Source organism: Acinetobacter sp. IK40 (assembly GCF_035615075.1).
GTDB classification, from domain to species: Bacteria; Pseudomonadota; Gammaproteobacteria; order Pseudomonadales; family Moraxellaceae; genus Acinetobacter; species Acinetobacter courvalinii.
Genome location: NZ_JANBOE010000013.1, coordinates 1 through 57,671 on the forward strand (window position 1 = coordinate 1; position 57,671 = coordinate 57,671).

Below are 57,671 nucleotides of genomic sequence, written 5' to 3' on the forward strand. Positions count from 1 at the left end.
TGTTAATGACCGTATCGCCTGCAGTCACGCTGTCCACTTTCAGATCACGGTTCAGGCTGTACTTGATGTCATTGCCCTCTTTCGTCACCTGTAAGTTTTCTTCGCCATCTGCGGTACCGATATCAACCACATCACCAGCTTTCACAGCGCCATCATTGGCACCATTGCTTTGCAAGGTCCAGCCTTTGTCCAGCTCTGCCAAAGCATCGCCAACGTTGTTGGTATCTGTGCCATTGATGTTATAGCTTGGATTTGAAACAGTACCTGTATCTGGATCATAAGTTGAACCACCACCCAAGCCACTGGCTGTAGTTTCACCCTGTTCATCCACAATATCTTTTACTACTTTTAACTGGCGTACATTTACAGCATCGGTATCTTCTGAACCATCAGAAAGGTGCTGGATACGACGTTCATTGCCAGCCGTACCCACTGAAACAACCGAAGTTGGCGCTGCTGTTCCTGTTAAGAAACCTTCACCTGTTGCAGTTGAGGTTTGGCTACCTGCACCCAATGCCACATCATCAGCATTGGTCGCCACAGCATTGGAACCGAGCGCAACGCCTCGCTCTGCCTGAGCAGTGGCCGTATCACCCAAGGCAATAGAACCTGCTTCTGCTGCTGTCGAGGTGTTTCCTAGAGCCACTGAACCTTGACCAATCGCCTTGTTCTCATTACCAATTGCGACAGCACCATTGGCAGCCGTATCGCCTGCTTCATCCCCTGCTGCAGTATTGTTTCGACCTGTGGCAACCGCACCATTACCATTGGCAACGTTCGGGTCACCAATCGCAACTGCACCATCACCTGTAGCTTTCTGGTCACGTCCAATCGCAACTGCGCCACCCGCGGTTGATGCAGAATTTGCAGTAGTTGTGCCAGATCCCATCGCGACGTTCTGACCTATCGCGCCTGTGGTCACGCCATTACCCATCGCGATATTATTGCTGCCTCCACTTGCAGTGGCTGCATTACGCCCCATGGCAATATCGTTAGCACCTCGTGCCTGCGCCCCATCACCTTGCGCAATCGAGGATTCGCCCTCTGCGGTAGCACTACGACCACTTGCTAAAGAGGCTTCACCCGAAGCTTCTGCATCATAGCCTACAGCCGTGGATTCCCGACCACTTGCTCGCGTCAAGGTCCCAAGCGCGGTTGCTCTTTCAGCAGAAGCATTTGCCAATGTCCCATAAGCACTTGAGGCTGCACCTGTGGCTTTGGCAAAATTACCACTGGCAATCGACTCAACCCCAGAAGCCTCGGTACCATTACCGAAAGCACTGGAAAAATCACCACTGGCTTTGGATGAATCACCCACTGCCAGGCTACTCTGTCCTGTTGCTTCGGCATAACTCCCTATCGCAGCCGCATAATCATTGGTGGCTTTGGCATTATTACCAAAAGCCAAGGCATCTTCACCTTGCGCACGGGACTGATGACCCAAAGCCGTGGCTGAATACACGACGCCATCACGTACACCCCCTTCGGCATATGCTTCCTGACCCAAGGCTACATCACCACTTTCTACAGCTTGTGCACGCTCCCCTAAGGCTGTTGATTTGTCACCAGAAGCAACTGCTTGCCGGCCGACCGCAACGGATTCATTGCCTGTGCCTTTTGCACCTGTACCAATCGCGACCGAATCCGTACCATCGGCATTGGCTGCTGTGGTTGGATCATAATTTGCACCGCCGGTTCCACTCCCTATCGCGATCCCACGTTGTCCCTTGGTGGTTGCCGAGTTACCCAAGGCAATACCACCGGCTGCACCTTGTTCAACTGTTGCGACATTACCTTGGGCAATCGAGAAATCTGCATCAGCATTTGAGCCACGGCCCATCACAATAGCGGTATTACCACGTGCCCGGTTATTGATCCCGATGGCAATATTCGAGTTGCCCTCTATCAGCTCATTACCGACCCCAAGTGCCGTGTTATAGCCTTGTCCAGCGGTACGGTTCCCTTGTCCAATCGCTACATTATGAAAGTTGCCTCCATCGATCACATTGGCATTCCCTATCGCGGTTCCGCCCCCTGCATTTGAAACTACATTTTGCTGGCCAATGGCTGTGCCTCGACTGGTCGGTACGGTACCCCCTGTTGGGTAAGGATTGGCTGCATCCCCCCCACGACGGTTGCCTAATTGTTGTCCGAGATTGGTATTGGTTCCCGTCACACTGCTGCCCGCACCCATCGCAATCGACTCTTTTGTACTTGTCTGCGCTTTCCGGCCAATTGCAATAGAATCTTCAGCATCGGCATGGGCTCCGCCTTCCAACTCATTGCCTGCACCAATGGCCACCGCATTTTTTGCTCGAGATACCGAGTTCAGGCCCATTGCAACAGCCCCATCAGCCTCAGCAAGAGCTACCGTACCAAAGGCGGTCGAACCACGCCCCGTAGATACGCTCCCCATCCCGAAAGCGGTCGAAGCATCGCCTCTGGCATTTGAAGCAATCCCCACAGCAGTAGACAGGTCACCTGAAGCATCGGCCATTGCACCTATTGCAACCGAACCATGTCCTGCTTGTGTTGGAATATAAATTCCTGCCTGTGCGGTATAGCCTGTAATTTCATTATATTTTCGCGCTACAGTCGCATTATTGGCCAGTCGGTCGACATCATCACCGCCTATCGCAATCGAGGAGTCACCACGGGCAACCACATCTGCACCTAAGGCAACCGCCTGATCACCACTAGCTCTTGCATTGGCACCAATAGCGATACTCTGATTATTAACTTGGCCATTGCTTGGACGTGTAGAAGCCCCTTGGCCGATTGCAATAGCTCTTGCATTCGGCGCACAGGCATTTGGTCCAACAGCTACGCTATTCGGTGATTTAGCCCCACTCCCGACATTGGTTTCAGTACAGTTATTGTTGGTACTGCCGCCACCCGCCTCATAGCCGGCGAAGGCAGAACTGCTCCAAAACGTGGCACTGATCACAGCTGCCAATAGGGTTGGGGTAAAATTAAATTTTGTATAAGCAGAATTTGAAGAGGGAGGTTTTAGGGCTGAAACGGTATAGACCGTTACATTACGTTTTTTGGTTGTACCTCGGGCAATCTCCGAGACAACAGTCCATAAACCTAAACATTTATTCCAAACCAAACGATATATTTTATTCATGAGCTGTGCCTTTTTTATTAGTTAAGCACAGTCTAATTTAGATAAAAAAATAGGCAGTTATTTAACACTTAATACAACTTTTTAACAGTTGCTTTAGTTTTTTATAAATACAAATCCCTTTTTTGTTACAGGGCAAAAAATAAACCATTATAGGAATATTTTAAATACATAATGGGACGAGCACCCATCAACAAAAACACTGATTTTAAAGACCTGATTCACATAAAATGCACTGATATTTTAGCCAAAGGACGGATATTATTTTTTAAACAGACCCTTCTATCCTGATTATTAACAGTCCCTTAAATCTTGAATGATTAGCGTTTTTTCATACTCTTTTTTTAAATGAATCTTCAAATAACTTATTAAAATTACAATCTTAAATAGAATGGATTATTTCATTGCTGTAGAAAATATGCTTTCCTGAGACTTTCAATAAAACTGCTATATTTCTGCAAAAAAAAGAGCACGTACTCAGACGTGCCCTTTGATATTTAAGCTAGCTTACCATCGAATATTAACTCGACGATTTGGCGCCAGACATTCTACCAGTTCGGTATTACGTGCTTGACCGGTACATTGCTGATAAGTACTGGTTTCACCACTCACTTCAACCTGTATACGTGCAGGATCAATCCCTTGCTGAGTCAAAAGCTGGGCAACCGTATTGGCCCGACGTGCAGAGAGCTGTTGATTATAGCCAAACTGACCTAAACGGTCGGCATAGCCTGAAACCACCACTGGATTTTGTGATTGTTGGATCGCACCGATAACGCCCGCAAGATCAGATGAAGCCGGTTCTATCGACCCGGCATCAGAACGGTCAAAGGCAAAGAAAATCGTCGCGCTTTGTGGCGCAGTCTGGACTGGAGCAGGTAAAACTGCTGGAACAACATTATTTACCCCCCACGTCATTAAGCCCTGACATTCTTCACCTTTCCAAGATAATCGCTCGGCGATATAATTCTTGTCATAATCAATACGTAACTGACAGCGCTTATAATCCTGTGTATTCGGTACACGAATATCCAGCACATAGTTCCAGGTTCTTACCGCAAATACACCTTCACTAAAATGCGGGTTACCTAGAATATGACGGAATTGATCTTTATTCATACCGATATCTAAACGGGCAACATCGTTATATTCATAACGTTTCACCAGCTTGAGATAACTCTTATTAATCTCCGGAAAAGTAATTTCTTGAGCTTGGGTTAACTCGACTTCACCCTGAGTTTCTGCCTGACTGGTGAAAGCAATACCCGCAAGTGCCATAATCATGAAAGCTTGAATCTTATTCATAAGTACCTCTCTTAATTATTGTAGAAAAAGGAAGAGCCTAGGCCCTTCCCTTTATTAATGAATGATTAGTCAAATGAACCGCTTACGCCAACACGGAAGCTTGGATCACCCTGTGATGCTGCCGCAACACCGCCTGTCAATGACCAGCGGCCATTGTCTGCAGTCTTACGTAGCGTTACACCCACAGCATTTTCACCGCCATGGTAGGCTGCACCGACTGCATAGGTATATTTACCCGCAAGATATGGTGCAGTTTCGAGTGCCATTGCTGCTGCAACACCCGCATTCGCACGTTTTTTGACATCATCAATACGTTGATTGGTGTCATAGAACGCTTGTTGCATCTGATCGCCTAGATTGGTAACACGATCATCAATTGCACCTAAGGCATCGCCAACATTGTTATGGGTACCGCCCGCAACATTGTAGGTCGGTCCTGTCCAGCCTTTCTCTGGGTCATAACCTGCACCACCGCCTAAGGCTGCGCCAACATCTTGATAAGACTGGTGTAACTGGCTACCATTGATTGCGTCTTTTGAAGCACTATGAATTGCTCCATCTGCCACGCCAGTCACTTTCTTACCACCTGCATTAATGCCACCCGTAGTCATGCTTGGTCCTGCTTCGCCGTTTGGTCCAGCAATGCTGATGCCGCCACCCGTGATGGTTGTGCTACCTTGGTCACCTGCAACATTGACCTGGTTTGCATTTACATCTTTTGCAGTAACGCTATCTACAGTGATGTCTTTTGCCAGACCAACTTCATAGTCAGTACTGCCATCCGCTTTCTTGCTTTCTTTTACAGTGATGTTTTTGTCTTCATTGCTTACCGATGACTTCGCTGCCTTGGCTGCCTCGCCAGCTGCCTTAGCTGCATCACCGACCGCACCAATCGCATCATTGATATTGTTATGACCTGTGCCACCAATGTTGCTGGTGTTAATGGTGCCGTCTGGATTAACCGTAGTATTGCCACCGATTGCGCCTGCAACACTGTCAGAAACGTCTTTTAGCTGTCCGCCATTGATCGCATCTTTCGAGCCGTCTGCTATTGTTCCATCCGCTACACCGGTAACTTTCTTGTCACCTGCATCGATACCGTCTTTGGTCACGCTTGGACCACCATCGATATGTAAGCCTTCTCCATCCAGTTTGGTGCCTCCAGCAGTCACGCTGTCAACCTCAAGATCTGGTGTAGTCGATACTTCGTAGTCCGTGCTGCCATCCACATTCTTGCTTTCTTTCACAACAATGTTTTTGCCTTCTGTCACCGTAGACTTCGCTGCTTTCGCTGCATCGCCTACTGCACCAATCGCATCATGGATGTTGTCTTTTCCTGTTCCACCAATGTTGCTGGTGTTGAGCGTGCCGTCCGGATTCACCGTGGTGTTGCCACCAATGGCTCCTGCAACACTATCCGACACACTTTTTAATTGGCTACCGTTGATTGCATCTTGCGAATCAGCTGCAACTCGACCTGGTGCCACACCTGTAATCACGGTGTTGCCTGCATCAATGCCTTTGGCAGTAATGCTTGGTCCAATGTTGTTGCCCATTGGGTCAACAAAGCCCAGACCTGTTGAGTTCACAACAGTCCCATTACCATCAGCATCTTTCAGGCTAATGCCTTTGGCACCATATTCGGCCTCATTGCCTTCGCCGTCTTTGACCTGGGTACCTGTGGCCGTCAGTACGGTTTCGTTGCCTTCGTCATCGGTTGCGGTCACGCTATCGAACTTGACGTCTTTGGCTGTGGCAACTTCATAGTTGGTACTGCCATCGGCATTCTTGGTCTCCGTTACCACCATGTTGTCGCCTTCGGTGACTGTGGTTTTCGCAGCTTTGGCAGCAGCGCCTACTGCACCAATGGCATCATTGATGTTGTCTTCACCTGTGCCGCCAATATCCGGGTTGGTGTAACGACCTGTGTTTGGATCATATTGGGTATTACCGCCAATAATATTCTTGACACCTTCGCCTTGCGCATGGAGCTGGCTACCATTGATGGCATCGGTTGAGTCTGCACTGACTGTACCAGGGGCAACATTGGTCAGCTTTTTACCGCCTGCATCAATGCCGGACTTGGTCACACTTGGGCCATCAGTAATGGTCATGCCGTCATTGTTAATGACCGTATCGCCTGCGGTCACACTGTCCACTTTCAGATCACGGTTCAGGCTGTACTTGATGTCATTGCCTTCTTTCGTTACCTGTAAGTTTTCTTCGCCATCTGCGGTACCGATATCAACCGTATCACCCGCTTTCACTGCACCTGCATTGGCACCATTACTTTGCAAGGTCCAGCCTTTGTCCAGTTCAGTGATCGCATCACCAACATTGCTCAGGTCTGTACCATTCACAGTGTAGTTTGGTGCAGTCACAGTTCCGTCCGGATTCACGGTTGAACCACCGCCCAAGGCGTCCGCAACGCTTTGTGCATTGTTGGCCAACTGACTACCGTTTATCGCATCGGTTGAGTCTGGATTGACATCACCTGCTGCAACACCACTGATTTTTCCTGTTGCACCATCAATATTCACGTCACCGACTTTGACTGTATCGAAATCGACATCACGAGCTGTAGCAACTTCATAGTTGGTACTGCCGTCTGCATTCTTCGATTCTGTTACAACGATATTGTCGCCTTCTGTCACGGTGGTTTTCGCCGCTACTGCTGCACCACGGACTGAATTAATCGCATCATGGATGTTGTTCTCACCCGTGTTACCCACATTGCTGGTACTTATTGATCCATCCGGATTCAATACTGTTTCTCCACCAATCGAGTTTTTCACGCTGTCCGCAACGCCGTGTAATTGTCCACCGTTGACAGCTTCTGTAGAGCCTGCTGCAACCGTACCATCACTGACACCACTAATCTTGCCGGTTGCACCATCAATATTGACGTCACCAACTTTGACTGTGTTGAACTCAACATCATCAGCAGTTGCAACGGTATAGATAGTTTGACCATCATCACCTGTTTTACTGTCAACCGTCATGTTCTTGCCAGCTTCTACCTCAGTTTTTGAAGCAGCAGTTTCAGCTTTGATTGCATCAGCAACCGTGTCATAGCCTTTGTCATTCACTGTGAATGGACCATTCAGCTTGCCACCTTCATTGGTAACACCTCCACCAAGGATATCGCCAACAGAATCGGCTGTATCATTCAACTGACCACCGTTGACTGCATCTTTCGAACCTGCGGCAACTTCACCTTCTGCGACATTGGTTACTTTGAGACCACCCGCATCAACACCTGTACGGCTGACACTCGGTCCTACTCGATTACCCTCAGCATCAGTAAAGGCCATGCCTGTGGTATTAATCAGTGTAGTATCACCTTGGGCATTCTTGATGGTTGTTCCTGCAGCAGTATTCGCATTCGTGTTACCTTGCGCATCTTTGACAATGGTGCCACCAGCAACGATTGACGTGCTATTACCTACAGGATCCTTGACTTCAACACCGGTATTATCCAGACGCGTGTTGCCTGCGGTGACGCTGTCCACGTTCAGGTCACGGTTCAGGCTGTACTTGATGTCATTGCCTTCTTTACTCACCTGTAAGTTTTCTTCGCCATCTGCAGTACCGATATCAACCGTATCACCCGCTTTCACAGCACCTGCATTGGCGCCGTTGCTTTGCAAGGTCCAGCCTTTATCCAGTTCAGTGATCGCATCACCAACATTGGTCAGGTCTGTACCATTCACAGTGTAGTTTGGCGCAGTCACAGTTCCGTCCGGATTCACGGTTGAACCACCGCCCAAGGCATCCGCAACACTTTGTGCATTGTTGGCCAACTGGCTACCGTTGATCGCATCGGTTGAGTCTGGATTGACATCACCTGCTGCAACGCCACTGATCTTGCCAGTTGCACCATCAATATTCACGTCACCGACTTTGACTGTATCGAAATCAACATCACGAGCTGTAGCAACTTCATAGTTGGTACTGCCATCTGCATTCTTCGATTCGGTTACAACGATATTGTCACCTTCTGTCACTGTGGTTTTCGCTGCAACTGCTGCCCCTCGGACTGAATCAATTGCATCGTGGATGTTGTTCTCACCTGTGTTACCCACATTGCTGGTGGTTATTGATCCATCTGGATTCAATACCGTTTCCCCACCAATCGAGTTTTTCACGCTGTCCGCAACGCCGTGTAATTGTCCACCGTTGACAGCTTCTGTAGAACCTGCTGCAACCGTACCATCACTGACACCACTGATCTTGCCAGTTGTGCCATCAATATTGACGTCACCAACTTTGACTGTGTTGAATTCAACATCATCCGCAGTTGCAACGGTATAGATGGTTTGACCATCATCACCTGTTGCACTTTCAACCGTCATGTTCTTGCCAGCTTCTACTTCAGTTTTCGATGCTGCCGCAGCTGTGTCTAACTGGTCTTTGTTGACGGCATCAGTTCCTGCAACACCTGGACCAACATTACTGATGGTATTGCCTGCCGCATCAATGCCTGACTTGGTTACACTTGGGCCACCTGTGATGGTCATACCATCATTGTTTATGACCGTATCGCCTGCAGTCACGCTGTCCACTTTCAGATCACGATTCAGGCTGTACTTGATGTCATTGCCTTCTTTCGTTACCTGTAAGTTTTCTTCACCGTCTGCGGTACCGATATCAACCACATCGCCTGCTCGAACTGCACCATCATTGGCACCATTGCTTTGCAAGGTCCAGCCTTTGTCTAACTCTGCCAAGGCATCGCCAACGTTGTTGGTATCTGTGCCATTAATGTTATAGCTTGGGTTGGTTACCGTGCCATCCGGATTCACGGTTGAACCACCACCTAAAGCATCCGCAACGCTTTGTGCATTGTTGGCTAACTGGCTACCGTTGATCGCATCGGTTGAGTCTGGATTGACATCACCTGCTGCAACACCACTGATCTTGCCGGTTGTACCATCAATATTGACGTCACCGACTTTGACTGTATCGAAATCAACATCACGAGCTGTAGCAACTTCATAGTTGGTACTGCCATCTGCATTCTTCGATTCGGTTACAACGATATTGTCGCCTTCTGTCACGGTGGTTTTCGCCGCTACTGCTGCACCACGGACTGAATTAATCGCATCATGGATGTTGTTCTCACCCGTGTTACCCACATTGCTGGTGCTGATTGATCCATCCGGATTCAATACTGTTTCTCCACCAATCGAGTTTTTCACACTGTCCGCAACGCCGTGTAATTGTCCACCGTTGACAGCTTCTGTAGAACCTGCTGCAACCGTACCATCACTGACACCACTAATCTTGCCGGTTGCACCATCAATATTCACGTCACCAACTTTGACTGTGTTGAACTCAACATCATCAGCGGTTGCAACGGTATAGATAGTTTGACCATCATCACCTGTTGCACTTTCAACCGTCATGTTCTTGCCAGCTTCTACTTCAGTTTTCGATGCCGCCGCAGCTGTGTCTAACTGGTCTTTGTTGACGGCATCAGTTCCTGCAACACCTGGTCCAACATTACTGATGGTATTGCCTGCAGCATCAATGCCTGACTTGGTTACACTTGGGCCACCCGTGATGGTCATGCCGTCATTGTTAATGACCGTATCGCCTGCAGTCACGCTGTCCACTTTCAGATCACGATTCAGGCTGTACTTGATGTCATTGCCTTCTTTCGTTACCTGTAAGTTTTCTTCGCCATCTGCGGTACCGATATCAACCACATCGCCTGCTCGAACTGCGCCATCATTGGCGCCATTGCTTTGCAAGGTCCAGCCTTTGTCCAGTTCTGCCAAGGCATCGCCAACGTTGTTGGTATCTGTGCCATTAATGTTATAGCTTGGGTTGGTTACGGTGCCATCCGGATTCACGGTTGAGCCACCACCTAAAGCATCCGCAACGCTTTGTGCATTGTTGGCTAACTGGCTACCGTTGATCGCATCGGTTGAGTCTGGATTGACATCACCTGCTGCAACACCACTGATCTTGCCAGTTGCACCATCAATATTGACGTCACCAACTTTGACTGTGTTGAATTCAACATCATCCGCAGTTGCAACGTTGTAGATGTCTTGTCCGTCATCGCCTGTGGTTTTGGTCACGCTAATGTTTTTGCCTTGTGTGACCTCAGTTTTCGATGCCGCCGCAGCTGTGTCTAACTGGTCTTTGTTGACGGCATCAGTTCCTGCAACACCTGGTCCAACATTACTGATGGTATTGCCTGCAGCATCAATGCCTGACTTGGTTACACTTGGGCCACCCGTGATGGTCATGCCGTCATTGTTAATGACCGTATCGCCTGCAGTCACGCTGTCCACTTTCAGATCACGATTCAGGCTGTACTTGATGTCATTACCTTCTTTAGTTACCTGTAAGTTTTCTTCGCCATCTGCAGTACCGATATCAACTACATCGCCGGCTTTCACAGCGCCATCATTGGCACCATTGCTTTGCAAGGTCCAGCCTTTGTCTAACTCTGCCAAGGCATCGCCAACGTTGTTGGTATCTGTGCCATTAATGTTATAGCTTGGGTTGGTTACGGTGCCATCCGGATTCACGGTTGAACCACCACCTAAAGCATCCGCAACGCTTTGTGCATTGTTGGCTAACTGGCTACCGTTGATCGCATCGGTTGAGTCTGGATTGACATCACCTGCTGCAACACCACTGATCTTGCCGGTTGCACCATCAATATTGACGTCACCAACTTTGACTGTGTTGAATTCAACATCATCCGCAGTTGCAACGTTGTAGATGTCTTGTCCGTCATCGCCTGTGGTTTTGGTCACGCTAATGTTTTTGCCTTGTGTGACCTCAGTTTTCGATGCCGCCGCAGCTGTGTCTAACTGATCTTTGTTGACGGCATCAGTTCCTGCAACACCTGGTCCAACATTACTGATGGTATTGCCTGCCGCATCAATGCCTGACTTGGTTACACTTGGGCCGCCGCTGATGGTCATACCATCATTGTTAATGACCGTATCGCCTGCGGTGACGCTGTCCACTTTCAGATCACGGTTCAGGCTGTACTTGATGTCATTGCCTTCTTTCGTCACCTGTAAGTTTTCTTCGCCATCTGCAGTACCGATATCAACCACATCGCCTGCTCGAACTGCGCCATCATTGGCGCCATTGCTTTGCAAGGTCCAGCCTTTGTCCAGCTCAGTAATTGCAGCGCCGACATTATTCACCTCGGTCCCATTCACATTATAAGTTGGATTAGAAACAGTGCCTGTGTCCGGATCATAGGTTGAACCACCACCTAAGCCACTGGCTGTGGTTTCACCCTGTTCATCCACAATATCTTTTACAGCTTTTAACTGGCGTACATTCACAGCATCGGTATCTTCTGAACCATCAGAAAGATGCTGGATACGACGTTCATTGCCAGCTGTACCCACTGAAACGACCGAAGTTGGCGCTGCTGTTCCTGTTAAGAAACCTTCACCTGTTGCAGTTGAGGTTTGACTACCTGCACCCAATGCCACATCATCAGCATTGGTCGCCACAGCATTGGAACCGAGTGCAACACCGCGCGCTGCCTGAGCATTGGCAGAGTCACCCAAGGCAATAGAACCTGCCTCTGCTGCTGTCGAAGTATTCCCTAGAGCCACAGCGCCTTGACCAATCGCCTTGTTTTCATTACCGATTGCGACAGCACCGTTTGCTGCGGTATTTCCAGCCTCATCGCCTGCTGCGGTGTTGTTTCGACCGAGTGTAACTGCACCATCACCATTGGAAACGTTCGGATCACCAATCGCCACTGCACCATCGCCTGAGGCTCTTTGACCACGACCAATAGAAACCGCACCACCATTGGCTGTTCTTGAGTTGGCGGTAGTACCATCTGAACCCATGGCAACGTTCTGACCAGTCGCGCCTGTGGTCACGCCATTACCCATCGCGATATTATTGCTGCTACCACTTGCAGTGGCTGCGTTACGGCCAATGGCAATATCATTATCACCTTGTGCCTGTGACTGATCCCCCATGGCAACAGAGGAAACGCCATTAGCATTGGCCTGATTGCCATAAGCTGATGAATTATTTCCTGTTGCTCTGGCCTGACGACCGACTGCCGTAGTCTGGTTACCAGTACCTTTTGCGCCTGTACCAATTGCGACCGAATCCGTACCATCTGCATTTGGTGCAGTTGCAGCATCATATTGTTGACTGCCCGTACTACTACCAATCGCAATACCACGCTGTCCTCGAGTCGTCGCCGAAAGGCCTAATGCAATACCACCTGTGGCCCCTTGAGCAACTGTCGCGGTATTACCTTGAGCAATCGAGAAGTTTGCATCAGCCCAACTGCCACGGCCAATGGCAATTGAAGTATCACCTCTTGTACGGTTATTTACCCCAATCGCAACGTTACCAACGGCTGCACTATCCGAGATATCATTACCGATCCCCAAAGCCGTGTTATAACCTGTACCACCTGTACGGTTACCTTGGCCAACCGCTACATTATGGAACATACCATTGGCATCAGAAACATTGGCATTACCAACTACGGTAGCACCACCACCGCCTGTAACCCGGTTACTTTTACCAACAGCGGTAGAAGCCCCGGTCACGCCTGTCGCGCCTGTTGGGTAATTATTGGAGCCTGTACCTCGGCGGTTATTTAATGTTTGTGACCAAGTGGTATCCGTCCCGCTAATGGTAGTACCACACCCGATCGCAACCCCGCCCGCACCGCTGACACTGGCCTGCCCAACACCATTGCCGCATTGTGCAGCAGTTGGCGACATTGCCATACTGGTGTCATTGTTCGAAGTCCCGCCGCCTGTATTGGCTGCTGCAAACGCGCCGCCGCTAAAGAAGATTGAACTCAGGGTAAGTGCAAGAATAGTTGGTAGAGGTTGATAATTCTGATATTTTTGATAATTATTAGTAGAGTTTGTTGTGGTTGTAACTGCGGTATTTGTCGTTACATTGCGTTTTTTGGTTACGCCCCGCGCATTTTCTGAAACAACAGTCCATAAATTCAGACTTTTGTTCCAGACCAAGCGATAGATCTTATTCATTGCTATATGCCTAATAAAGAGAATTCAAGCACATAAAATTTAAATAAATTCGACCCAAACACGTTTAACAATCAGTGATTTTTTTTAACAATTAATACTTTTTTTTATAATTCCCCGCTTAATATTCCCAAAACGAATATTATCAAACATATATTTCACCAATAGTTAACATAATGGGACTTTATTTTGTAAAAATATAAAAACTACAAAAAATATAATAATCTGATGCATAAGTATACTTAGGTTAATATTTTATTTTTGCTATGAAAAAACAGTTACTTAATATTCATAATGATTATTTAAAAATCCTTATTGACACCGCTTCCAAATTTGGCGTTCCTAAAGGCGAAATCATCAGATATTGTCAAATCCCTTTATCAATGCTCACCGAGACCAATCAAAATGACCGTATGAGCTTTACCCAATGGAGCGAAATTGTTATTCGTCTTATAGAGCTTTTACCGGAAAAGGGTCTCGGCTATCAATTTGGTTTTAACTGCAAACTGACCTCACATGGGGCATTAGGCTTTGCCTTACTCACAAACAACACCATTGGAAAAGTCTTAATAGACTTGCAAAAATATTATAATATGCGCATACACAAAATGGACCTCTCCATTTTAAACAAAAATGATAAAATCATTATGCGTTTAACCCCTATTTACCATCTTCCAAGCCATCTTAATGAAAGTAAAAAGAATATTATTAATAAATTTTTTATTGAAAGTGCTCTAATTGACATTGTTACCAATTTACAGCTGATTACCAATTACAACTTATCGGGTTTAAATGTCGATGTCACTTGGGATCAAGATGATTATCACCAGTTCTACGAAAAGCGTCTTCCGCTCATCCATTTCAACAAAGAATACAATCAAATAAGTTTTGATATCAAATGCTTAGATCTACCCCTAACCTTTAGCTCACCGAGTGCCTATCTAATTGCCATGGAACTCGTTAATAAGGAATATCTTTTCTATCAAGATCAGGATAACAAGATTATTTTAAAAGTTAACCAGCATCTTAAATTTATACCCGGTATCGGCTTCCCAAGCTTAACGGATGTTGCCACAAAACTAAAAGTTTCAGAAAGAACCCTAAAGCGGGAACTATCTAATGCAAATACAACCTTTTCATCTTTATTACAATTCAAAAAATTTGAACTGGCTAAAAAACTAATTAATTCAAACCGAAATATTCAGGAAATATCTGATTTACTGGGGTATAGCCATATTAGTGCTTTTTCAAGAGCATTTATTGGCTGGACAGGTAAAAAACCAAGCGAGTATATTCGTGAACAAAGAATTTCGTTTAAAGATTATTACCTGAAAAAGTCTGACAGCATTACTCACTAATCTAGGAAATATTCAATTAAAATTCTGATCACCTTACTTAGTTAACTTATATTTTGGTAGAAGCTCAAAGAAAAAATATAAAAACCTGCAGCTACCATATTAGCTTCACCTATATTCACCAGGATTCTATTAGATCTCTTTGAAATAAAAACCATTACAATACCTTATTTAAACCATTTGATAAAAAATAAACGTTAAACCCAACAACCAGAAAATACCAACGATTGCCTATAAAATTTAAGACTTCTCACAATACATCTTAATTTAATAATATACTTGCCTTTTATATAGTTATAAAAACACTTCAATCTAACCATTCCCTTCTAATACAGTTTATAGCAAATACTCAGCTCTAATATCATTATTAATATTTAACAAAGTACTTAAAGCAACCAGCTCTTTGAATGAACACTAGATTGGCAATAGGAAGTATAAATTCTACCAACACGGATTTATTTATAGCCCAAGCGATGATCGTATATTTCCTATTTAGTCGAAGTACTTTACCGCTTACGCTCATATTTTTTATAGAAAATTGATCATTTCGGTAGATAAGTTAAGCAAATGAGTCACTGAGCTATTCACGTTTTTCTTCTAATATGCCGCTACCCAATAGTGCAACACCTTAATGTTTTAGGTTCACAATGACTCAATTGCCAAAAGCGAAACGACCTCTTATCACGACTCAAGCGGTGCAACGAATTTTGAATAGCCGCAGGCGTCAGCAAGCCCAGCATATCTTGGCGAATGCTGTAGATCGTGTCTTCCGTGGCCAACAGTTGGCCCTGTCAGGCAAGACTCCTTTTGAGATCGTCTATCAGCGTGAAATTATCAGCCTACGTCACTACAGCACTGACCGTAGCGTCATAAAACACCGGATTCCTTTAGTCATTGTGCCGCCGCTTGCAGCCAATATGCTGATTTATGATTTATTCCCAACTCGTAGTCTGGTCCGTTATTTTCTGGCGCAGGGCTTTGACGTTTATCTGATTGACTGGGGTACGCCTAGCTTGCGACAGGCCCGCTATAATCTTGGTACCTATGTCAAAACCTTTATGCCCGACTTTATTGAAAAGATTCGCCAGCACAGTGGTCAGCAGCAGCTTTCCCTGTATGGCTGGAGTTTAGGTGGTGCACTTTCCCTGTGTTATACCTCGCTGTTTAAGGATAAAAATATTCAGAATATGGTGATTCTGGCTTCGCCGATTAACACCCATAAATCAGGCTATATGGGCAAGTTTTATCAGAAGCTGACTGCACCGGCACAATGGATCCGCAGCAACACCAAATTCCGGATTTATCAAGTGCCAAGCCGGGTTTTCCATATCCACGGCTGGCAAAATACGCTGGGATTTAAACTCACCGATCCGATTGGTAACTTTAAGAATTACTGGGAACTGGTTAAAAACCTGAATGACCGCCAGTTTGTGATCAATCACGCAACTTCAAGTTCTTTTGTAGACAATATGCTGGCCTATCCGGGCGGCGTCATGCGCGATATCATTTTACGTTTCTGGATTGATAATGAACTTTCCACAGGAACCGTGAAATTCGGGGAACAAACGGCGAATCTAAAAGAGATTGATTGTTCTGTGCTGGCGGTGGGCGGCAGTACCGATATCATTGTCACTGCCGAGGCAGTGCGCCCATTGATGGATTTGATTAGCAGTACCGATAAACAGTTTGAAATTGTTCCTGGTGGGCATATGGGACTGGTTTCAGGCAATCAGGCACCGCATTCCGTCTGGCCAGTGGTGACCCAATGGTTAGCGCAACGTTCGGATTAAAAAAAATTCTGCAAGATCAGGCTGTAAGGTTTTAACAAACCGAGCAGCTCATATCATTAATTCAGGCAAAATGCTGCTGACGATGCAGCACCAGACTTTCGACATTGACCGGTGTACCCAACAGGTAACCTTGTAACTGATGGCAGCCTAAGCTGGTCAGGATATCCGCCTGTTGTTGAGTCTCTACCCCTTCCGCAGTCACGATCAAACCCAGCTTTGCGGCCAGATGGATAATGCTTTCCAATATCGCTTCTTCTTTGGAATTAGGCTGCAGGTCAATGAGAAAACCGCGGTCAATTTTAAGCTCATCCACCGGTAAATCTTTTAAATACAGGAAACTGGAATAGCCTGTCCCGAAATCATCAATGGCAATCCGGATGCCAAGTTTACGTAAGCGTTCCAAGGTGCGGATACTGGAATCGATATGATGCATCGCGGTCGATTCGGTAATTTCAAGAATTAAATGATGTGGCTGGATCTGATACTGTTCTAACAGTTGTTCCAGTACGCTAAACAGCTTTTTATTTTCAAACTGCAGTGCAGACAGATTGACGGCTATCGGGTAGAAGGCACTGTTATTTTGTTCCCATTTCTGGATTTGCTGGCAGGCTTGTTCGAGCGCCCAATAGCCCATCGGAATAATCAAACCGGTTTTTTCTGCCCCATCGATAAACATTTGTGGTGTTAATAATCCCAGCGTTGGATGCTTCCAGCGGATCAGGGCTTCGACACCGCAGACTTCATAACTGGCGGTAAATTTGGGCTGGTAAAACAACACAAATTGCTGTTCATCGACCGCTTTATAGAGATCGTTAATCAATTTGGACTGACTGCGCACATCCTGCTGATCGGACATGGAATGGAACATGGTATAGGTATTGCGGCCTTGCTCTTTCGAGATCAGCATCGCGACATCGGCATTGATCAAAATGTCCTGTACATTGGTGCCATGTTCTGGATACATGGCAATCCCGACACTGGCAGAGATATTGATATCTTTGGTCGCAATTAAATAGGTTTCCTGAATGTAGTGCAGAAGATTTTCAGCAAGCTGCATCGCCTCATTGATATCGGTATTTTCGGCAATGAGAACAAACTCATCGCCACCAATCCGGAACAGCTTATGGCGGCTATTGTCTAATTTATTATGGAGACGGTTTGCCATCTGGATCAGCAACTGATCGCCGATATGATGCCCAAAAGCATCATTCACAGACTTGAAACGGTCTAAGTCGATATAGAGAAATGCCGCTTTTTGGTCGTGCAAACGATGGTGGCTAAACACCACTTCAGCATAATCTGTGAGGAATAAACGGTTCGGTAATTTTGTCAGCGCATCATGTAGCGACTGGGTAGCCAGCTCTTTATTCATCTTTGTGAGCTGTTCATTGCGCTCTTCCAGACGCGCTTCTAGCACCGCGACCGCAAAACCTGCGACAAAAACCAGACTGGTAATAAAAATAATGGTAAACAGTAAAACACTTTGTTGAGTCTGGTCCGAGGTCAGGACTTGTGCCAGGCTTTCATCAAAGTAGGTGGCTGCCATGCCGGTATAATGCATGCCGACAATACTGAATGCCATCAGGATAGCAACGGTTGCTTTAAGTAAGGTACGGTATTTTATTGCATTTTTATATTTGAAAATAAAAAAGAAACTTAAGCCCGAACCACTAATCGCAATCAGCACCGAGCAGATCACCAGCAGAGGGTCATAATGCATCCGGTGGTGTTCAACCATTAATGCCAGCATGCCGGTGTAATGCATGCCCGATATGCCGAGGCCCATAAAAACAGCGCCAAGTACGAGACGAGGTAAAGGCAAGGTCGGCCTAGAAGTAAGCCATACCGCAAAAATGGAAGCCACAGCACCGACCAGATAGGACAGTATGGTTAAACTCACATCAAAACGATACCCTTCTGGCAAATGGCTAGCCAGCATTCCCACAAAGTGCATTGACCATATCGCTAATCCTAAGATTAAGCCACTCGCCACTAAAATGCTTTTTTCAAATTTTTTATAAGCAACTTTAAAAACGAGTTCTTCCATTGAAACTGCCGCATAGCATGTCGCTATTGCAACCAAAATGGAAACGATGACCAATGTGCTATCGTAATCAACGTGAACCATAAAGGACTTCCATGATTATTCAGTACTTTTTTTTATTTGATGAGCAAAAATGCTCGAAATCCGAACGACCTTCTACACTCAAAAAAGCGATGAATTTGACATTCATAAACTTTCCTTAACAATAGCATCATCTGGCATAAGGTCAAGTCCTTTTCACTTTATAAATCAATAGAATAAAAGCAGGTGAACATTTCAAACCGATGAAAAGCCTTATTTTTTATTTCTACTTTTTAATTGAAAATTTAATTTATTTTTACTAACGCTTTTTGCAGGGTACTTTTTGGATTTGGAACTGTTTTTTAAATCGCCCAGATTCCGTAAAATCTTAAGGCATTATTGTGCTGGAGCATGGTTAAACTTTCTCATAAAAATGCTTAAATCTCAAACTGCATTCATCTGATTTTTTACTTCGGATGCAACACCTGTCATTTACATCGCATAAAAAAAGCCCTTGCATAAACAAGGGCTTTTAAAAGATTAAACTAAAACTTAGTTTTTCTCTTTATCTACAATCTTATTCGCTTGAATCCAAGGTACGAAAAAAGATGAAAGTACTGCTTTCATCTTTTTGAGGCACGTAAAGATAGACATAAAAAACCCACTCAAATAGAGTGGGTCTTCGCATTCAAATCAATTGATTCGAGAAATTAGTTCTTCTCTCTATCTACAATTTTGTTCGCTTGAATCCTGAGTAAGGTTTAAGAAAGTATTACTTTCTTCTTACGCAAGGAGCAGGGAAATAGAAAAGCATGAGAAGCAGCGCTTCGTAAGGCCCCTGCGCAAGAGTGAAGCTATGCTTCGCTAACGCACGCAGCATATGATTATCCAATAAAAAAGCCCCTGTACAAACAAGGGCTTTTAAAGATTAAACTAAAACTTAGTTTTTCTCTTTATCAACAATCTTGTTTGCTTGAATCCAAGGCATCATCGCACGTAACTTGTTACCTGTTACTTCGATACCATGTGCTGCGTTTTGACGACGGCGAGCAGTCATCGATGGATAGTTCAACGCACCTTCCTGAATGAACATCTTCGCATATTCACCAGACTGAATGCGTTTCAATGCATTACGCATTGCTTCACGAGACTGTTCGTTGATCACTTCAGTACCAGTCACATATTCACCATATTCTGCATTGTTCGATACAGAATAGTTCATGTCAGCGATACCGCCTTCGAACATCAAGTCAACGATTAACTTAAGTTCGTGCAAGCATTCGAAGTAAGCCATTTCTGGTGCATAACCCGCTTCAACCAAAGTTTCGAAGCCCATTTTAACCAGTTCAACTGCACCACCACAAAGAACAGCTTGCTCACCGAACAAGTCAGTTTCAGTTTCTTCACGGAAAGAAGTTTCGATAATACCGGTACGACCACCACCTACGCCTGAAGCATAAGAAAGTGCAACGTTACGTGCATTACCAGAAGCATCTTGATGGATTGCGATCAAGTCAGGAACACCTGAACCACGTTGGTATTCTGAACGTACTGTATGACCCGGTGCTTTTGGTGCAACCATGATCACGTCTAAGTCTTTACGTGGAACAACTTGGTTATAAAGAATAGAGAAACCATGCGCAAATGCTAAAGTTGCTCCTTCTTTGATATTTGGTTCAATCACGTCACGATAAAGTTGAGATTGGAACTCATCTGGAGTCAGGATCATGACCAAGTCAGCTTGCGCTACAGCAGCTGGAACTTCAGATACTTTAAGACCAGAATTTTCAGCTTTTTTCCAAGATGCTGAACCGGCACGTAAACCAACAGTTACGTCTACGCCAGAGTCTTTCAAGTTAAGTGCATGTGCATGACCTTGAGAACCATAACCAATGATTGCAACTTTCTTGCCTTGGATGATAGATAAGTCACAGTCTTTATCGTAAAAAATTTGCATCTGTTTACTCCGCTAAAATTGTTGTCATTTCCCTTGTTCTGCAAGGACAGATCTTTTGTTGGCTCCCCCAGATCACCTTTTCAGGTGTTACACCCACTTTTAAAGTGGGATTGGGGGAGATTTTTAAATTGTTAAAACTTTTTCGCCACGTGCGATACCAGATACACCTGAACGCACCACTTCAAGGATGGTATTTTCTGCCAGTGCATCAATAAAACCATCAATCTTGTCCGTTGTACCTGCGATCTGAATGGTATAGGTCGTCGGTGTAACATCCACGATTTGCGCACGGAAGATGTCAGCTGTACGTTTAATTTCCGCACGCGCAGCACCCAATGCCTTAACCTTGATCAGCATCAATTCACGTTCAATATGTGAACCTTCAGACAGATCGACCACTTTTACCACTTCAACCAGTTTGTTGAGTTGTTTGGTGATCTGCTCAATCTTGTGATCATCACCATAGGTGGTTAAGGTCAAACGCGATAAGGTTTCATCTTCGGTTGGTGCAACATTCAGTGTCTCAATGTTGTAATTACGTTGAGAAAACAAACCCACCAAACGAGAAAGCGCACCCGCCTCGTTTTCAACGAGTACAGAAATAATATGTCTCATTATGTACGCTCCCCTTTACCTAACCACATATCCTTCATGGACTGACCAGCAACCAGCATCGGGTAGACATGTTCAGTACGGTCAACCATGACATTAATGAATACACATTTATCATTAATCGCCATCGCTTCAGCTAATTTAGATTCCAGCTCATCTGCGTGGTTAATCTGAATGCCAACGTGACCATAAGCTTCCATCAACTTGGCAAAGTCAGGTAATGAATCTACATAAGAACTTGAATGACGTCCTTCATAGTTCATGTCCTGCCACTGTTTCACCATACCCAGTGCCTGGTTATTCAAGCATAGGATTTTTACATTCAGGCCATATTGCTTACAGGTCGATAATTCCTGGATACACATCTGGATTGATGCTTCACCAGTAATACATACTACCTGCTGGTCAGGGAATGCTAGCTTTGCAGCCATCGCATACGGCAAGCCAACACCCATGGTGCCCAAGCCGCCCGAGTTGATCCACTGGCGTGGACGTTTGTATTTGTAGTAGTTGGCACCAAACATTTGATGCTGACCAACGTCAGAAGTAATAATCGCTTCACCATTGGTCACGCGATCCAGTGCTTCAACCACTTGTTGTGGTTTCATGACACCGTTCTGGCCTGCTTCATAACGCAAGCCATGAACTTTGCGCCATTCATTAATCTGAGACCACCATTCTGCAATTGCTTCAGGGTTTGGCTTTGAAACATTCATCTGTTTCAACTGCGCGAGCATTTCCTGAAGTACCGGCTCTACTGCACCCACGATCGGGATGTGCGCCATAATGGTCTTGGAAATGGTTGCAGGGTCTACATCAATATGAATCACTTTCGCATTGGTACAGAATTTTGCAGGGTTATTGGTTACACGGTCATCGAAACGCGCACCAATGGCCAGAATTACATCGGCATTATGCATCGCCATATTGGCTTCATAGGTACCATGCATGCCCAACATGCCCACGAACTGTGGATCATTGCCCGGGAAAGCACCAAGGCCCATCAGAGTGTTGGTCACTGGATAGCCGAGTAAATGTGCCAGCTCAGTCAATAAACCAGACGCATTGCCCTGAACCACACCACCACCGGTATAAATGATCGGGCGTTTTGCAGAAATCAGTTCATCAATCGCTTTACGGATTTGACCTGAATGACCACGTGAAGGCGGCTGATATGAACGCATCTTCACTTTTTCAGGATATTCGTAGGCAAATTTTTCTGCCGGATTGGTGGCATCCTTTGGAATATCAACCACAACCGGACCCGGACGGCCAGAGGCAGCAATATAAAATGCTTTCTTGATAATGGCAGGAATTTCGCTAGCGTGACGCACCTGGAAACTGTGTTTTACGATTGGGCGAGAAATACCGACCATATCCGTTTCCTGGAACGCATCTTCTCCAATCAGATGGCTGGCAACCTGACCAGACAGAATCACCATCGGGATTGAGTCCATATAGGCTGTAGCAATTGGAGTGACGGTATTGGTCGCGCCTGGTCCTGAAGTGACCAGTACTACACCAGTTTTACCCGTGACGCGTGAGTATGCATCTGCCATATGACCAGCAGCTTGCTCATGACGAACGAGGTAATGGTTAATTTTGTCTTGTTGAAATAGCGCATCGTAAATATGTAATACAGCGCCGCCTGGATACCCAAAAACATGCTCTACGCCTTCGTCCGCGAGGGCACGAACGAGCATTTCACCACCAGATAAAAGTTCCAACGTGATTCACCCTAGTGTTAGCACAATTTATGGGAGACATAAATTGTGTGTTATTCATTAACTTTTGCACTTCTTATAAGTGTGCGTATTCTACTCGTTTTTGCTGTAATAGGAAAAATTTTCTGAGACTCATCAGCCGTATAAACTTGATGACATCTCGAATCAAAATATGCTGGGATAAGCACATTTCAAAAAATCATTCTCTCGGCTAGAAAGAATGTCCATTACAAGCCATGACATTTATTCGAAGGGTGATCAAATAAGCGCATATAAAACTTAAGAAAGCATTCTTGTTTCTTTCATAAGCAAAGTCAAGAACAAAGAAAAGGTTTTTAACGAATATTTTTTAGCTGTTGTTTTTTTAAACACATTTCACAGAATAATTTGGTCTTTTTAAAGTGCCTTTTGTCAAAAAACTGTTTTCTTTTTAAGGAAAAATAGGCATTGTAAACAGCTCAATCCAGCATTTTGATCGAATATAAACAGCATTCTCTTGGGGAGATCAAATATGACATCATCTTATTTAAAATCAAGCTTATACACACTGGCAATAACAACCCTACTACTGTGCTCCAGCCACAATCAGGCCCAGCAATATTATAAATGGATGGATGCCAAGGGCTCGACCCATTACACCACCACGCCACCACCGAAAGGTGCCAAACGACTGGATAAAGTTTCGACTTATGGCAGCAGTCATTCGGTGAAACAGAATCCATCTCAGCAGGATAATGCAACGACTAGCCCGAATACTGCACCCCAAGTACCTCAAGTTGAACCCGAAGTACCCGCCAATAGCGCCAAACCACAAACGCCACCAGCAAACGCCCCGCAATCTGCCTATTAAACGGCGTGGCGATCTGCAAGCTGGCCTGAAGCTGGCGACGCTTGCAGATAAAATCCCGATCTAAAAACTGACATTTCCTGCAATTTTGCGCTATGCTGTGCAGCAATCTTAACTTTACTTTTTTGTTGTATCGCATATCCCTATGACGACTTCTCACATTGACTCCGAATATCAAGCAAGTGCCATTGAGCCCCAAGTTCAACAAGACTGGGACAATCGCAAAGTTTTTAAAGTTGCAGACACTGTAGAGGGCAAGCATCGCTATATCCTGTCGATGTTCCCTTACCCAAGTGGCAAGCTGCACATGGGGCATGTGCGTAACTACACCATTGGTGACGTGATCAGCCGTTTTTATCGTTTAAAAGGCGAGACTGTCCTGCAGCCAATGGGTTGGGATGCATTCGGTTTGCCTGCTGAAAATGCAGCGATTGCACATCAGGTTGCGCCGGCCAAATGGACCTTTGAAAACATCGCTTATATGCGTGACCAATTAAAAAAATTGGGCTTGTCTGTCGACTGGGATCGCGAATTTGCAACCTGTACCCCAGAGTATTATCACTGGGAACAATGGTTATTCGTACAGCTTTATAAAAAAGGCTTGATCTATCGTAAGCTTTCAACCGTAAACTGGGATCCGGTCGACCAGACTGTTCTTGCCAATGAACAAGTTGAAAATGGTCGTGGCTGGCGTTCAGGTGCATTGGTAGAAAAACGCGATATTCCAATGTACTACTTCCGCATTACCGACTATGCACAAGAATTATTAGACGATCTCGATACCTTGCAAGACGGCTGGCCGCAACAGGTCTTGACCATGCAACGTAACTGGATTGGCCGTTCGACGGGGATGGAAATCACCTTCCCGTCTGCCAATACTGAAATCTATGCTGACGGCTTAACCGTTTACACCACGCGTGCTGACACACTTATGGGTGTAACCTATGTTGCGGTTGCAGCAGAACACCCACTTGCGCTGAAAGCTGCTGCCCTCCAATCAGAAGCAGGCAACCCTGAATTGGCTGCATTTATTGAAGAATGCCGCATGGGTTCAGTCGCAGAAGCGGATTTAGCCACTGCTGAAAAGAAAGGCATGGCCACAGGTTTGTTTGTAAAACACCCTGTAACCGGTGAACAGCTTCCGGTCTGGATCGCCAACTATGTGTTGATGTCTTATGGTTCTGGCGCAGTCATGGCGGTGCCTGCCCATGACGAACGTGACTTTGAATTTGCCAATAAATTCAACTTGCCAATCAAGCAAGTGATTGATGCCAAAGGTGCTGACGATGCAGATTATTCTGCAACTGAATGGCAAGAATGGTATGGCTCGAAAGAAGGCAAACTGGTTAATTCTGGCGAGTTTGACGGTTTAGCATTCCAGGCAGCTTTCGATGCCTTCCTTGCAAAATTAGAACCACAAGCTTTGGCAAATTCGAAGGTTCAATTCCGTCTACGTGACTGGGGTGTTTCTCGTCAACGTTACTGGGGTTGTCCGATCCCGATGATCAACTGTAACAGTTGTGGTCAGGTGCCGGTTCCAGAAGATCAATTGCCAGTAGTCTTACCGACAGATGTGGTTCCAGATGGTTCTGGTAACCCATTGAATAAAATGCCTGAGTTCTATGAAACCAAATGTCCAAGCTGTGGCGGCGATGCACGTCGCGAGACAGATACCCTGGATACTTTCGTAGAGTCATCTTGGTACTATGCACGTTATGCATCACCAGACTTTACCGGCGGTATGGTCAAACCTGAAGCGGCTCAAAACTGGCTGCCTGTGAACCAATATATCGGTGGTGTAGAGCACGCCATTCTGCACTTACTGTATGCACGTTTCTTCCATAAATTGATGCGTGATGAAGGTGTGGTACAAGGCAACGAACCATTTACCAACTTGCTCACTCAAGGCATGGTGCTGGCAGATACCTTCTACCGTGAAGCGGAGAATGGCAAGAAAACCTGGTTTAACCCTGCCGATATCGAATTAGAACGCGATGAGAAAGGTCGTATCCTGTCTGCAAAATATTCAGGTGACGGTCAGGAAGTTGTCATCGGCGGACAAGAAAAAATGTCCAAGTCGAAAAACAATGGCATTGATCCACAAGCCATTATTGATCAATACGGCGCAGATACTGCACGTGTGTTCATGATGTTCGCAGCACCACCAGATCAATCTTTGGAATGGTCAGATGCGGGTGTAGAAGGTGCAAACCGTTTCTTGAAACGTGTCTGGCGTTTAGCAGCAGGTTTCCTTGAAAAAGGCAATCAGGCGACTGCAATTGATACTGCAAACCTTTCTAAAGATGCGCAGGATTTACGTCGTAAAACCCATGAAACCATCCAGAAAGTGGGTGATGACATCGAACGTCGTCATGCCTTCAATACCGCAATTGCAGCCTTGATGGAATTACTCAATGCCAGCAACAAGTTTGAAGCGAAAGATGATAATGATGCCGCTGTCGCACGTGAAGCGATTACCACGCTCCTCACCTTGCTTGCACCATTTGCACCACATTTAAGTCAAACCTTATTGACCCAGTTTGGTCTGGAACTCACTACAGTTGAATTCCCGCAAGTGGATGAGTCGGCATTAACCCGTAATACACAAACGATTGTTGTACAAGTGAATGGTAAACTTCGTGGTAAGTTAGACGTCGCAGTTGATATGTCTAAAGATGACTTATTGGCGCTGGCAAAAGCTTTACCAGAAGTTCAACAATTCTTGACCGGTCCGACCAAGAAAGAAATTGTGGTACCAAATAAACTCGTTAATTTAGTGGTTTAAACGCCCTTTTAACCTCTCTTTGTAAAAAAGAGAGGTTCCCTCAATTCAACAAAGAGGGCTGAGGGAAGATGAATAAATAGAGGAATCAATATGCACTTAGCGCAACGTGCAGCTGCTATCGTTCTCACTTTAGGCCTAAGTGCAGGCTTAGTCGGCTGTGGCTTTCATTTAAAAGGAAGTAACCCAACAGCAGCGCCGCTGGTCTATAACAAGCTGTCTTTAGCCTTGCCGGCCAATACCGGTGAACTTGAAAACCGACTCAGTATTTATCTCAGTGCGACCGGCGTACAACTCAGCAATGCCAATGATGCCTATGTGCTGCGCATTCTGGATTACACTCCTCGCCGTCAGCTTCTCAACGGTAAACTCACCGAAGTATTACTGCGCTTGACCGTGACCTTCCAGATCGAAGATCGTCAAGGCCGTAAAATTACCGAACCGCGTACGCTCACCGCGTCTCGTACTTACCAGTACGATGTGGCAACGGTAAACACCGATAACCAGCAAGAAGCGTATCTGAACCGTATTGTGATCGATGATGTAGCACAGCAGATCACACGTCAAATTGCGGCCAACCGTTTACCTAAAGCCCAGCCATAATCACGCCTTATGAAACTGGATTATGTTCAAGCCTTAAAACGTGTCAATGAAGCTCGCGGTGCATGGATCATGCACGGACAAGAACCGCTGCTTGAACAAAACCTGCTGGATGCATTTCGTAAAAGCTGGCAACAACAAGAAGTTGAACGCCAGCGCTACGATATCAGTAGTGTCAATGACTGGAAAAATGTCTTTAATGCGCTGAATAGCCTGTCCCTGTTTTCTCAACAACTTGCGATTGAAGTGCATGGCAATATCAAACCGGATGCCAATGGCTTAAAACAGCTTAAAAGCTATATTCAACATAATGAACACAACCTGTTGTTGATCGTTCTGCCCAAACAGGACAGTAGCAGTTTAAAGTCAGCCTTTTTTCAGGTGGTTGAAGCCAATGGTGTGGTAGTACCGCTTACCGCAACCTATCCGCAAGACCGGCAGCGAATTCTCGCCATCGAAGCAGAAAAACTCAATATCCAGCTCAATAATGATGCCTGGCAATGGTTGATGCAGCATCATGAACATAACTTGCTGGCAGCCAAAAATAGCTTGATGCGAGTCGCAGATACGTTCCCTGACATTCAACAGATCCAGATTGAACAGCTGTATGCCTGCTTACAGGATCAATCGCGTTATACCACTTATGATTTAAGTGATGCGCTACTCGCAGGCAACCTGGCTCAATCCGTGAAGATTTATCAGTACCTGATTGCTGCGGGCGAACCGGACAGCCTGATTTTGTGGACACTAAGCAAAGAAATGCGCTTATTGATGCAGCTGTTCGAGCAACCACACAATGCGATTCAGCTTGGCATTTGGAAAACCAAAGTGTCGCAATATCAACAGGCTTTACGTCGCCTGAATCCAAGACAGTTTTTAAACTGGCCTGATTTATTATTGCGAATTGACGCATCGATTAAAGGCATGTCAAAAGAGAATGCCGAACACCTGATGCTACAGGCCTTGAGTGAACTGTGTGGAACAACACTATTTGCCCAACCTGCTTAAAACTAGATAATCCATCTCATCATCATAACAACAGGCATTCACATGTCTTTTCAACTCGATCCCCGTCAAACTGAACATATAAAAAATCTGTTTAAATCAGCGGATAGCCTGATCATTAGTGCAGGTGCAGGCATGGGTGTCGATTCTGGTCTGCCCGACTTTCGTGGCAATCAGGGCATGTGGCAAGCTTATCCTGAACTCGGTAAGCAGCGTCTCGATTTTACTGAAATTGCCAATCCAGCCGCGTTCCAATGGCAGCCCCGTCTGGCTTGGGGATTTTATGGACATCGCTTGGCTCTATATCGGCAAACTGTCCCCCATCAAGGCTTCCATCTCCTTAGACAATTGGCTGAACAGTTGCAACTGCCCTATTTTGTATTTACGTCCAATGTAGACGGACAATTTCAAAAAGCAGGCTTTGATCCACAATACATTTATGAATGTCATGGTTCTATTCACCATCTACAATGCCTTACAGCCTGTGAATCCGATATCTGGCCAGCAGATGAATTAACCCCAGCAATTGATCATCAGCATTGCCAATGGCAGGGACAACTGCCACGCTGCCCGCACTGCGGCCATCTTGCTCGCCCAAATATCCTGATGTTTAATGATTATACGTGGCTCAGCCAGCACCAGAAACAACAGTTGCATCGTCTTACTACTTTTTTAGAAGACCATCATCAACCTGTTGTGATCGAATTGGGCGCAGGTACGGCGATACCAACCGTGCGTTATTTTAGCGAGCGTTTTGCTCCCCACCTGATTCGAATTAATCCAAGAGAATTTGCATTACCCTCAACAGGTGGCGTCGCCCTGCCCATCAATGCTGAAGCAGGTATGCACAGTATTTATCAGATTTTTATAGAATAACTCAGCAGAAAAAAGAAAATAATTCTCATTCCAGATTAAAAATATTCACGCTTTATCCTTATTTCACTTTTATACTAGCTGCAGTTTCTTACTTTTGACCTGTTGCCATGCCAAAAACAACCACTAAAAAAATCCAGCCTCGTAAACTCATCCTGATTGCACTCGCTGTGCTGATCATCGCTGCACTCGGATGGATGTTCTTTAAGCCTAAAGCTCAAGCACCGCAATATATCAGTGCCGAAGTTTCTCGCGGAGATATTGAAGACTCGGTATTGGCAACGGGGGTACTCGAAGCCACCAAAATGGTGAGCGTGGGTGCACAGGTATCAGGTCAGGTGAAAAAGATGTATGTCCAGTTGGGTGACCAGGTTAAACAAGGTCAGCTGATTGCACAAATTGATTCAATCCGTCAGGAAAACGAAAAGAAAACCGCCGAAGCCAACATCAAGAACCAACAGGCACAACTGGCCGTACAACAGGCTAATCTGGCCAAAGTCGAAGCCGAATATAAGCGTCAACAGGCCATGTACAGTCAAGATGCAACCTCTCGTGCTGAACTGGAAGCGGCTTTGGCAAACTTTAAAACGGCTCAAGCTCAAATTGCATCGATCAATGCACAGATTGAACAGTCTCGCTTAACCCTCGCAACCGCCAAAGAAGATTTAGGCTATACCCGTATTGTGGCACCGATGGACGGGACCATTGTGGCGATCGTGACCGAAGAAGGTCAGACCGTAAACGCCAATCAAACCGCACCAACCATTGTGAAACTGGCAAAGCTCGACACCATGACCATTAAGGCACAGATTTCTGAGGCCGATGTCATGAAGGTGGAAAAAGGACAAACCGTTTATTTCACCACTCTAGGTAACAGCGACAAGAAACATTACGCAAAATTACGTCAGGTTGAACCAGCACCAAACTCGATCAATACCGAAACCACCAGCAGTAACAGCTCATCGACTTCGAATGCAGCGGTGTACTACAACGCATTATTTGATGTACCGAATGAAGATGGCAAACTTCGTATTGATATGACGGCTCAGGTTTACATCGTGCTTGCTGATGCCAAAAATGCCTTAACCATTCCAGCCGCAGCGATCCAGACTCAACGTGGTAATCGTAGTGCCAAGGGCGGTCAAGGCAATCGATCATCAGATCAGGCCAAAAAAACCGATGCTGACAAAGCGCAACGTCCAAAACGTCTTGAACTGAGTGAAGAAGAAAAGGCGCTTGTTGCACAAGGTAAAGCGTCTACCGGTATGGTTCGTGTGTTACAGGCAGATGGTACAGCCCAGCCACAACCGGTATTGATTGGTTTAAACAACCGTGTCACTGCCCAAGTGCTGAAAGGCTTGAAACAAGGCGATCAGGTGGTGATTGCCGATGCCTCCGACAGCTCAAATGAAGCGGCAAAACGTAGCAACCAACGTGCAATGAGAATGTAATATGACGCAACATCTAACACATTCATCACAGCCCCTGCTTGAGGTCAGCAACCTCACCCGTGAGTTTCCGGCGGGTGAAGGTACTGTCCAGATTCTAAAAGGAATCGACCTCAAGATTTATGCAGGTGAACTGGTTGCAATTGTCGGGCAGTCCGGTTCAGGTAAGTCGACCCTGATGAATATTCTCGGCTGTCTGGATAAACCTACCGCAGGCAGCTATCAGGTCAATGGTCGTGAAACACGCCAGCTAGAGCCAGATGAACTGGCCCAATTACGCCGTGAATATTTTGGTTTTATTTTTCAGCGCTATCATTTACTGGGCGATTTAAGTGCCTCAGGTAACGTTGAAGTCCCTGCCATTTATGCAGGCGTCGACAGTCATCTGCGGCAGCAACGCTCTGCTGAATTGTTGTCTGAGCTAGGACTTGAAGAACGTTTACATCATCGACCAAGCCAGCTTTCAGGTGGTCAGCAGCAACGTGTCTCTATCGCCCGTGCCTTAATGAACGGCGGTGATGTGATTCTGGCCGATGAACCGACAGGTGCACTGGATAAGAACAGTGGTATTGAGGTAATGCGCATTTTGCGTGAGCTGAATGCCAAAGGTCATACCATTATTCTGGTTACACACGATCTGAATGTGGCAAAAAATGCCACCCGTATTATCGAGATTAGTGACGGTAATATTATTTCAGACCGTGCCAATGTGCCGGAACATGCCGATCAAGATTTAGAACATCAGACCCTGCAACGGACTCCACAGAAAAAAACCTCAGCCTGGCGTTCTTTCTTTGACCGTCTCGGTGAAGCATTCCGTATGGCCTTACTCGCCATGAATGCGCACCGGATGCGAACCTTCCTGACCATGCTCGGGATCATTATCGGGATTGCCTCAGTGGTCTCGGTCGTGGCGCTGGGTAACGGCTCACAAAAGCAGATTCTGGAAAATATCAGCAGTCTCGGGACCAATACCATCACCGTCTATCAAGGACGTGGTTTTGGTGATAACTCGCGGACCTCACAAGCCAAAACGCTGGTACCTGCCGATGCCGAAGCCTTGGCTGAACAGCCCTATGTGGATGGGGTCAGCCCGTCAGCCAATACCAGTCTGACGCTACGTTATAAAGATACTGAAGCTGCGGCGACTGTAAATGGGGTCAGTTCGGATTTCTTCTATGTCCGCGGTATGACCTTTAAATCAGGCCAGCCTTTTGATAAGGCCAGCGTGACCCAACGTGCCCAAGATGTGGTGATTGATACCAACACGGAAAAAACCTTCTTTGCCGATGGTACCAACCCTGTCGGTCAGGTGCTGTTATTGGGCAGCGTACCCAGCCGTATTATTGGTGTGATTGATGCACAGCAAGGCTTTATGGGAAGTTCTGACAGCCTGAATGTTTACCTGCCCTACTCGACGGTGATGAGCCGTATGTTAGGTCAATCCAATGTTCGCAGCATCATTGTCCGTATTAAAGACGAATATCCAAGTAGTGCTGCTGAAAATGCAATCCTGACCTTGCTGGAACAGCGTCACGGCGCACAGGATGTATTTACCCAGAACTCGGACAGTATTCGTGAAACCATCCAGCAAACCACAGCCACCATGACCTTGCTGATTTCAGCAATTGCGGTCATTTCTTTGGTGGTGGGTGGTATTGGCGTGATGAATATCATGCTGGTCTCTGTAACCGAACGGACCCAGGAAATCGGGGTACGTATGGCGGTCGGTGCGCGACAAAGCGATATTCTGCAGCAATTCCTGATCGAAGCGATTCTGGTGTGTTTATTGGGTGGTGTGCTGGGTGTACTGCTCTCTTTAGGGATTGGACAGATTATTGGTCACTTTGCCAAAGGCGTGATTGAAATGAGTTATTCAACCACCTCGATTGTGGCAGCGTTTGTCTGCTCAAGTCTGATTGGTATTGTATTTGGCTTCTTGCCAGCGCGAAATGCGGCACAACTCGACCCGGTTGCGGCTTTAGCGAGAGAGTAACCAGCAAAAATTGATCTCAGGAACAAGATACTCGGGAATGTCATCCGCAACCTGCGTGGTATCAACAAAATATTGTTTCTGTGAGAAGTTAGATAAATGAAAAAATAGAACAGGTTTTGCGGATGACGATGGTTTTGCCTACTTTTCCCTAACGAAAAGTAGGTCGAGCCGAAGGCTTAAACTGAAAATGGATGAGAACTCGATAAGACACTGTCTCGATAATCATGCTCTTTCGAATTATTAAGGGAATGACGATCAATGTTATTCAAACAACATAAAATCGCACTTGCACTTTGTCTCAGCACATCATTAGCAGGCTGTTCTGCAGTCGTCAAAACACCCTATAACGCACCAACGGTCCAAGTACCACAACAGTTCCAGTACGATGCACAAAAAAATAGACAGGTGAATCTGACCGATCAATGGTGGACCCTGTTTAATGATGCCCAGTTAAATCAACTGGTCGATCAGGTTCTGGCGAGAAACAGTGATTTAAGCGTGGCAGGCATCACCTTGAAACAAGCCCGCTTACAGGCAGATTTGACTGCAAACAAACAAGGCCTTCGTACCAGCTCAACGGTTTCCACCGGTCATAGTTATAACCTAAATTCAGGCGATGGTTCTGATCGTGGTTTAACCACCAGCGCAGGTGTCAGCTATGAGCTTGATTTATTTGGCAAGCTGGCCAGCCAAACAGAAGCCAGCCGCTGGGAAGCTTTAGCCACTGAACAAGACTTGCAAGCCACTGCTCAAAGCTTGGTTGGTACCACGGCGAAACTGTATTGGCAATTGGGCTATCTGAATGAACGTTATCAGACTGTTCAGCAGAATCTGGCTTCCACCCAAAAAACCTATTCTCTAGTACAGTCGCAATATAAGGCGGGTGCCGTGTCTGGTCTGGATCTGACTCAGGCAGAGCAATCGGTACAAAGCCAGAAAGCCAGCCTGAGCCAGATTGAACAGCAACGTGTTGAAACCCGTACTGCCCTTGCGGTTTTACTGCATGAGCCCGTACAACAATTGAATATCAAGGAACCTGCACAATTACCGCGCAATGCTTTGCCAAGCATCGCGGTAGGCTTACCAGCCGATATTTTATCGCGCCGTCCAGACTTGCAGGCTTCGGAATTACGTTTGCGTAAAACCTTAGCCACCAAAGATGCCACTAAAGCCAGCTACTATCCGTCGATTAACCTGACCGGAAGTCTCGGCTCTACCAGTACCTCACTAACCCAATTATTAAAGAATCCTGCTTTAACTTTGGGTGCGAGCCTAAGTCTGCCTTTCCTGCAATATAACGATATGAAGAAAGATATTGCGATCAGTGATCTTGAGTATGAAAAAGCCATCACTCAATATCGTCAAACGCTGTATCAGGCCTTTGCCGATGTGGAAAATGCCTTATCCAATCGCACTCAACTGAATCAGCAGGTTCAATTGCAACAACGCAATGTCGAGCTGGCAGATAAAACTGAACGCTTAACTGAAGTGCGTTATCGCAATGGTGCAATTGCCTTAAAGAACTTGCTGGATGCACAGGAAACCACACGTAATGCACGACTTAGCTTGGTGGAAACCAAGCAGAATCAATACAATGCCTATGTGACCTTGATGCAGGCACTTGGCGGAAGCCCTGTAAAAGAACTACCAAAACAATAGCCTTAGTGCTATTGTTTCGCGCTATTATTCTTTCACCAGATCTGGATTATTCTGGATCTGTTGAATACGTTTAATCTTGTCCTGATCATCAAAAACAACTTCATACGAAAGTTTCTGACCATTGAAATATATCTCGGTAGCTTAAAAAGTTAACGTGAATGATGGCGCAAGAGCTCATCAGGCATATCAGAAGTTAGAATCGATAGTAGAAGCTTTGTGTATATCTAGCTTAAGTCTATCTTTATCTGAAGAAATGAAAAATGCTATTTTAGGTTGTAATCCATATTCCGAGAAAATAGTAGAAAACAATCAGATTAATTGAAGCAAATTGGGAAACCATCTGTTTAATAAGCTTGATCTCAAATTCATATCAAATACTATTCAATCATAAACTGTCTACTTTTTATGGGTAATAACATCAATACAATACATGGAGTAATATGTATAACGTTAATCTGCAGTTATATATTTGGGATAGACAAACTTTAAAAGAGTCGAATAATTGGGCACTTGCATATAAAAAAATTGAGATGCCATTTATTCCTTTCGTTGGTTTAGAAATTGACTTCCCTCTAGAAAGAAACCAAAAAATCAAATCTATTAAATGGAGTATGGAGAGCAACTCATTTTCTTGTATTCTAGAAAATGAATTCTCGCGCTACGGTATAGATGATCCAATGTTTGAAGAATGGCTTGAATATTACGAAAATCATGAATGGTCTATCGAAGGACCATATGCCAAAATTGAATAATTAGACCATAGCTGTATTTTGCATCAATTTTAAAATGAGGCTAGAGTTAACATTAAACTCTCAAAAAACAAAGCCGCTATAAAAGCGGCTTTATCAAATAATTTAGAACAATCTAATTATTCATCATCCATCATGCTTTGGCTCATACCTACGGTATTAAAACCGCCATCAACATACATGATTTCACCCGTAATACCCGAAGCCCACGGTGAGCACAGGAACAATGCAGCATTACCCACTTCTTCAATGGTCACATTACGTTTGAGTGGCGCAATTTTTTCATTGGCATCTAACATTTTACGGAAAGACTTGATGCCCGATGCTGCCAAAGTACGGATTGGGCCCGCAGAAATTGCATTCACGCGAATACCGTCTACACCTAGGCTTGATGCCAAATAACGAACGCCTGCTTCAAGTGATGCTTTAGCCATCCCCATCACGTTATAGTTCGGCATCACACGCTCAGAACCTTGATAAGTCAAAGTCAACAAACAACCTTGGCGCGCTTGTAATAATGGTTTAGCCGCACGAGCCATCGCGATAAAGCTATAAGCACTAATGTCATGCGCAATTTTAAAACCGTCCCGATCAGTCACGTCAGTAAAGTCACCATCAAGCGTATGCGCTGGCGCAAAACCAATTGAATGTACCACACCATCTAAACCATCCCAATGTTTTGCCAACTCGACAAAGGCATTGTCAATTTCTGCGTCAACAGCAACATCACAAGGGAAAACCAAAGTTGAACCAAACTGTGCTGCAAAATCATCGACACGCTTTTTCAGCTTTTCATTTGGATAAGTAAACGCAAGCTCAGCACCTTCACGGTGTAACGCAGAAGCAATACCGAAAGCAATCGATAATTTACTTGCAATACCGGCAATTAAAAAACGTTTACCAGCTAAAAGTCCTTGTGACATCTTATTCTCACTCGAAAAATTTTCACCACATGATGCCAAGATTCCAACGCTTGCGGAATTGCATAATCCATCTTTTTTACAATCTTGCATAAAAAAATCGCCTTCATGTGAAGACGATTTGTATTTTCACTTCAATCAGAACTTAATCATCACCGCGAAGCAGACTCAATAAACGCAGGAATGAGTAATACATCCACACCAGCGTCGCCAATAAGGCAATGGCACAGATCCATTCAAATGCTTTGGGTGCACGTTGTGCAGCTGCCGTTTCTATCAGATCAAAGTCCAGAATCAGGTTTAAAGAGGCAATCACCGCAACAAAAGCAGCAAAGCCAATACCTAACCAGTTACTTTCAAAGATATAAGGAATGCTTGAACCAAAGGCCAAACGCAAAATGATTTGCACCACAAATACCAAGGCAATCGCAATTGATGCCGAAATCACAACAGCCTTAAACTTTTCAGTGGCACGAATGATCTGAAATTTATATAAGGCAAACAGCACCAAAGTGGTGACGAATGTTGCCAATAAGGCCTGTAAAGGAACACCAGGATATTTCAACTGGAAAATAAACGATACACCACCTAGAAAAGCCCCTTCAAACAAGGCATAAGGAATCGCTAAAGCCGGTGCGGTATTGCTTTTAAATGTGGTCACCAGTGCCAGAATGAAACCACCAATTGCACCAATAATCGTTGCAGCGTAGGCAACCGACAAATTCGCGGTCATCGCACAGTAGAAAAATAAGCCCATCCCTAAAACAGCAGCAATCACTGTTAACAGTACAGATTTTTGAATCGCACCCTGAATGGTCATTGGCGTAGCCAAATCTTGATAGGTTTCTACCCGCGTTAAAATGGGGTTAGTACTTTGCATGTACGCTCTCTTTTTTATAGTTTGCTATTAAAACCCGAGTTTAAGCGATTTTTTGATCAAGCCCAAATATTTTTAGCGCATTAAAAAAGGAGCCTAAGCTCCTTGTATGTATCACGCAATCATCGATTACTTATCGTGATTCATAATAAAAAAGTATTCGCGGTAGTATTTTAATTCTGCGATCGAATCACGGATATCATCCATTGCCAAATGCGACGCATTTTTCTTTAAACCGCTCATAATCTCGGGTCTCCAGCGTTTCGCCAGTTCTTTTACCGAAGATACGTCCAGATTACGATAATGGAAGAATTGTTCCAGTTCAGGCATCAAACGATGCAGGAAACGACGGTCTTGGCAAATGGAGTTACCGCACATCGGTGAAGATTTTGGATTGACCCATTTTTTCAAAAATTCGAGAGTTTGCTGTTCTGCATCTTGTGCAGTCAGTTTACTACGGCGCACACGTTCAATCAGGCCTGACTGACCATGTTGCTTGGTATTCCACTCATCCATTGCATTTAGAATCAGATCAGATTGATGTACCGCTAAAACAGGCCCTTCAGCCAAGATATTTAAATGATCATCTGTAATAATTGTTGCAATTTCAATGATCTTGTCATTATCGGTATCAAGACCGGTCATTTCCAGATCGATCCAAATTAATCGTGTATCAGGGGTGCTGCTCATGGATGGCAATTCTAAAGTGCTTAAAAACATCAATAGTAGCAAATTAATTACATCTTGGCTGTAATTCTATAGCGGCTTCATGCTATTTTTGCGGTCTTCAAAGTGTGGATTTTTTGGGATATGAATGGCTTTAATTCGTAAGCGTCGTTTAACCGAACAACAGCAGCGTCGTATTGAGAAACAGCATAAATCGCGTCAGGACGACATTGACACGTCACAAGATTTAGATGGACTGGTTGTTCAACATTATGGTCGTCAACTCGAAGTACAAGCCTTGTCTGTGCCTGAACAGCATCCTGAAAAACCACAAGTGGCCGAGGGTGAGCCGGAACCGTTCTGGAAACCGATCGAGCTGGACAGCATCTGGCGTTGTCACACCCGTACCAACCTCGAATTGCTGGTCACAGGTGACCGAGTGAAATGGCAAGCCGATCCGATTACAGGTTTGGGTATTATCACCGCGATTTATCCAAGACAATCTTTACTAACCCGCCCCGACCGTTATCACAAGGTCAAACCCGTCGCAGCCAATATTAGCCTGATCGTGATTGTGTTTGCGCCTTTACCAGAACCTGCGCCGACCTTGATCGACCGCTATCTGGTGGCCTGTGCCGATGCCAATATTCCAGCGTTGTTGGTGCTGAATAAGTCGGACTTGCTGACTGAACATGATCCGATTCTGACCTTGCTTAGTGAATATGAAGCCTTGGGCTATGAAACCCTGATTTGCCATTCACGTGGTGATCTGTCGGAATTATCTGCACGTTTGGACAATGAAACTGTTGCGTTCGTTGGGCAGTCTGGTGTCGGTAAAAGCTCATTGATCAATACCATTGTTCCAGATGCCGCACAGAAAACCAATGTGATTTCAGAAAACTCGGCACTCGGTCAACACACCACTACTTCGACCCGTTTGATCAAATTTGGAACAAACGGTGCGCTCATTGATTCTCCAGGAATCCGTGAATTTGGGCTGTGGCACCTCAGTCCGGAAAAGGTACGTACCGGCTTTCCCGAGATTGAAACGCATCTGGGACTTTGCCAGTTCCGTAATTGCACCCATACCCATGAGAAAAATTGCGCACTGAAACAAGCGGTTGAGGCTGGTGAAATTTTACCAAGACGCCTGGACAGTTATTTGCGTTTAATGGATGAAATTCAGGAAGCTCAGCAAAAAAGTTAATTTTGTTGGGCTTTGCCCCTTGAACTAACATTTTTGATCACCATAGAGATAAGTTATACTCAGGATCAATTTTGTATTTTAATTTTAGGTGACTTGTGGAACGCTGGTTAGAGTTTATGGGGAATCACCCCTTCTTGTTTGGTACGCTCGGCGTGTTAATCGTGTTGTTCTTTATTTTGGAAGGACAACGCAATGGTCGTAAAATTTCACCACAATCACTCGGTATCTTGGTCAAGGCAAAAAATGCCATCTTGATCGACTTACGTGATGGAAAAGATTTCCGCGATGGTCATATCAGCGGTAGCCGTAACATTCCATATAGCCAGATCACCAGTCATGTTGATGAATTAAAAGCAAGTGATCGTCCATTGGTCTTCATTTGTAACTTAGGGCAAGTTGCCGGTTCAGCACTACAAAAAGTAGGTCACGCTGACAGCTACCGTCTAGACGGTGGGATTAGCAACTGGAAAGCGCAAGGCTTACCTTTAGTTAAAAGCAAAACCAAAGCTTAAGGAGAGATAACATGACAACACCAAACGTCACCATCTATTCAACCCTTTCTTGCCCGTACTGTGTCCGTGCAAAACAATTACTTGAGCGTAAAGGTGTTGCTTTTAAAGAAATTAATCTTTCCAATGAAGCACCAGAAGTTCGTATTGAATTGATGCAACGTACCAATCACCGTACAGTGCCACAAATTTTTATTAAAGATCAGTTTATCGGTGGTTTTGATCAACTTTATGCTTTAGAGCGTGAAGGTAAACTCGACCAATTATTAGCTTAACAACACATCCGAGATTTAAGGAAAAACAATGAGCGAAGAACAAGTTCAACCACAACTTGCGTTAGAACGTATTTATACCAAAGATATTTCTTTTGAAGTTCCTGGTGCACAAGTATTTACCAAGCAATGGCAACCAGAACTCAACATCAATTTATCTTCTGCTGCAGAAAAAATTGATCCAACCCACTATGAAGTGTCTTTAAAAGTTGTGGTTCAAGCGAACAACGAAAATGAAACTGCGTTCATCGTTGATGTAACTCAATCAGGTATCTTCCTGGTCGATGGTGTTGAAGAAGATCGTCTTCCATACATCTTGGGTGCGTACTGCCCGAATATCCTGTTCCCGTTCTTACGCGAAGCGGTCAATGATTTGGTGACAAAGGGTAGCTTCCCGCAATTGCTGCTTACACCAATCAACTTTGATGCTGAATTTGAAGCAAATATGCAACGTCTCCAAGCGGATGCAGACGCGCAAGGTCAAGCATAAGTCATTCTCTCCATATTCCTCTTCATAAAAGAAGAGGAACGCCTCCCTTTTAAAAGGGAGGTTGGGAGGGATTAGCTGCAAAAGGACTGATTTTTCAGTCCTTTTTTTATGCTTAAGCCACAATGGTTCTAAAGGTCAGATTAATCCGTGCGGTACTGACTTTTTTGGTCGGTGGCAAGCGGTGCAACCAATAACTCTGGGTGGTATCTTTCATCACCAATAAACTGCCATGCTCTAAATAGAGCTCGACTTTTTCTTTGCTCTGTTTATGTTTAAAAGCAAATTTCCGCTCTGCACCAAAGCTCAAAGACGCAATTGCCCCATCTTTTTTGAGATCCGTTTCCGCATCACTATGCCATGCCATCCCTTCTTCACCACAATGATAAAGATTCAGCAAACAGGAATTAAAGGTCTCACCAGTTAACTCTTCGACCAATTGTTTTAGTTCAACTAATTCCTGTGTCCACGGCAAGGCATATTTATTCATATTGGAATAGGTATATTCAAAACGCCGATCTCCATACCACGCCACTTTGCGTTTAGTCGTCAATAATTTTCCAAAGATCAGCGCCTGATCATTTTCCCATGCAATGGTCTGCATTAGTTGATCAAAATAACAATCTGCCGCCGCGGTCTGCAGCACTTTGCCATAGTACTGTACCGTGCCATCATAGGGTAAATGATTCAGTTCAGGATCAACTTCAATATCAAATAGTTGCATCTTTCCACTTCTTATAGGCTTGTCGCATACAATGTCCACAAGGACGATAGCCTTGTGCTATCGCTTCATCTTCATTCAAGAAAAATACCCGATTGTTTTTCAGCATGCGCTTCCCCGAGGCACAGGTCAATCGGCCATAAATTTTAAGCTGTGCATTACCTGCCAACCGAATTTCCTGCTGTTTCAGTTTCTGATGTAACTCGGTCTGTGTTAATTCAAGATGTCGCCACATCAGATTAACTCACCGCATCATGGAAAATAATCCCGAGGCTATAACGTTCACCTCGATGAATCGGACTAATCCCGTGCTTGATATTGACCCGATAATAGCCCTGACTGCCTTTTTCTGGCTTAAATTGCGTGGTGAAAATCAACAGATCGCCTTGCTGTGGCTGCATCACCATGGCTTTGGATTGAGCTCTCGGGCTTTGTTGGGTAAAGACCAGTTCCCCGCCACTAAAATCCACATTCGGCTGACTCAATACAATCACCAGTTGTAGAGGAAAATACACCTCACCATATAAATCCTGATGAAGTGTATTAAAGCCGCCCTGCTCATATTTCAAAATCAGTGGCGTTGCCAGCGTTTGCCCCTGTTGATGACACCGCTGTAAAAACTCAGCATGTGAAGCCGGGAATGTTTGCGCTATCTTCAGTACCTTAAACCATGCATTGGCGATCGGCACCAGATGGGAATAGACCTCATGGCGTAGCTGTTCAATCAGATTGGGCAACGGATAAGTAAAATATTTATATTCACCTCGACCAAAACGATAGCGTTGCATGTCCACCGTTTTACGATACAGCTCTGCTTGCGGATACAACTGTTGCAGCAGCTCGCACTGTTCGGTCGATAATACCTGCTCAATCAAGGCAAAGCCCTGATGGTGGATTTGCTCTGTGATCCGCTCCCAATCCGCAGCCTGAATCTTATCGATCACCGTCTGGATCTGCTCTTGTTCAGATTGCGGCATGGCTTTGCACACCTTCCCAGCCAATGATTGCTGTTTTCCGCACGCTACCCCACTCATAGCCGCCAAACAGGCCACTGGACTGAATCACCCGATGACAGGGAATCAGAAATGCCACAGGATTACTGCCTATCGCAGTGCCTACTGCCCGTGCTGCTTTGGGATGTTCAATGGCTCTGGCAAGTTCAGCATAAGTGGCAAGCTGTCCCATCGGAATTTTAAGTAGACTTTGCCACACCTTGAGCTGAAACTCGGTGCCCTTCAAATGCAGTTTAATTTCAGCCAATTGTTGCTGGTCTTTTTGAAACAAAGCCAAAGCACTTTGCTGAAAGGCATCAACCTGTTCAATAAAAGCAGCCTGAGGAAATTGCATCTTTAACTGCATCAGCGCATCAACCTGATTGTCCACAAAACTGAGCGCACAAATACCTTTATGCGTGGATGCAATCAGGACTTCACCAAACAAGGTCTCTGCAAATTGATAGTGGATGGTCAGACTCTGGCCACCATGTTTATATTCAGCCGGCGTCATGCCTTCAATCTGGATAAACAGATCATGCAAGCGACTGGTACTGGACAGGCCTGTGGCAAAGGTGGCATCAAAAATACTGCCCTGTTCCTGTTTCAAAATCCGTTTGGCATGTTCAAGACTAATATACTGTAAAAACTTTTTAGGACTGGTGCCGACCCAATCGGTAAATAAACGCTGAAAATGGGCAGGACTTAAGTGAATGTGCGCAGCGACTTCATCCAGTTGTGGTTGTTGCTGAAAGTTCTGCTGGATGTACTGAATCGCTTGGGCAATACGCTCATAATTACGTTGTTGTGAGGACATATCATCACCTCTCATCATTCTTGTTTTCACTGTAGCAACTTTGCCACCCAGTGAAAATCTGAATCATGCTCAGTCTCAACCCGGTCGTTTTACGGTCTCAAATTCCAACAAAAAAGCTGCACTTGTTTAAGTACAGCCCCATCAGGTTATCACCCATCACTAATCAATCAGTGGGTGTAATACTTATGCCCCTGATCACGTAATTCCGCAATCTTTTTACCCTGTTTTTTGGCGTCATCCAGTTTACCGGCTTGTACCAGTAATTTGGCCTTATCAATTTCCCCGACAATCTGGTCAAATAACGCTGTTGAAGCAGGAACTTTCGCCTGTGTATTTGCAGCCAGGTTATATTGTTTCGAATGTACCGCAGCAGTACGCATATTATTTAACGCGGCTGTGGCAGCCTGTGCATTGTCGGCTTGATTAAACGCTTTGTAATTCTTGCCCAGCGTTTTCATGTCATCTTCTAAACCCGCAGCCATTGCCGTATGGCTGAATGTAAAAGCGGATAACATCACAACGGTGGCTAAAGTTTTTTTAATCATCAGGATATCCTATCAAAAACTGTGGCTATGTTTTATTTGTCATATGCAAAAAACTTTGTCGCTGACATCCAGGGTACAAAGCAGATTGCTGATTTAGCATACATAAAAAATGCAACGAAATCGTTGCATTTTAATAAAAAAGATTGCTTCTCTCGTTTATAAACGACGGCGTAAAGCATCAGCAATAGATTCAACCAGTTGCTGTGAAATCTCCTGTTTCGATGCTTTTTCCAGCTCACGCTTTTTCATATGATAAGACTGGGCGAAGAACACGGTCATGGCATTTTGATCTGAAGCAAAACCGATGTCAGGACGTGATACATCATTACAGGCAATCATATCCAGTTTTTTCGCCACCAGTTTACCTGCCGCATATTCTTCTACGTTTTGCGTTTCAGCGGCAAAGCCGACCATAAATGGACGCTCTTCCTGCTGGGCAATGGTCGCCACAATGTCCGGGTTTTTCACTAATGCGACTGCAAGTTCATCACCTGCTTTTTTAATCTTATGTTCTGCAACCTGTGCCACACGATAGTCCGCTACAGCCGCCGTTGCAATGAAGATGTCACACCCTTCTTTCAGCTGGTTCATACTGACATCCAGCATCTGCATGGCTGAACTGACATTAATGCGTTGTACACCATTCGGCGTATCCAAACTAACAGGTCCAGCGACCAACGTCACTTTTGCCCCTGCGGCATAGCAGGCAGCTGCCAGTGCAAAGCCCATTTTACCGGTACTATGGTTTGAAATATAACGTACCGGATCAATCGCTTCACGGGTCGGCCCTGCAGTAATGGTGACGCGCTTTCCAGCCAACAGGCCAAATTTTTCAGCGAGCGCACGTTGTGCCTTATGGAAATAGGCCGCAACCTGACGGGCCAAATCTTCAGGCTCAGGCATACGGCCCAGCCCCACATCACCACAGGCCTGTTCACCAGCATCTGGCATGATCACATGCACGCCATCTACTACCAGCGTTTGCAGATTGCGTTGTGTCGCTTTCGCCGCCCACATCTGCTGGTTCATGGCTGGTGCCACCCAGACCGGTGCTTTGGTTGCCAGATAGAGCGTACTGAGCAAGTCATCCGCCAAACCATTGGCAAATTTTGCGATGCTGTCACAGCTGGCAGGTGCAACCAGAACCAGATCGGCCCAACGTGCCAATTCAATATGTCCCATACCAGCTTCGGCTTCAGGATCAAGCAGTTCGGTATGCACCGGATTTCCAGACAGCGCCTGAAAAGTAAGAGGGGTAATAAATGCTTGCGCGCCATGTGTCATGACCACACGGACATCAAAACCGAAATCTTTTAAACGGCGGACCAAGATGGCACTTTTATAGGCAGCAATACCACCTGTAACCGCTAATATAATGTTTTTATGGGGAATAACACTTAGATCGAAGCTCACAAACAGGATACCTTACTGTTGCAGTGGCGCTCACAATAGCATTAAATAAGTGGATACCCAAGTGGCACCCTCAACATTTCAGTGGAACTGACGGTAGAGAATATTATTGGTCTGGCAAAAATCAAAAGGCAACGCCTGGCACTTCTTTTTGCCTAAAAAAATAATAATCACAATAAAATCAAAGGGAAAAATAAGCATTGAATCAATCAATAAAAACCTGGCCCGAACAAGAACGTCCTAGAGAACGACTTTTATCTCAAGGTGCACAAAGCTTATCTGATGCCGAACTGTTGGCGATTTTTCTTCGTTCGGGCTCGAAACAGCACTCTGCGGTGGAGTTGGCACGTATTTTGATTCAACACTTTGGCGGACTTAACTTGATATTTGATGCCAATCTTGAGGACTTATCACAATTTAATGGCATTGCTGCGACCAAGTATGCCCAGCTCATGGCAGTCAAAGAACTGGGGCGACGTTATCTGAATAATCATTTCCATCAGCAACGACTTTGTCTGGATACCTCTACGCTGGTGCTCGACTATTTACGTTATGAACTGTTGGGAGAAAAGCAGGAAGTCTTTGCGGTACTCTGCCTCGATGCAGAGTTGAGAAAATTGCATTTCAAAAAACTGTTTTTTGGCTCGCATCATTCCTACACTGTTTCACTCAACCAGACCTTACGCTATGCCTTACAACAGCAAGCCTGTCAGATTGTGGTGGCCCATAATCATCCCTATGGAATTGCCCAACCGTCCCCCGAAGATATTTATCTGACCCAGCAGTTAAAACAGGCCTGTAAACTGCTGGAAATCCACCTGATCGATCACTTTATTATTTCGCCTGAAGGACATTTTTCCTTTTCTGAACAACAACTACTCAACCCTGCCCCAATCAGGCAATCTGGTCTTGACAAAGCCTGAATCTGGCCTGAACATCAACACATAAAATTAATGATTCATATAACATGATTGTCCGTGACCAGCCGAGTATTTTTAAAGTTTTATTCTCATGGCGTGGGACGATTCTACCCAAAATTTTACCTTCACTCGGCTTCGTAATGCTGATCTCTGCCATTATTGGTGGTGTTGAATATGTCGGCCTTTACCGTTTCCCTGAAATTCCATTGGTTGGCTTTACCCTGATCGGTGTGGTCCTGTCGATTTTTCTGGGATTTAAAAATACCGCCTGTTATGACCGTTGGTGGGAAGCCCGTAAACTCTGGGGTGTTCTGATTGCCACGGCCCGTCATTTTGATCGGGACTGTCGTGTTCTAACCCAAGCCCGCCGGGAACGTATCATTCAAAATGTGATTGTCTTTGCCAATGTTTTGCGTGACCGTTTGCGCCATCAAACCGCAAATCCGACCGAATTGACGGAAACCAGCGGCTTGAGCCAACAGGCGCTGACCCAGCTTTACCAACAGCACAATGCTCCGCAATACACGCTGAGCCTGATCCAGTGGGAACTGTTACAGGCCATGAAAGAGGGTGAAATCTCGGATATTATCTATACCCAGATGAACCGTCATGTGGCGGCTTTAAGCGAAATGCAAACCGGTTGTGACCGTATTGCCAACACGCCAATTCCCTTCGCCTATTCGGTGTTGCTGAATCGAACTGTGTATTTCTTCTGCTTTATGTTGCCTTTCAGCTTAGGTTCCTTATTAGGTTTGGCCACCCCGTTACTGGTGGGGATTCTAGCCTATACCTTTCTTGGTCTGGATGCCTTAAGTACTGAAATTGAAGAACCTTTTGGCACACAAAGTAACGATCTACCGCTTGATGCCATGGTTCGCTCGATTGAGATCGAATTACTCGGCACTTTGGGCCGCCCGACGCCACCGCCAATTCAGGCCCAAGATCACAACCTGCTTTAATTTCAATGCCCTCCAATGAGGGCATTTTTATTCGGATGATAAATCAAACGCCTAAACAAACTGTGAGGGTACCAGAGACTTGAAGCGTTCAGTGAACTGTCCATTCCAGTACGGATAATAAGGATAGGGTGGATAAATCGCACTGGCCTGATCTAACTGCACCCGATGCTCAGTCGATAACTGAAGATCTTTTGCTTTGAGGTTTTCTTGCAGTTGCATCTGATTACGGGCACCAATCAAGACACTGGAAACGGTTGGACGCTGTAACAGCCAGTTCAAGGCAATTTGGGGAATGGAATAACCCGTTTCGATTGCAATCTGTTTGAGTGCATCAATGACCTGATAAAGATGTGCCTCGTTCACAGGCGGTGCAAACTGTGCCGTATCATGCAAACGGCTCTGGGCCGGAATCGGATTTTCCCGATCAAATTTACCGGTTAAGCGTCCCCAGCCCAAAGGGCTCCACACCACTGCACCGATCTGTTGATCGTCATTCAAAGGCATCAGCTCCCACTCATAATCACGGCCAATTAAAGAATAATAGACCTGATTGACCACAAACTTCTCATAACCATATTGTTCTGCAATGGCCTGAGCTTTCATCAGTTGCCAGCCAGCAAAATTGGACACGCCGATATAACGGACTTTACCACTGCGTACCAGTTCATCCAGCGTTTTCATCAATTGATGTAATGCGGTAAAACTATCAAACTGATGCAATTGCAATACATCAATATAATCGGTTCCGAGTCGGGTCAGCGATTGCTCTACGGCGGAAAGTAAATAGTCCCGACTAAATCCTGCAGCATTTAAATGCTCTGAGCTACGAATACCCACCTTAGTCGAAATAATTGCCTGCTGTCTTTTCGAGGCCAAAGCCTTGCCAAGCATTCGCTCCGACTCGCCATCCGAATAGACATCTGCGGTATCAAAGTAATTGATCCCGGCATCCAGAGCCGCCTGAATCATTTGATTGGCCTCGGCCTGGCTGGCTTGCCCCCAGGCAGAAAAGATTTGTCCCTGCCCGCCTAAAGTACCCGCGCCAAATCCTAATTCCGAGACTTTTAATCCTGAGTTTCCTAGAAAATGATATTTCATGATGCTTCTCTTAAACCTGTAGTTGCTTAAGAGCTAAAATAGCGCTAGGGGTTTATTAAAAAAACCACGATAATCAGGAAATACTTTTCTGGTTTTATTGATAATGAATACCGAAGATTTCCAGTTTTTTATTCGGGTTGCAGACTTGGGTTCGATCAGCAAAGCCGCGCAAGATGCCAATATTTCCGTGTCAGTCGCCAGCCAGAAACTGCAACGCCTGGAACAACAGCTACAATTGCGTTTATTTCATCGTACCACCCGCACACTCAGCTTGACAGAAGAAGGCCGCACCTTGCTGACCCACGGGCGTAGCTGGCTGGCTGATTTTGTCAATTTACATGAGTCATTAAAAGTCAAAGATCATATCCTTTCCGGGACATTGCGCATGACCGCTTCCGCAATCTTTGGGACCAAGATCTTAATTCCTGTGATTGCCAAATTCGCGCTGTTACATCCTGAACTGAACATTCATCTGGACCTGAATGATCAAAACATTGATTTAATTCAACAGGGCATGGATCTGGCGATTCGGATCGGACAGTTACAAAGCTCCAGTCTGATTGCCAGACAATTAAGCTCAAATCCCAGGTTGCTGTGTGCATCACCCGCTTACCTGCAACAATATGGGATTCCAGAAAGCTTATCTGATCTCAAAGCTCATCGCTGTATTTTGCAACAGCATGCCAATGGCTTAACCGACCAGTGGCATTTTCTGAATAAAGCCGGTGAAACTGAACAGATCCGTGTTGAAGGTTACTTTAGTAGCAATTCGGGTGAAGCCATTCGACAGGCTGCCTTACAGGGCTTAGGCATTTCCAATCATTCACTCTGGCATGTTGCGGAAGATTTAAACACCGGCAAACTGCTACAGGTGCTCCCCGATTATCCCGTGCAGGCCACAGCAATTTATGCCGTGTTTCCGCATCGGGACTTGATACCGCCGAAGGTGCAATGCTTTTTAGATTATTTAAGCGATTACTTCCAGCAACACGCTGATTGGCAAATTAAAATCTAAGTTGATTTAAAGTCCTGCAAAACCATGAAACATCCATTGAATGCTCCATAAAACAATCAGGAATAAGACAACAATGAAGCAAAGTTGTAATTTTTTCATTGTTCCACTTATCGAAAACGTTCCCAAATTCCGCTCTGCCCTTGATTGACTCGCGGCGTTTGTCCCAGTTTAATCCATGGCATATTGTCGCCATGAAAATCACTGCCAATTGAAACCGCCAGATTAAATTGCTGAATCATCCGGTCGACCATCTGTCGGGTTGAAGCGGGCTCAATACTCGGCGGTAACTCAACGGCGTCACCCCCAGATACAGCAAAGAGTTCAATCAGGTAACGGATATTGGTTGCCGACAAATCATAACGGGTTGGGTGAGCCAGAACAGCCAACCCGCCACTGGCATGAATAATCTCGATGGTTTCTTTCAGCCCCACCCCTTCGAATTTGACAAAGGCTTTCTTGCCTTCTTTCAGAAAACGGTCAAATGCCTGCTGCGGACGACTCACAATATTCTTTTCGACTAAGGCTTTGGCAATATGGGTGCGAGTCACCCGATCTGCCTCCCCATCCACTTGGGCAATCACATCAGGATAAATATCAAAATCGATACATTTTTCTAAGAGCTGACAAATCACTTTGGCCCGTTCAGCACGGATTTTTTTCTGATTTTCCAGCATGGCCCTGATCGGTGCTTCATCTTGCATATTTAAAGCCACGATATGCACACCGTAGCTCTTTTTGGTATTGGGTCTCGACCACTGACTGGAAACTTCTACGCCAGAAATAATTTGAATATCATGATCTTGTGCATAATTTTGCGCCCGTTCCAGCCCATCCATGGTGTCATGGTCAGTCACGGCCAGTATCTGTATTTTTAAGTCAACAGCAGCCTGTACCAGTTGCTCAGGAGAGAAGGTACCGTCGGAAATGAGCGTATGGGTATGTAAATCGACACCGAACATGGTTTGTATTATGCTATCTGACCTATTTCATCATCGTACTGTAACATGAAAGCGTTGCTCGACTATCTTCCGATTATTATCTTCTTTTATTTTTATAAAACCACCGATCCTAAAGATAGTCATCATCCCTTGTTGCAGTTGGTGGGCAGCGCAGGAAATACCGACCAGAACCATATTCTGGTGGCGACCTGTGCCCTGCTGATCTCGACGCTTGTGGTCTATGGTTGCCTGTTCTTTTTCCAGAAATTCAAGCTGGAAAAAATGCAGTGGTTTATTGTGCTCATGTCGGTCATTTTTGGAGGCATCACGCTGATTTTTAGCGATGTCACCTACATCAAAATGAAGGCGATTATTATCAATATCGGGATTGGTCTGGGCTTTTTAGTGACGCCTTTATTTAATAAAGAACGCATGCCAATTATCCAGAAACTGTTAGGTTCAATGTTAGAGCTGAGCCCTAGAGGCTGGATCAAATTGAACTGGGCCTGGTGCGGTCAATTCTTTTTGCTTGCTGCTTTGCATTTCTTCTTTGGTTTTGTCTATATGCAAGGAAAATATTGGGGCGAATTCACGGCTTTTGGCGATATTATCGTTTCTCTGAGTTACCTTGCTGCTATACTGTTTTTCTTACGAAAACATTTCAAAACCACTGAATAGATTTTAAATCATCGAGCTACTGCCATGCCATATTTTGTGCTGACCTGTACTGATCGCGAAGGTACTCTGGAAAAACGTTTAGCCACCCGTCCACAACATATTGAACGTCTACAAAAGTTAGATGATGAAGGTCGTTTAATTGCTGCTGGTGCGCACCCTAAAGATCCCAATGATGCACAGGCAGGCTTTTTTGGCAGTACCATGATTGTTGAATTTGAGAGTCGCGAAGCACTGGATGCCTGGATTCAGGAAGAGCCATTTTTAAAAGAAGGGATCTACTCAGATATTGAGGTTAGACCGTTCAACAAAGCTTTTCCAAAAGGGTAAATCATGCACATTGCAGTCAAAAGCTTTTTCATTTTAAGTTTACTCAGTTCTAGTGCATGGGCGGTAGAACCTGCTACACCGACTGTTGCTCCAACAGCAGTCGCTCCAGCGACACCAGCTAAAATCACCACCGCCACACCTGCCACTGCGGCTAAACCGCTGACGGCTGAACAGATTGTTAAAGCCAAACAACAGCAAGATGCTAAAGTCAAAGCCATGATTCAGGATCAGGCCAGCCGTTTGAAGCAACTTGAGCATGCCAATCTTGAAGCACTGGCACAGAATCAGGAACTACAGTTAAAAAATGACAATTTAACGGTTCAGGTTCAGGTGTTGCAAAGTGAACGTAGTGCACAAATGTTTTTATACGGCGCCATGACCATTGCGGTCGGTGTGATTCTCGGTTTCTTTATTGCCAGTTATGTTTACACTAAACGCCGTCGTCAGTGGTAAAATCAACATCTTTATTTATGTCTCTCTCATCAAAACTACAAACCGCTGATCTGGACTGGGAATGGGTCGATGGTATCGAGATTCCTATTTCCAAGCAATTTGGCGATGTCTACTTTTCCAAAGCTAACGGTTTACTTGAAACACGCCATGTGTTTTTAAACGGTAATGATTTAACTGAACGTCTTGCGCAACTGAGTGATTATCAATACTTCTGTGTGGGAGAAACTGGTTTTGGCACAGGGCTGAATATTTTGACCCTGTGGCAACTCTGGCAACAGGTACGTCCAGATAACCATAGCCATCTGCATGCTATCAGTGTAGAAAAGTTTCCCCTCAGTAAAGCAGACCTGATTCGCGCACTGAATGTTTGGCCTGAGCTAAAGCCACTGGCCGAACAGCTGATTCAGCAATATCCCCTGCCGATTGCAGGCTGTCACCGTCTCAGTTTTCCAGAACAACGTTTCAGTATTGATTTATGGCTGGGTGATGCACAGGATATCTTCCCCGTCATACCCAAAACACAAGCGGTCAATGCCTGGTTTCTGGATGGCTTCGCCCCCTCCTGCAACCCGGATATGTGGCAAGAAAATGTGCTGAATCACATCGTGCGTTTGTCCGAGTTCGGAACCACCTTCGCATCCTTTAGTGTGGCTGGAGTACTAAAACGCGGGCTGAAACAGCATGGCATCCAGATTAGCCGTCCACGAGGTTTTGGACATAAACGGGAAATGCTCAAGGCAATCTGGCTGGACATTGCAACACCTGAAACAGGCTCAATAAATTCGGAACAGCACCCTGCCACCGAAACCGAAGCAAATACAAGCCGATTAAACACCGGACCTCGCCAGATCGCGATTATTGGCGCTGGAATCGCAGGTTTAAGCTCAGCCTGGGCATTTGCTCAACGTGGTCATCAAGTCACCGTATACGAGCAAAATGAGCCGCTTGCAGGTGCTTCTGGCAATCCACTGGCGCTGCTCAACCCCAAACTATGCCCGATTGATCAGGCACCTGAACATCTGATGACCTTAAGCTGGCAGCATGCGCTCAACTTTTATGCGCGTTTTAAGGCTTTTAGGCCAATTCAGGTCCAGCAATTGGCATTGAAGAATGCAGATGAATTACTGGCTTTGGCAGAACAATATCCTGAAGGTGTTTTATCAGCACAATCAGAACAGCACCAATTCCCGCATACAGACTTGCCGAATTTGACACTACATCATGCAGGTGCAGTTTCTCCACACCAGTTACGCGATGAAATCTTGCAGCATCCGAATATCAGCATAAAAACAGCCAGAATTTCCCGCTTAAACTCAGTCGGATCACAAACTGAACTTTGGCAGGAGCAACAACGGATCGCCACGGCAGATCATGTTATTGTCTGTTGCGCCAGACAAAGTGCGGAACTGTTTGAAAACTACCCGGTTTTAAAGCCCATTCGGGGACAAGTCAGCTGGGTTGAGAATAGCCAGCTGCCTTTAGCGCTGGATCAGGCCTATAGTTATGGCGGCTATTGCATGCAACTGGATGCCTCACAGTTAATTCTCGGCGCGTCTTTTTACCCCAATCGGGACGATGCCAAAGTCTTGGCTGAAGACCATGTGCATAACTACGAACTTATCCACAATGTGTTCCCTGAATATGCACAACAGTTGCCTGCTCTAGAGCATTGGCAAGGTCGGGCCGCTGTCCGTGCCCAGAGTCTGGATTACTTTCCTTTGGTCGGCAAAGTCCACAACCATGAGCAAAACTATAGCTTTGCTGGTTTAGGATCGAAAGGATTCTTGTTTGCGCCACTATGTAGCGAGATTCTGGCGGCATTGATCTTGGGTGAACTGTGTCCGGTTCCACAACCGTTACTGGATAAATTGAATCCGCAACGCTTCCAGAAGAAAGTAAAAGCTAAAAAACCGTATTATTCAGGTTAAGTATTTGGACGTTTGAATCTTTATTATTTTTGAATTTGCCAAAATACCCAAGTATTTTGGCAAATTTTTGAGTGTTTTAAGCGCCTTGTTCCAAAGCTAAGCCTGCATCACGTGCTGCGCGTGTGCCACCCATCAATACAACATACTCACGAGAACTATCAATACCGTCTAAAAGCTCTGCTGCGCGCGGTGCTTTACTACCGCCACCACACAGAATGTAAATCGGTTGATCCGCTGCCACTTGAGTCAAACTATCCGCAGTTAATTCAGCAATTGGACGATTCACCGCCCCTTTGACATGAGCCTCTGTATACGCTTTGGTATCTCGGACATCCCAAATGACTGCGCCTTCTGGGAACTCAAATGTTGTAATTTCTTGTTTACGGATCATTGTGCACTCCTTTGATGTAAACAACACTTGGCAAATGAAGAAAACCCCCTTAGCATCTCAAATATTCTTTCCCTTTGTAAAGGTCTAACTATGCCTTCTTTTGATATTGTTTCTGAATTAGAGTTATTTGAAGTCAATCATGCGGTGCAAAACACGCAAAAAGAAATTGCTACACGTTTTGACTTCCGTGGGCAGGATGTTTCAATTGAGCTAAATGAAAAAAATAAAGAAATCAAAATCTCAACTGAAAGTGATTTCCAGTGTGAACAAGTCTATACCATGCTGGAAAACCATTTCTATAAACGTAAAGTTGACGTACAGGCACTCGATCCACAAAAGGCGACCGCTTCAGGTAAAAATGTGGTGCAAGTGATCAAGCTTAAAGACGGACTTGACTCAGATACCGCAAAAAAAATTAATAAAGCCATTAAAGAAAGTGGCATCAAGGCGCAATCTTCTATCCAAGGAGACAAAATCCGTGTCACGGATAAAAAGCGCGATACTTTGCAACAAGTGATGAACTTTTTACGTGAACAACAATTTGGTCTGCCACTGCAATTTAATAACTTCAAAGATTAAGTAATAGGTTCATCATGGCAAAAGATAACCGTCTTTATAAGCTGGTTAAAACCACCTCTAAATTTGCAAAAGGCATTCGTAGCACGCTCTGGAGCAAAGCGTTTGGTCGTGTTGTTCCTATGGTCGGCACGGCCAATATCCGCTATTTGGAAGTGGATAAAGACCACGTGACTGTTCGTATTGAAAACCAGCGCAATATGCAGAACCATATTAAAGGAGTTCATGCTGCCGCAATGGCATTACTTGCAGAAACTGCAACGGGCTTTTTAACGGGTTTACATGTTCCGGATGATCGTATTCTGTTGATCAAATCACTGCATGTAGATTATTTAAAAGTCGCACAAGGTGGTTTAACTGCAACAGCGAGCTTATCGGCAGATTTGCAAAAGTTTATTGCTGAAAATGAAAAAGGCGAGTTATTGATTCCTGTGACCGTGATTGATGATTCTGGTAATGAACCGATCCAGTGCCAGATGCTTTGGGCCTGGTTACCAAAACGTAAAAAATAATAACGGGTCTAGACTACTCCAAGTTCATCATTAGTATCAGGATACAAGCATCTCAGTTTGTGTTCTGATGCTAAAAATGAAAAAAACATTGCTTCTTTCCCATGTATTTGTCCTGCTCAATCTAGCATTTTACCCAGGTCAAGTCTTTGCTGCTGATGCCTCTTCTCGCATTTCTGTGCCCGCAAAGCACACAAAGTCTGTAGCTGAACAAAACAAGAAAATTGTCACCGATTTTTATGAAGGTGTTTTCCTGAAACATCAGGTCAAACAATACGCGGATCGTTATATTGGGAATCAGTATATTCAGCACAATCCGAATGTACCTGATGGTAAGGCGCCTTTTGTAAACTTCTTTACGCAAAAATTTAGTCATCATCCTCAGGCAAAGAATGTCATCAAGAAAGCCATTGCTGAAGGAGATTTAGTCGTCCTGCATGTGCATTCGACTGAAAATGACACTGACCGGGGCCGAGCCATTATAGATATATTCCGGGTTGAACATGGCAAAATTGTAGAGCACTGGGATGTGATACAGAACATTCCAGAGAACAGCAAAAATACCAATACCATGTTCTAATCAAAGTACATATAAAAAAAAGCCCAACATCATGTGGGCTTTTTATAATTTAGGCTTAGATAAATTTTTCAATCATTGCCATCAATTGCTGGAGATGTTCAGCATCAACCTCATCAAACTGATTCAGTTCATCACTGTCAATATCCAGCACGCCGACACACTCACCATTTTTCATGATGGGTAACACAATTTCCGATTTAGAGTCAGAGCTACAGGCAATATGCCCAGGAAACTGATCCACATCAGGCACCACAATTACTTGCTGTTGTTGCCAAGCAGAACCACACACACCACGCCCTTTGGCAATACGGGTACAGGCAATGGGACCCTGAAAAGGGCCTAATACCAGCTCATTTCCTTTCACTAGATAAAAGCCAATCCAGAACCAGCCAAATTGCTGTCTGAGTGCCGCACAGATATTAGCCAGATTCGCGATCACATCAGCCTCATCTTCAACAATGGCCTGAATCTGTGGCAGGATACTTTGATATTGCTCAACCTTGTGGCCCTGTTGTAAAACCAGTTCTTCAGCCATCTGTATATTCTCGATTAAAAAAGTAGTGTTAAAACATCATCATCAGTTCTAGTAAGTGCAGATATCAAAACGGATCATTTAAGCTGACTGTGAAGCTAGAAAAGACTGTTTAATTTCATCTGTAATTAAACGTTTATTTCCATTTACATCCACCGCAACAAAGGTAAATACGCCTTCGGTAATCCGTACAGGTTCACGTGAATCATCGTGACTGTTCCACACTTCGATTTGAACCTGTACCGAGCTGCTACCGACTTTTAGAATCTTGGTATAGCAGCTAATCACATTACCCACTTTTACAGGCACGAGGAAAGTCATCTGATTAATGGCAATCGTCGCACAACGTCCTTTACTAAAACGTTCAACATGAATCGCTCCAGCCAGATCCATCTGGGAAACAATCCAGCCTCCAAAAACATCACCACTCCAGTTGGTATCCGCTGGCATGGCAATATTTTGTAGAGATAAGATCCCTTCAGGATGCTTTGGGCGTTCGCTCATGTTAATTTCCTTGCTGTTGCTGTAATTGCTGGTCTAGCCACTGTTGCAGTTCAGGTGCACGTAATGCGCCACTGATTCTCGCCACTTCGGTGGTTTTGTTCATGAGAACCAGGGTTGGGATACTGCGGACATTAAATGCAGCGCTCAAACGCGGGTTTGCTTCCGTATCGATTTTGGCAAAAACAACGTAAGGATTTTGCTTGGCGACCTGAGCAAAATGTGGCGCCATCATTTTACATGGACCACACCATTCTGCCCATAGGTCAATCAGCACAGGCAAATCACTATTGCTAATGAAATTGCTAAAGTTTTGTTCATTCAGCTCAATCGGTTCTAAAGGCAGCAATGCTTGATGACATTGACCGCAATTGGGATGAACCGCCAGTTTTTCTTCAGGTACACGATTTTTTGCACCACATGATGCACAGACAATAATCATTTACATCACTCCGATATGTTGATGTAAAAATTCTAATTGGGTTGTGACTGCTTTTTCAAACCAAGAATCGTGATAAATATCGAAATGCTTCATTTCCCACTCATGATAGCTCACAAATGGCGCAATATTGGTGGCGGCTTCACGACTTGAGGCAATCGGAATCAGGCTGTCATATTTAGCCGCAATAAATAACACCGGAATATTAATCTTACGTACAAACTGGATCGGCCGGTAACGCATCAGATTAAAAAACACCCGTGCAGGCACTTCGCCACTCCAGTAATAATCAGGATTTACAATCGAATGATAACCGTAATAACTATCTGAGGTCGGTAAGAAACAGAGTTTATATTGATCGACTACGGGTAAGGTTTTAGGCGCCAAGCCCATCTTGGAGCCCATATAGTCCTGACTGGAACGTTTCAATGCTTCTGGATAACGTTGCAATGGATATAGCTTGGCTGTTTCTGCCCCGTCAACATAAGGCACTTGTACCATCACTGCCTGAATATTTTTCAGATCCGTCGCCAAACTCAGTGCATAGCCACCACTGAGTGATGTACCCCACAAAATAATCCGTCGGCTATCAATCGACTTACAGTTAGAGGCATATTGAATCACGCTCTTCCAATCATCAAGCTGGGCACTGAGCGATACCAGTTCACGCGGTTTACCGGTACTGCCGCCCCAATAACGATAGTCGAACAAAATCACGGCATAGCCGGCATGGGCAAAACGCTGTGCATACTGAACCAACTTAAATTGACGCAATCCGGCAAATCCATGCGCCATCACAATCACAGCAGGTTTGATATTTGTTTTCGGAAGATAGAAGTCGGCAGCGATGGTTTCATCACCACTCGTAACATACAACGGCTCAACTGTATAAGTATGCATGCGCGCTCCATTGCGTATCTTATTCGTTATCATCGTTTATTTAATATAGACATTTAAACCCAAGATCGAGCTTAATGCTATGATAGATAGAGCATAAAATGTTTTGTTTGATTTTGGAGTGACAAGATGTCAGAAAATATAGGTTTTGCAGGTCAAATCGGCCCGGAGCATGTAGCTCAGGTTGTTGAAAAAGGTTTCAAATCGATTATTAATAACCGTCCTGATATGGAAGGTGGGCCTGATCAGCCGACCAGTGCACAGATTGAAGAGTCTGCTCGCAGTGCAGGTCTGGATTATGTCTATCAGCCTGTTGTGGCGGGTCAGATTACTGAACTGGACGTGCGTACTTTTGCAAATCATTATAATGAACTGCCAAAACCGATTTTGATGTTCTGCCGCACAGGGAACCGTTCGAATAATTTATATCAGTTAGCCAAACAGATGGATCTACTGGACGATTAAATTCATTACATTTCATTACCCGATCAAAATAGTTAAATCTTTCGATTTATATGAAGATGGTTCTTTTTCATAAGATGAAGAACCATGTCCAAACTTGCTGTTATCCTGTTATGCCTTTTCGCTGTTTCCGC

Annotated in this window: 49 protein-coding genes; 26 read left to right on the plus strand and 23 right to left on the minus strand. The window is 45.0% G+C overall.

From position 1 onward, the window contains the following. The 3 genes from MSG93_RS18100 to MSG93_RS18110 form a co-directional block, all read right to left on the minus strand. The coding region (locus MSG93_RS18100) for an ESPR-type extended signal peptide-containing protein (protein WP_324622846.1) at positions 1 to 3,130 on the minus strand (3,130 nt) is incomplete at its 3' end. A 504-nt stretch (positions 3,131 to 3,634) separates the two neighbouring features. Next, positions 3,635 to 4,432, minus strand: a complete 798-nt coding sequence (gene tpgA / locus MSG93_RS18105) for a trimeric autotransporter adhesin/peptidogylcan-associated protein TpgA (RefSeq protein WP_324622847.1) — start codon at positions 4,430 to 4,432, stop codon at positions 3,635 to 3,637. Between the two features lie 65 nt (positions 4,433 to 4,497). Beyond that, positions 4,498 to 13,452: an ESPR-type extended signal peptide-containing protein gene (locus MSG93_RS18110; RefSeq protein WP_324622848.1), complete on the minus strand. Its 8,955-nt coding sequence runs from the start codon at positions 13,450 to 13,452 to the stop codon at positions 4,498 to 4,500. 263 nt (positions 13,453 to 13,715) lie between these two features. Here MSG93_RS18110 and MSG93_RS18115 point away from each other — a divergent pair, with 263 nt between their 5' ends. Both MSG93_RS18115 and MSG93_RS18120 read left to right on the plus strand, forming a co-directional pair. Next, positions 13,716 to 14,807, plus strand: a complete 1,092-nt coding sequence (locus MSG93_RS18115; protein WP_324622849.1) for a helix-turn-helix domain-containing protein — start codon at positions 13,716 to 13,718, stop codon at positions 14,805 to 14,807. A 644-nt stretch (positions 14,808 to 15,451) separates the two neighbouring features. Next, entirely contained in the window at positions 15,452 to 16,594 is a 1,143-nt protein-coding gene (locus tag MSG93_RS18120; RefSeq protein ID WP_324622850.1) for an alpha/beta fold hydrolase, read from the plus strand. A gap of 61 nt (positions 16,595 to 16,655) precedes the next feature. Here MSG93_RS18120 and MSG93_RS18125 read toward each other — a convergent pair whose 3' ends face one another. The 4 genes from MSG93_RS18125 to MSG93_RS18140 all read right to left on the minus strand — a co-directional run bounded on the left by MSG93_RS18125 (position 16,656) and on the right by MSG93_RS18140 (position 22,955). Then, a complete protein-coding gene (locus tag MSG93_RS18125) occupies positions 16,656 to 18,722 on the minus strand; it encodes a putative bifunctional diguanylate cyclase/phosphodiesterase (protein WP_005228621.1) in 2,067 nt (688 codons plus the stop codon). Between the two features lie 877 nt (positions 18,723 to 19,599). Next, entirely contained in the window at positions 19,600 to 20,616 is a 1,017-nt protein-coding gene (ilvC, locus tag MSG93_RS18130; protein WP_004659026.1) for a ketol-acid reductoisomerase, read from the minus strand. A gap of 123 nt (positions 20,617 to 20,739) precedes the next feature. Further along, positions 20,740 to 21,231 carry an acetolactate synthase small subunit gene (gene ilvN / locus MSG93_RS18135; protein ID WP_004804329.1) on the minus strand — a complete coding sequence of 164 codons (492 nt, stop codon included), beginning with the start codon at positions 21,229 to 21,231 and terminating at the stop codon, positions 20,740 to 20,742. Beyond that, a complete protein-coding gene (locus MSG93_RS18140; RefSeq protein WP_005228620.1) occupies positions 21,231 to 22,955 on the minus strand; it encodes an acetolactate synthase 3 large subunit in 1,725 nt (574 codons plus the stop codon). Before MSG93_RS18140 ends, ilvN begins: the two co-directional genes overlap by 1 nt. Before the next feature lie 508 nt (positions 22,956 to 23,463). Between MSG93_RS18140 and MSG93_RS18145 the strand changes: the two genes are divergently transcribed. The 9 genes from MSG93_RS18145 to MSG93_RS18185 all read left to right on the plus strand — a co-directional run bounded on the left by MSG93_RS18145 (position 23,464) and on the right by MSG93_RS18185 (position 34,914). Beyond that, positions 23,464 to 23,802 (plus strand): DUF4124 domain-containing protein, encoded by a 339-nt coding sequence (locus tag MSG93_RS18145; protein WP_005283283.1) that lies wholly within the window; start codon positions 23,464 to 23,466, stop codon positions 23,800 to 23,802. Between the two features lie 142 nt (positions 23,803 to 23,944). Next, entirely contained in the window at positions 23,945 to 26,584 is a 2,640-nt protein-coding gene (leuS, locus tag MSG93_RS18150) for a leucine--tRNA ligase (protein WP_279696753.1), read from the plus strand. A gap of 90 nt (positions 26,585 to 26,674) precedes the next feature. Continuing rightward, positions 26,675 to 27,184 (plus strand): LPS assembly lipoprotein LptE, encoded by a 510-nt coding sequence (gene lptE / locus MSG93_RS18155; protein WP_005228615.1) that lies wholly within the window; start codon positions 26,675 to 26,677, stop codon positions 27,182 to 27,184. A 9-nt stretch (positions 27,185 to 27,193) separates the two neighbouring features. Next, positions 27,194 to 28,189 carry a DNA polymerase III subunit delta gene (gene holA / locus MSG93_RS18160; RefSeq protein WP_005228614.1) on the plus strand — a complete coding sequence of 332 codons (996 nt, stop codon included), beginning with the start codon at positions 27,194 to 27,196 and terminating at the stop codon, positions 28,187 to 28,189. 42 nt (positions 28,190 to 28,231) lie between these two features. Next, the gene (locus MSG93_RS18165; RefSeq protein ID WP_324622851.1) at positions 28,232 to 29,062 is read left to right on the plus strand and encodes an SIR2 family NAD-dependent protein deacylase; all 831 of its coding nucleotides are present in this window, start codon (positions 28,232 to 28,234) and stop codon (positions 29,060 to 29,062) included. 107 nt (positions 29,063 to 29,169) lie between these two features. Continuing rightward, on the plus strand, positions 29,170 to 30,510 hold the full coding sequence (locus MSG93_RS18170; RefSeq protein ID WP_262476628.1) for a MacA family efflux pump subunit: 1,341 nt from the start codon (positions 29,170 to 29,172) through the stop codon (positions 30,508 to 30,510). Between the two features lies 1 nt (position 30,511). Continuing rightward, complete coding sequence (locus MSG93_RS18175; RefSeq protein WP_324622852.1) at positions 30,512 to 32,503, plus strand: MacB family efflux pump subunit; 1,992 nt, start codon at positions 30,512 to 30,514, stop codon at positions 32,501 to 32,503. A 258-nt stretch (positions 32,504 to 32,761) separates the two neighbouring features. Further along, entirely contained in the window at positions 32,762 to 34,162 is a 1,401-nt protein-coding gene (locus tag MSG93_RS18180; RefSeq protein ID WP_005228601.1) for an efflux transporter outer membrane subunit, read from the plus strand. 440 nt (positions 34,163 to 34,602) lie between these two features. Beyond that, a complete protein-coding gene (locus MSG93_RS18185; protein ID WP_324622853.1) occupies positions 34,603 to 34,914 on the plus strand; it encodes a hypothetical protein in 312 nt (103 codons plus the stop codon). Between the two features lie 116 nt (positions 34,915 to 35,030). Here MSG93_RS18185 and MSG93_RS18190 read toward each other — a convergent pair whose 3' ends face one another. The 3 genes from MSG93_RS18190 to orn all read right to left on the minus strand — a co-directional run bounded on the left by MSG93_RS18190 (position 35,031) and on the right by orn (position 37,398). Then, the gene (locus MSG93_RS18190; RefSeq protein WP_004655876.1) at positions 35,031 to 35,834 is read right to left on the minus strand and encodes an enoyl-ACP reductase FabI; all 804 of its coding nucleotides are present in this window, start codon (positions 35,832 to 35,834) and stop codon (positions 35,031 to 35,033) included. A 142-nt stretch (positions 35,835 to 35,976) separates the two neighbouring features. Continuing rightward, positions 35,977 to 36,711, minus strand: coding sequence for a Bax inhibitor-1/YccA family protein (locus MSG93_RS18195; RefSeq protein WP_005228594.1), 735 nt, complete (start codon positions 36,709 to 36,711; stop codon positions 35,977 to 35,979). A gap of 126 nt (positions 36,712 to 36,837) precedes the next feature. Then, entirely contained in the window at positions 36,838 to 37,398 is a 561-nt protein-coding gene (gene orn / locus MSG93_RS18200; RefSeq protein WP_032876378.1) for an oligoribonuclease, read from the minus strand. Positions 37,399 to 37,522: 124 nt separating this feature from the next. Here orn and rsgA point away from each other — a divergent pair, with 124 nt between their 5' ends. The 4 genes from rsgA to secB all read left to right on the plus strand — a co-directional run bounded on the left by rsgA (position 37,523) and on the right by secB (position 39,852). Continuing rightward, positions 37,523 to 38,581 carry a ribosome small subunit-dependent GTPase A gene (gene rsgA / locus MSG93_RS18205; protein ID WP_005283253.1) on the plus strand — a complete coding sequence of 353 codons (1,059 nt, stop codon included), beginning with the start codon at positions 37,523 to 37,525 and terminating at the stop codon, positions 38,579 to 38,581. Positions 38,582 to 38,676: 95 nt separating this feature from the next. Further along, a complete protein-coding gene (locus tag MSG93_RS18210; protein WP_004655885.1) occupies positions 38,677 to 39,093 on the plus strand; it encodes a rhodanese-like domain-containing protein in 417 nt (138 codons plus the stop codon). 11 nt (positions 39,094 to 39,104) lie between these two features. Continuing rightward, complete coding sequence (gene grxC, locus MSG93_RS18215; protein WP_004774456.1) at positions 39,105 to 39,365, plus strand: glutaredoxin 3; 261 nt, start codon at positions 39,105 to 39,107, stop codon at positions 39,363 to 39,365. Positions 39,366 to 39,393: 28 nt separating this feature from the next. Beyond that, complete coding sequence (gene secB, locus MSG93_RS18220; RefSeq protein ID WP_004655889.1) at positions 39,394 to 39,852, plus strand: protein-export chaperone SecB; 459 nt, start codon at positions 39,394 to 39,396, stop codon at positions 39,850 to 39,852. Between the two features lie 112 nt (positions 39,853 to 39,964). Here the strand turns inward: secB and MSG93_RS18225 are convergent, their stop codons facing one another. The 6 genes from MSG93_RS18225 to coaBC form a co-directional block, all read right to left on the minus strand. Continuing rightward, positions 39,965 to 40,573 (minus strand): alpha-ketoglutarate-dependent dioxygenase AlkB family protein, encoded by a 609-nt coding sequence (locus MSG93_RS18225; RefSeq protein WP_312050588.1) that lies wholly within the window; start codon positions 40,571 to 40,573, stop codon positions 39,965 to 39,967. Then, a complete protein-coding gene (locus tag MSG93_RS18230) occupies positions 40,560 to 40,805 on the minus strand; it encodes an Ada metal-binding domain-containing protein (protein WP_312050589.1) in 246 nt (81 codons plus the stop codon). The genes MSG93_RS18225 and MSG93_RS18230 overlap by 14 nt, the downstream gene beginning before the upstream one ends. A gap of 4 nt (positions 40,806 to 40,809) precedes the next feature. Next, entirely contained in the window at positions 40,810 to 41,547 is a 738-nt protein-coding gene (locus MSG93_RS18235) for a 2OG-Fe(II) oxygenase (protein WP_312050590.1), read from the minus strand. Continuing rightward, positions 41,534 to 42,379 carry a methylated-DNA--[protein]-cysteine S-methyltransferase gene (locus MSG93_RS18240; RefSeq protein WP_199950502.1) on the minus strand — a complete coding sequence of 282 codons (846 nt, stop codon included), beginning with the start codon at positions 42,377 to 42,379 and terminating at the stop codon, positions 41,534 to 41,536. The genes MSG93_RS18235 and MSG93_RS18240 overlap by 14 nt, the downstream gene beginning before the upstream one ends. A gap of 167 nt (positions 42,380 to 42,546) precedes the next feature. Beyond that, positions 42,547 to 42,924: a cytochrome b562 gene (locus MSG93_RS18245; RefSeq protein ID WP_324622854.1), complete on the minus strand. Its 378-nt coding sequence runs from the start codon at positions 42,922 to 42,924 to the stop codon at positions 42,547 to 42,549. 156 nt (positions 42,925 to 43,080) lie between these two features. Next, the gene (gene coaBC, locus MSG93_RS18250; protein ID WP_324622855.1) at positions 43,081 to 44,337 is read right to left on the minus strand and encodes a bifunctional phosphopantothenoylcysteine decarboxylase/phosphopantothenate--cysteine ligase CoaBC; all 1,257 of its coding nucleotides are present in this window, start codon (positions 44,335 to 44,337) and stop codon (positions 43,081 to 43,083) included. 197 nt (positions 44,338 to 44,534) lie between these two features. Between coaBC and radC the strand changes: the two genes are divergently transcribed. Further along, the gene (radC, locus tag MSG93_RS18255) at positions 44,535 to 45,257 is read left to right on the plus strand and encodes a RadC family protein (RefSeq protein WP_324622856.1); all 723 of its coding nucleotides are present in this window, start codon (positions 44,535 to 44,537) and stop codon (positions 45,255 to 45,257) included. A 44-nt stretch (positions 45,258 to 45,301) separates the two neighbouring features. Then, complete coding sequence (locus tag MSG93_RS18260; protein WP_005228572.1) at positions 45,302 to 46,213, plus strand: bestrophin family protein; 912 nt, start codon at positions 45,302 to 45,304, stop codon at positions 46,211 to 46,213. A gap of 51 nt (positions 46,214 to 46,264) precedes the next feature. Here MSG93_RS18260 and MSG93_RS18265 read toward each other — a convergent pair whose 3' ends face one another. Continuing rightward, the gene (locus tag MSG93_RS18265) at positions 46,265 to 47,311 is read right to left on the minus strand and encodes an aldo/keto reductase (RefSeq protein WP_312050591.1); all 1,047 of its coding nucleotides are present in this window, start codon (positions 47,309 to 47,311) and stop codon (positions 46,265 to 46,267) included. Between the two features lie 103 nt (positions 47,312 to 47,414). Here MSG93_RS18265 and MSG93_RS18270 point away from each other — a divergent pair, with 103 nt between their 5' ends. Further along, on the plus strand, positions 47,415 to 48,326 hold the full coding sequence (locus MSG93_RS18270) for a LysR family transcriptional regulator (protein ID WP_324622857.1): 912 nt from the start codon (positions 47,415 to 47,417) through the stop codon (positions 48,324 to 48,326). 107 nt (positions 48,327 to 48,433) lie between these two features. On the opposite strand, the gene MSG93_RS18275 is transcribed toward MSG93_RS18270, so the two are convergent. Further along, positions 48,434 to 49,285, minus strand: coding sequence for a PHP domain-containing protein (locus tag MSG93_RS18275; protein ID WP_262476641.1), 852 nt, complete (start codon positions 49,283 to 49,285; stop codon positions 48,434 to 48,436). Between the two features lie 45 nt (positions 49,286 to 49,330). Here MSG93_RS18275 and MSG93_RS18280 point away from each other — a divergent pair, with 45 nt between their 5' ends. The 4 genes from MSG93_RS18280 to mnmC are packed head-to-tail and all read left to right on the plus strand — an operon-like array spanning position 49,331 to position 52,650. Further along, positions 49,331 to 49,942 (plus strand): septation protein IspZ, encoded by a 612-nt coding sequence (locus MSG93_RS18280; RefSeq protein WP_005228564.1) that lies wholly within the window; start codon positions 49,331 to 49,333, stop codon positions 49,940 to 49,942. A gap of 24 nt (positions 49,943 to 49,966) precedes the next feature. Further along, complete coding sequence (locus MSG93_RS18285; RefSeq protein ID WP_312050593.1) at positions 49,967 to 50,269, plus strand: YciI family protein; 303 nt, start codon at positions 49,967 to 49,969, stop codon at positions 50,267 to 50,269. Positions 50,270 to 50,272: 3 nt separating this feature from the next. Further along, positions 50,273 to 50,722 carry a hypothetical protein gene (locus MSG93_RS18290; RefSeq protein ID WP_312050594.1) on the plus strand — a complete coding sequence of 150 codons (450 nt, stop codon included), beginning with the start codon at positions 50,273 to 50,275 and terminating at the stop codon, positions 50,720 to 50,722. A 17-nt stretch (positions 50,723 to 50,739) separates the two neighbouring features. Further along, positions 50,740 to 52,650, plus strand: a complete 1,911-nt coding sequence (gene mnmC, locus MSG93_RS18295) for an FAD-dependent 5-carboxymethylaminomethyl-2-thiouridine(34) oxidoreductase MnmC (RefSeq protein ID WP_324622858.1) — start codon at positions 50,740 to 50,742, stop codon at positions 52,648 to 52,650. A gap of 76 nt (positions 52,651 to 52,726) precedes the next feature. Here mnmC and MSG93_RS18300 read toward each other — a convergent pair whose 3' ends face one another. Continuing rightward, the gene (locus MSG93_RS18300; protein ID WP_004774429.1) at positions 52,727 to 53,041 is read right to left on the minus strand and encodes a rhodanese-like domain-containing protein; all 315 of its coding nucleotides are present in this window, start codon (positions 53,039 to 53,041) and stop codon (positions 52,727 to 52,729) included. A gap of 90 nt (positions 53,042 to 53,131) precedes the next feature. Between MSG93_RS18300 and MSG93_RS18305 the strand changes: the two genes are divergently transcribed. The 3 genes from MSG93_RS18305 (at position 53,132) to MSG93_RS18315 (ending at position 54,706) form a co-directional block, all read left to right on the plus strand. Further along, the gene (locus tag MSG93_RS18305) at positions 53,132 to 53,620 is read left to right on the plus strand and encodes a YajQ family cyclic di-GMP-binding protein (RefSeq protein ID WP_004774427.1); all 489 of its coding nucleotides are present in this window, start codon (positions 53,132 to 53,134) and stop codon (positions 53,618 to 53,620) included. A gap of 14 nt (positions 53,621 to 53,634) precedes the next feature. Next, positions 53,635 to 54,129: a DUF4442 domain-containing protein gene (locus MSG93_RS18310; RefSeq protein ID WP_324622859.1), complete on the plus strand. Its 495-nt coding sequence runs from the start codon at positions 53,635 to 53,637 to the stop codon at positions 54,127 to 54,129. Positions 54,130 to 54,196: 67 nt separating this feature from the next. After that, the gene (locus MSG93_RS18315) at positions 54,197 to 54,706 is read left to right on the plus strand and encodes an ester cyclase (RefSeq protein WP_324622860.1); all 510 of its coding nucleotides are present in this window, start codon (positions 54,197 to 54,199) and stop codon (positions 54,704 to 54,706) included. A gap of 55 nt (positions 54,707 to 54,761) precedes the next feature. Here MSG93_RS18315 and MSG93_RS18320 read toward each other — a convergent pair whose 3' ends face one another. The 4 genes from MSG93_RS18320 to MSG93_RS18335 form a co-directional block, all read right to left on the minus strand. Continuing rightward, positions 54,762 to 55,241 carry a GAF domain-containing protein gene (locus tag MSG93_RS18320; protein ID WP_005228550.1) on the minus strand — a complete coding sequence of 160 codons (480 nt, stop codon included), beginning with the start codon at positions 55,239 to 55,241 and terminating at the stop codon, positions 54,762 to 54,764. 78 nt (positions 55,242 to 55,319) lie between these two features. Continuing rightward, positions 55,320 to 55,742, minus strand: a complete 423-nt coding sequence (locus MSG93_RS18325; protein WP_004774422.1) for an acyl-CoA thioesterase — start codon at positions 55,740 to 55,742, stop codon at positions 55,320 to 55,322. Between the two features lies 1 nt (position 55,743). Beyond that, positions 55,744 to 56,181 (minus strand): thioredoxin TrxC, encoded by a 438-nt coding sequence (gene trxC, locus MSG93_RS18330; RefSeq protein ID WP_005283202.1) that lies wholly within the window; start codon positions 56,179 to 56,181, stop codon positions 55,744 to 55,746. Beyond that, the gene (locus MSG93_RS18335; protein WP_005283197.1) at positions 56,182 to 57,078 is read right to left on the minus strand and encodes an alpha/beta hydrolase; all 897 of its coding nucleotides are present in this window, start codon (positions 57,076 to 57,078) and stop codon (positions 56,182 to 56,184) included. A gap of 126 nt (positions 57,079 to 57,204) precedes the next feature. On the opposite strand from MSG93_RS18335, the gene MSG93_RS18340 reads away from it, so the two are divergent. Continuing rightward, entirely contained in the window at positions 57,205 to 57,540 is a 336-nt protein-coding gene (locus tag MSG93_RS18340) for a TIGR01244 family sulfur transferase (RefSeq protein WP_005228544.1), read from the plus strand. Positions 57,541 to 57,671 lie beyond the last annotated feature (131 nt).

Coding starts and splice junctions, on each gene's coding strand:
- mnmC (WP_324622858.1), top strand. CDS start 50,740: ATGTCTCTCTCATCAAAACTACAAACCGCTGATCTGGACTGGGAATGG.
- MSG93_RS18230 (WP_312050589.1), bottom strand. CDS start 40,805: ATGTGGCGACATCTTGAATTAACACAGACCGAGTTACATCAGAAACTG.
- MSG93_RS18300 (WP_004774429.1), bottom strand. CDS start 53,041: ATGATCCGTAAACAAGAAATTACAACATTTGAGTTCCCAGAAGGCGCA.
- MSG93_RS18270 (WP_324622857.1), top strand. CDS start 47,415: ATGAATACCGAAGATTTCCAGTTTTTTATTCGGGTTGCAGACTTGGGT.
- ilvC (WP_004659026.1), bottom strand. CDS start 20,616: ATGCAAATTTTTTACGATAAAGACTGTGACTTATCTATCATCCAAGGC.
- MSG93_RS18170 (WP_262476628.1), top strand. CDS start 29,170: ATGCCAAAAACAACCACTAAAAAAATCCAGCCTCGTAAACTCATCCTG.
- MSG93_RS18265 (WP_312050591.1), bottom strand. CDS start 47,311: ATGAAATATCATTTTCTAGGAAACTCAGGATTAAAAGTCTCGGAATTA.
- MSG93_RS18260 (WP_005228572.1), top strand. CDS start 45,302: ATGATTGTCCGTGACCAGCCGAGTATTTTTAAAGTTTTATTCTCATGG.
- rsgA (WP_005283253.1), top strand. CDS start 37,523: ATGGCTTTAATTCGTAAGCGTCGTTTAACCGAACAACAGCAGCGTCGT.
- MSG93_RS18310 (WP_324622859.1), top strand. CDS start 53,635: ATGGCAAAAGATAACCGTCTTTATAAGCTGGTTAAAACCACCTCTAAA.
- secB (WP_004655889.1), top strand. CDS start 39,394: ATGAGCGAAGAACAAGTTCAACCACAACTTGCGTTAGAACGTATTTAT.
- MSG93_RS18340 (WP_005228544.1), top strand. CDS start 57,205: ATGTCAGAAAATATAGGTTTTGCAGGTCAAATCGGCCCGGAGCATGTA.
- leuS (WP_279696753.1), top strand. CDS start 23,945: ATGACGACTTCTCACATTGACTCCGAATATCAAGCAAGTGCCATTGAG.
- MSG93_RS18110 (WP_324622848.1), bottom strand. CDS start 13,452: ATGAATAAGATCTATCGCTTGGTCTGGAACAAAAGTCTGAATTTATGG.
- ilvN (WP_004804329.1), bottom strand. CDS start 21,231: ATGAGACATATTATTTCTGTACTCGTTGAAAACGAGGCGGGTGCGCTT.
- MSG93_RS18290 (WP_312050594.1), top strand. CDS start 50,273: ATGCACATTGCAGTCAAAAGCTTTTTCATTTTAAGTTTACTCAGTTCT.
- grxC (WP_004774456.1), top strand. CDS start 39,105: ATGACAACACCAAACGTCACCATCTATTCAACCCTTTCTTGCCCGTAC.
- MSG93_RS18320 (WP_005228550.1), bottom strand. CDS start 55,241: ATGGCTGAAGAACTGGTTTTACAACAGGGCCACAAGGTTGAGCAATAT.
- MSG93_RS18190 (WP_004655876.1), bottom strand. CDS start 35,834: ATGTCACAAGGACTTTTAGCTGGTAAACGTTTTTTAATTGCCGGTATT.
- trxC (WP_005283202.1), bottom strand. CDS start 56,181: ATGATTATTGTCTGTGCATCATGTGGTGCAAAAAATCGTGTACCTGAA.
- MSG93_RS18145 (WP_005283283.1), top strand. CDS start 23,464: ATGACATCATCTTATTTAAAATCAAGCTTATACACACTGGCAATAACA.
- MSG93_RS18280 (WP_005228564.1), top strand. CDS start 49,331: ATGAAAGCGTTGCTCGACTATCTTCCGATTATTATCTTCTTTTATTTT.
- MSG93_RS18235 (WP_312050590.1), bottom strand. CDS start 41,547: ATGCCGCAATCTGAACAAGAGCAGATCCAGACGGTGATCGATAAGATT.
- MSG93_RS18285 (WP_312050593.1), top strand. CDS start 49,967: ATGCCATATTTTGTGCTGACCTGTACTGATCGCGAAGGTACTCTGGAA.
- orn (WP_032876378.1), bottom strand. CDS start 37,398: ATGAGCAGCACCCCTGATACACGATTAATTTGGATCGATCTGGAAATG.
- MSG93_RS18305 (WP_004774427.1), top strand. CDS start 53,132: ATGCCTTCTTTTGATATTGTTTCTGAATTAGAGTTATTTGAAGTCAAT.
- MSG93_RS18115 (WP_324622849.1), top strand. CDS start 13,716: ATGAAAAAACAGTTACTTAATATTCATAATGATTATTTAAAAATCCTT.
- lptE (WP_005228615.1), top strand. CDS start 26,675: ATGCACTTAGCGCAACGTGCAGCTGCTATCGTTCTCACTTTAGGCCTA.
- MSG93_RS18275 (WP_262476641.1), bottom strand. CDS start 49,285: ATGTTCGGTGTCGATTTACATACCCATACGCTCATTTCCGACGGTACC.
- MSG93_RS18240 (WP_199950502.1), bottom strand. CDS start 42,379: ATGTCCTCACAACAACGTAATTATGAGCGTATTGCCCAAGCGATTCAG.
- MSG93_RS18180 (WP_005228601.1), top strand. CDS start 32,762: ATGTTATTCAAACAACATAAAATCGCACTTGCACTTTGTCTCAGCACA.
- holA (WP_005228614.1), top strand. CDS start 27,194: ATGAAACTGGATTATGTTCAAGCCTTAAAACGTGTCAATGAAGCTCGC.
- MSG93_RS18120 (WP_324622850.1), top strand. CDS start 15,452: ATGACTCAATTGCCAAAAGCGAAACGACCTCTTATCACGACTCAAGCG.
- MSG93_RS18335 (WP_005283197.1), bottom strand. CDS start 57,078: ATGCATACTTATACAGTTGAGCCGTTGTATGTTACGAGTGGTGATGAA.
- MSG93_RS18245 (WP_324622854.1), bottom strand. CDS start 42,924: ATGATTAAAAAAACTTTAGCCACCGTTGTGATGTTATCCGCTTTTACA.
- MSG93_RS18195 (WP_005228594.1), bottom strand. CDS start 36,711: ATGCAAAGTACTAACCCCATTTTAACGCGGGTAGAAACCTATCAAGAT.
- MSG93_RS18175 (WP_324622852.1), top strand. CDS start 30,512: ATGACGCAACATCTAACACATTCATCACAGCCCCTGCTTGAGGTCAGC.
- MSG93_RS18185 (WP_324622853.1), top strand. CDS start 34,603: ATGTATAACGTTAATCTGCAGTTATATATTTGGGATAGACAAACTTTA.
- tpgA (WP_324622847.1), bottom strand. CDS start 4,432: ATGAATAAGATTCAAGCTTTCATGATTATGGCACTTGCGGGTATTGCT.
- MSG93_RS18125 (WP_005228621.1), bottom strand. CDS start 18,722: ATGGTTCACGTTGATTACGATAGCACATTGGTCATCGTTTCCATTTTG.
- MSG93_RS18325 (WP_004774422.1), bottom strand. CDS start 55,742: ATGAGCGAACGCCCAAAGCATCCTGAAGGGATCTTATCTCTACAAAAT.
- MSG93_RS18165 (WP_324622851.1), top strand. CDS start 28,232: ATGTCTTTTCAACTCGATCCCCGTCAAACTGAACATATAAAAAATCTG.
- MSG93_RS18315 (WP_324622860.1), top strand. CDS start 54,197: ATGCTAAAAATGAAAAAAACATTGCTTCTTTCCCATGTATTTGTCCTG.
- MSG93_RS18225 (WP_312050588.1), bottom strand. CDS start 40,573: ATGCAACTATTTGATATTGAAGTTGATCCTGAACTGAATCATTTACCC.